This window comes from Ralstonia pickettii (genome assembly GCF_001699815.1).
Classification (GTDB): Bacteria; Pseudomonadota; Gammaproteobacteria; order Burkholderiales; family Burkholderiaceae; genus Ralstonia; species Ralstonia thomasii.
This window is the reverse complement of record NZ_MCGB01000004.1, coordinates 1-49,007: the sequence shown is the minus strand read 5'-3', so window position 1 is coordinate 49,007 and position 49,007 is coordinate 1. Positions and strand designations below refer to the sequence as shown.

General features: G+C 63.1%; 41 protein-coding genes. 5 read left to right on the top strand and 36 right to left on the bottom strand.

What is annotated here, in order from left to right; all coding sequences use genetic code 11:
- From truB to BEK68_RS00765, 8 genes are all read right to left on the bottom strand, one after another.
- Window positions 1-882, bottom strand: an 882-nt coding sequence (gene truB, locus BEK68_RS00800) for a tRNA pseudouridine(55) synthase TruB (protein ID WP_065851517.1), incomplete at its 3' end; no start/stop codon positions are given.
- Window positions 883-930: 48 nt separating this feature from the next.
- The gene (gene rbfA / locus BEK68_RS00795) at window positions 931-1,302 is read right to left on the bottom strand and encodes a 30S ribosome-binding factor RbfA (protein ID WP_004626422.1); all 372 of its coding nucleotides are present in this window, start codon (window positions 1,300-1,302) and stop codon (window positions 931-933) included.
- 127 nt (window positions 1,303-1,429) lie between these two features.
- The gene (infB, locus tag BEK68_RS00790) at window positions 1,430-4,324 is read right to left on the bottom strand and encodes a translation initiation factor IF-2 (protein WP_012435351.1); all 2,895 of its coding nucleotides are present in this window, start codon (window positions 4,322-4,324) and stop codon (window positions 1,430-1,432) included.
- 62 nt (window positions 4,325-4,386) lie between these two features.
- Window positions 4,387-5,862 (bottom strand): transcription termination factor NusA, encoded by a 1,476-nt coding sequence (gene nusA, locus BEK68_RS00785; protein WP_004626418.1) that lies wholly within the window; start codon window positions 5,860-5,862, stop codon window positions 4,387-4,389.
- Complete coding sequence (gene rimP, locus BEK68_RS00780) at window positions 5,859-6,347, bottom strand: ribosome maturation factor RimP (RefSeq protein ID WP_004626417.1); 489 nt, start codon at window positions 6,345-6,347, stop codon at window positions 5,859-5,861. Before rimP ends, nusA begins: the two co-directional genes overlap by 4 nt.
- Window positions 6,348-6,553: 206 nt before the next feature.
- Entirely contained in the window at window positions 6,554-8,338 is a 1,785-nt protein-coding gene (locus BEK68_RS00775) for a pseudouridine synthase (RefSeq protein WP_012435350.1), read from the bottom strand.
- 90 nt (window positions 8,339-8,428) lie between these two features.
- Complete coding sequence (scpB, locus tag BEK68_RS00770; protein ID WP_012435349.1) at window positions 8,429-9,271, bottom strand: SMC-Scp complex subunit ScpB; 843 nt, start codon at window positions 9,269-9,271, stop codon at window positions 8,429-8,431.
- 486 nt (window positions 9,272-9,757) lie between these two features.
- Window positions 9,758-10,501 carry a sulfite exporter TauE/SafE family protein gene (locus BEK68_RS00765; RefSeq protein ID WP_012435348.1) on the bottom strand — a complete coding sequence of 248 codons (744 nt, stop codon included), beginning with the start codon at window positions 10,499-10,501 and terminating at the stop codon, window positions 9,758-9,760.
- Window positions 10,502-10,677: 176 nt separating this feature from the next.
- Here BEK68_RS00765 and fnr point away from each other — a divergent pair, with 176 nt between their 5' ends.
- A complete protein-coding gene (gene fnr / locus BEK68_RS00760; protein WP_012435347.1) occupies window positions 10,678-11,406 on the top strand; it encodes a fumarate/nitrate reduction transcriptional regulator Fnr in 729 nt (242 codons plus the stop codon).
- A 21-nt stretch (window positions 11,407-11,427) separates the two neighbouring features.
- On the opposite strand, the gene BEK68_RS00755 is transcribed toward fnr, so the two are convergent.
- From BEK68_RS00755 to BEK68_RS00715, 9 genes are all read right to left on the bottom strand, one after another.
- Window positions 11,428-11,682: a hypothetical protein gene (locus tag BEK68_RS00755; protein ID WP_004626404.1), complete on the bottom strand. Its 255-nt coding sequence runs from the start codon at window positions 11,680-11,682 to the stop codon at window positions 11,428-11,430.
- Window positions 11,679-11,906: a FixH family protein gene (locus BEK68_RS00750; protein ID WP_012435346.1), complete on the bottom strand. Its 228-nt coding sequence runs from the start codon at window positions 11,904-11,906 to the stop codon at window positions 11,679-11,681. The genes BEK68_RS00755 and BEK68_RS00750 overlap by 4 nt, the downstream gene beginning before the upstream one ends.
- A gap of 26 nt (window positions 11,907-11,932) precedes the next feature.
- Window positions 11,933-13,396 (bottom strand): cytochrome c oxidase accessory protein CcoG, encoded by a 1,464-nt coding sequence (ccoG, locus tag BEK68_RS00745; protein WP_004626400.1) that lies wholly within the window; start codon window positions 13,394-13,396, stop codon window positions 11,933-11,935.
- Complete coding sequence (gene ccoP / locus BEK68_RS00740; RefSeq protein ID WP_012435345.1) at window positions 13,393-14,316, bottom strand: cytochrome-c oxidase, cbb3-type subunit III; 924 nt, start codon at window positions 14,314-14,316, stop codon at window positions 13,393-13,395. Before ccoP ends, ccoG begins: the two co-directional genes overlap by 4 nt.
- A gap of 12 nt (window positions 14,317-14,328) precedes the next feature.
- Window positions 14,329-14,511, bottom strand: a complete 183-nt coding sequence (locus BEK68_RS00735; protein ID WP_004626396.1) for a cbb3-type cytochrome oxidase subunit 3 — start codon at window positions 14,509-14,511, stop codon at window positions 14,329-14,331.
- Window positions 14,512-14,514: 3 nt separating this feature from the next.
- Entirely contained in the window at window positions 14,515-15,198 is a 684-nt protein-coding gene (gene ccoO, locus BEK68_RS00730) for a cytochrome-c oxidase, cbb3-type subunit II (protein WP_012435344.1), read from the bottom strand.
- 10 nt (window positions 15,199-15,208) lie between these two features.
- Window positions 15,209-16,666 (bottom strand): cytochrome-c oxidase, cbb3-type subunit I, encoded by a 1,458-nt coding sequence (gene ccoN, locus BEK68_RS00725; RefSeq protein WP_012435343.1) that lies wholly within the window; start codon window positions 16,664-16,666, stop codon window positions 15,209-15,211.
- 95 nt (window positions 16,667-16,761) lie between these two features.
- Window positions 16,762-16,941 (bottom strand): cbb3-type cytochrome oxidase assembly protein CcoS, encoded by a 180-nt coding sequence (gene ccoS, locus BEK68_RS00720; RefSeq protein WP_004626389.1) that lies wholly within the window; start codon window positions 16,939-16,941, stop codon window positions 16,762-16,764.
- A gap of 10 nt (window positions 16,942-16,951) precedes the next feature.
- Window positions 16,952-19,495, bottom strand: a complete 2,544-nt coding sequence (locus tag BEK68_RS00715) for a heavy metal translocating P-type ATPase (protein ID WP_012435342.1) — start codon at window positions 19,493-19,495, stop codon at window positions 16,952-16,954.
- A gap of 176 nt (window positions 19,496-19,671) precedes the next feature.
- Here BEK68_RS00715 and BEK68_RS00710 point away from each other — a divergent pair, with 176 nt between their 5' ends.
- Window positions 19,672-20,514, top strand: coding sequence for a 2-phosphosulfolactate phosphatase (locus BEK68_RS00710; RefSeq protein ID WP_012435341.1), 843 nt, complete (start codon window positions 19,672-19,674; stop codon window positions 20,512-20,514).
- Window positions 20,515-20,534: 20 nt separating this feature from the next.
- Here BEK68_RS00710 and zapE read toward each other — a convergent pair whose 3' ends face one another.
- The 9 genes from zapE to ugpB all read right to left on the bottom strand — a co-directional run bounded on the left by zapE (window position 20,535) and on the right by ugpB (window position 32,776).
- Window positions 20,535-21,632 (bottom strand): cell division protein ZapE, encoded by a 1,098-nt coding sequence (gene zapE, locus BEK68_RS00705; protein ID WP_012435340.1) that lies wholly within the window; start codon window positions 21,630-21,632, stop codon window positions 20,535-20,537.
- 100 nt (window positions 21,633-21,732) lie between these two features.
- Window positions 21,733-23,169, bottom strand: a complete 1,437-nt coding sequence (gene lpdA, locus BEK68_RS00700; RefSeq protein WP_012435339.1) for a dihydrolipoyl dehydrogenase — start codon at window positions 23,167-23,169, stop codon at window positions 21,733-21,735.
- Window positions 23,170-23,236: 67 nt separating this feature from the next.
- Window positions 23,237-24,487, bottom strand: coding sequence for a 2-oxoglutarate dehydrogenase complex dihydrolipoyllysine-residue succinyltransferase (gene odhB, locus BEK68_RS00695; RefSeq protein WP_012435338.1), 1,251 nt, complete (start codon window positions 24,485-24,487; stop codon window positions 23,237-23,239).
- Between the two features lie 134 nt (window positions 24,488-24,621).
- Entirely contained in the window at window positions 24,622-27,486 is a 2,865-nt protein-coding gene (locus tag BEK68_RS00690) for a 2-oxoglutarate dehydrogenase E1 component (protein ID WP_004626382.1), read from the bottom strand.
- A 291-nt stretch (window positions 27,487-27,777) separates the two neighbouring features.
- Window positions 27,778-28,530 carry a glycerophosphodiester phosphodiesterase gene (gene ugpQ, locus BEK68_RS00685; protein WP_012435337.1) on the bottom strand — a complete coding sequence of 251 codons (753 nt, stop codon included), beginning with the start codon at window positions 28,528-28,530 and terminating at the stop codon, window positions 27,778-27,780.
- Window positions 28,527-29,624 carry a sn-glycerol-3-phosphate import ATP-binding protein UgpC gene (locus BEK68_RS00680; protein WP_012435336.1) on the bottom strand — a complete coding sequence of 366 codons (1,098 nt, stop codon included), beginning with the start codon at window positions 29,622-29,624 and terminating at the stop codon, window positions 28,527-28,529. The genes ugpQ and BEK68_RS00680 overlap by 4 nt, the downstream gene beginning before the upstream one ends.
- 10 nt (window positions 29,625-29,634) lie before the next feature.
- Window positions 29,635-30,483: a sn-glycerol-3-phosphate ABC transporter permease UgpE gene (gene ugpE / locus BEK68_RS00675; RefSeq protein WP_012435335.1), complete on the bottom strand. Its 849-nt coding sequence runs from the start codon at window positions 30,481-30,483 to the stop codon at window positions 29,635-29,637.
- Between the two features lie 18 nt (window positions 30,484-30,501).
- Complete coding sequence (gene ugpA, locus BEK68_RS00670) at window positions 30,502-31,383, bottom strand: sn-glycerol-3-phosphate ABC transporter permease UgpA (RefSeq protein WP_012435334.1); 882 nt, start codon at window positions 31,381-31,383, stop codon at window positions 30,502-30,504.
- A gap of 76 nt (window positions 31,384-31,459) precedes the next feature.
- Window positions 31,460-32,776 (bottom strand): sn-glycerol-3-phosphate ABC transporter substrate-binding protein UgpB, encoded by a 1,317-nt coding sequence (gene ugpB / locus BEK68_RS00665; protein WP_012435333.1) that lies wholly within the window; start codon window positions 32,774-32,776, stop codon window positions 31,460-31,462.
- A 197-nt stretch (window positions 32,777-32,973) separates the two neighbouring features.
- Here ugpB and BEK68_RS00660 point away from each other — a divergent pair, with 197 nt between their 5' ends.
- Window positions 32,974-33,867: an HAD family hydrolase gene (locus BEK68_RS00660; protein WP_012435332.1), complete on the top strand. Its 894-nt coding sequence runs from the start codon at window positions 32,974-32,976 to the stop codon at window positions 33,865-33,867.
- A gap of 168 nt (window positions 33,868-34,035) precedes the next feature.
- On the top strand, window positions 34,036-34,365 hold the full coding sequence (locus BEK68_RS00655; protein WP_004626374.1) for a hypothetical protein: 330 nt from the start codon (window positions 34,036-34,038) through the stop codon (window positions 34,363-34,365).
- Window positions 34,366-34,480: 115 nt separating this feature from the next.
- On the opposite strand, the gene ntrC is transcribed toward BEK68_RS00655, so the two are convergent.
- From ntrC to BEK68_RS00635, 4 genes are all read right to left on the bottom strand, one after another.
- Window positions 34,481-35,989: a nitrogen regulation protein NR(I) gene (gene ntrC / locus BEK68_RS00650; protein WP_004626371.1), complete on the bottom strand. Its 1,509-nt coding sequence runs from the start codon at window positions 35,987-35,989 to the stop codon at window positions 34,481-34,483.
- A gap of 70 nt (window positions 35,990-36,059) precedes the next feature.
- Window positions 36,060-37,262 carry a nitrogen regulation protein NR(II) gene (gene glnL / locus BEK68_RS00645; RefSeq protein ID WP_004626368.1) on the bottom strand — a complete coding sequence of 401 codons (1,203 nt, stop codon included), beginning with the start codon at window positions 37,260-37,262 and terminating at the stop codon, window positions 36,060-36,062.
- A gap of 7 nt (window positions 37,263-37,269) precedes the next feature.
- Window positions 37,270-37,794: a hypothetical protein gene (locus BEK68_RS00640; protein WP_004626365.1), complete on the bottom strand. Its 525-nt coding sequence runs from the start codon at window positions 37,792-37,794 to the stop codon at window positions 37,270-37,272.
- 158 nt (window positions 37,795-37,952) lie between these two features.
- Window positions 37,953-39,368, bottom strand: coding sequence for a 3-hydroxylaminophenol mutase (locus tag BEK68_RS00635; protein ID WP_004626362.1), 1,416 nt, complete (start codon window positions 39,366-39,368; stop codon window positions 37,953-37,955).
- 473 nt (window positions 39,369-39,841) lie between these two features.
- On the opposite strand from BEK68_RS00635, the gene BEK68_RS00630 reads away from it, so the two are divergent.
- On the top strand, window positions 39,842-40,318 hold the full coding sequence (locus BEK68_RS00630) for a rhodanese-like domain-containing protein (RefSeq protein WP_004626360.1): 477 nt from the start codon (window positions 39,842-39,844) through the stop codon (window positions 40,316-40,318).
- Window positions 40,319-40,334: 16 nt separating this feature from the next.
- On the opposite strand, the gene BEK68_RS00625 is transcribed toward BEK68_RS00630, so the two are convergent.
- The 6 genes from BEK68_RS00625 to hrpA form a co-directional block, all read right to left on the bottom strand.
- Complete coding sequence (locus BEK68_RS00625; RefSeq protein WP_004626357.1) at window positions 40,335-41,153, bottom strand: competence/damage-inducible protein A; 819 nt, start codon at window positions 41,151-41,153, stop codon at window positions 40,335-40,337.
- Window positions 41,154-41,174: 21 nt separating this feature from the next.
- On the bottom strand, window positions 41,175-42,032 hold the full coding sequence (locus BEK68_RS00620) for an EI24 domain-containing protein (protein WP_012435331.1): 858 nt from the start codon (window positions 42,030-42,032) through the stop codon (window positions 41,175-41,177).
- 77 nt (window positions 42,033-42,109) lie between these two features.
- The gene (locus tag BEK68_RS00615) at window positions 42,110-43,084 is read right to left on the bottom strand and encodes a sterol desaturase family protein (protein ID WP_012435330.1); all 975 of its coding nucleotides are present in this window, start codon (window positions 43,082-43,084) and stop codon (window positions 42,110-42,112) included.
- A 1-nt stretch (window position 43,085) separates the two neighbouring features.
- Window positions 43,086-43,919 (bottom strand): polysaccharide deacetylase family protein, encoded by an 834-nt coding sequence (locus BEK68_RS00610; protein WP_012435329.1) that lies wholly within the window; start codon window positions 43,917-43,919, stop codon window positions 43,086-43,088.
- 11 nt (window positions 43,920-43,930) lie between these two features.
- Window positions 43,931-44,926, bottom strand: coding sequence for a cytochrome D1 domain-containing protein (locus BEK68_RS00605; protein WP_012435328.1), 996 nt, complete (start codon window positions 44,924-44,926; stop codon window positions 43,931-43,933).
- Between the two features lie 117 nt (window positions 44,927-45,043).
- A partial coding sequence (gene hrpA, locus BEK68_RS00600; protein WP_139111335.1) for an ATP-dependent RNA helicase HrpA occupies window positions 45,044-49,007 on the bottom strand: 3,964 nt, incomplete at its 5' end.

Genomic DNA, 49,007 nt, shown 5'->3' with positions numbered 1-49,007 from the left:
GAGCACACCGCCTTGCCAGGCAGCCACTCCGAGCAGCGACGCAGTGGCATCCGCCGCGATCGCGTCACGCACGCCGTAGACGCGCACCTGGTCTGCATTCGGCAACGCCAATTGCAACGGCAAGCGCTGGCCATGCAGGAAGCGACGGCTCTCTTGCGCATCCAGCTCAACGCGCGGCAGCGTCTGCAACAGCGCATCGACCGGCGCCAGCAATGCACCACGTGCATCTTCAGCAGCAGCGTCCAACGCTTCGAGTGTCACGGCGCCGTCCAGCGTGAGGTTGCCCACCTGGGTGCGACGCAGCGCAACCAGATGCCCTCCGCAGCCCAGCGCCTCCCCAATGTCTTCACCCAACGTGCGGATGTATGTTCCTTTACTGCATGACACGCGCAACGTGACCGTTGGTTCGGCCGATTGCAGGTCGGTTGCCAGCACATCAATCGCGTAGATCGTTACCCGACGCGCAGCACGTTCCACCGTTTGCCCCGCACGGGCGTACTCGTACAGCGGCTTGCCGTCCTTCTTCAGCGCCGAGTGCATCGGCGGCACCTGGTCGATCTCGCCGACGAAGCGCGCGATGGCTGCCTGCAGTTGCTCGGGCGTGACCGATACCGGGCGCTCGCTCAGCACCTCGCCTTCCGCGTCTGCGGTACTCGTCCTGATCCCAAGGCGCACGACGGTTTCGTACGTCTTGTCCGCATCGAGCAGATCCTGCGAAAACTTGGTCGCCTCGCCAAAACACAGGGGCAACAGTCCCGTAGCAAGCGGATCGAGCGTGCCGGTATGCCCCGCCTTCTTGGCCCACAGCAGGCGTTTGGCGCGGATCAGCGCATCGTTGCTCGACCAGCCGATCGGCTTGTCTAGGAGCAGCACGCCATGCACATCACGCCGCGGCGGCTTTGGGGCCTGGGCACTTGGTGCTCAGCCATCTCAATCGTCTTTGGCACGCGTGGCGTTGGCCTCATCGATCAGGCGCGACATCTCGATACCGCGCTCGACCGAACCGTCGAAGTGGAAATGCAGTGTCGGCACCGTATGGATGTGCAGGCGCTTGAACAACAGCGAATGCAGGTAGCCCGCCTTCTCGTTCAGGATGGCGCCGGCGACTTCCGGCTCGGCACCCAGCACCGTGAAGTAGATCTTGGCGTGCGCGTAGTCTGGCGTGAGCGTCACGGATTGCAGCGTCACCAGGCCCATTGCCGGGTTCTTGATTTCGCGCTGGATCAACTCGGCCAGATCGCGCTGGATCTGATCGGCGATGCGCACGTTGCGGCCAGCGGCCGATCCCGATTTCTTCGGCATAGAGTATTCCTCACATGGGCGCCGACAGCACGCGCCGGCTGGCCCAAAAAGACAAAACGGTGGCGCGGGACGCGCCCGGGCCACCGTCGCAAAGTCGAGCCGGACACCGCAGCGCCCGGCCAACGTATTACAGCGTACGCGCCACCTCAGTGATCTCGTAGACCTCGAGCTGATCGCCTTCCTGAACGTCGTTGAAGTTCTTGATCGACAGGCCGCACTCGAAGCCTTGCTTCACTTCCTTCACGTCGTCCTTGAAGCGCTTGAGCGAATCGAGTTCGCCCGAGAAGATGACCACGTTCGCACGCAGCACCCGCACCAGCGAATTGCGCTTGACGAAACCGTCCAGCACCATACAGCCGGCGACTGCGCCAACCTTCGGCACGTGGAAGACCTGGCGCACCTCGACAAGACCTGTCGTCTCTTCGCGCTTTTCAGGCGACAGCATGCCCGACATCGCCGCCTTCACCTCGTCCACAGCGTCATAGATGATGTTGTAGTAGCGGATGTCGATGCCGTGGTTCTCTGCCAGCTTGCGCGCACCGGCATCGGCCCGCGTGTTGAAGCCGATGATGACGGCCTTCGACGCGGTTGCCAGGTTGACGTCCGACTCGGTGATACCGCCCACAGCAGCGTGCACAATCTGTACACGCACTTCGTCGGTCGACAGCTTCTTGAGCGAATGCACCAGCGCTTCCTGCGAGCCCTGCACGTCGGCCTTGATAATCAGCGGCAGCGACTTCACGTCGCCTTCGCTCATCTGTTCCAGCATGTTTTCCAGCTTGGCAGCCTGCTGGCGTGCCAGCTTCACATCGCGGAACTTGCCTTGGCGGAACAGCGCGATTTCGCGTGCCTTGCGCTCGTCCGGCAGCACCAGCACTTCTTCACCGGCACCCGGCACTTCCGACAGACCCTGGATTTCCACCGGGATCGACGGACCAGCATCCTTGGCCGGCTTGCCGTTTTCGTCCAGCATGGCGCGCACGCGGCCATAGGCCGTGCCCGCGAGCACCACGTCGCCGCGCTTGAGCGTACCGCTCTGCACCAGCACCGTAGCGATCGGACCCTTGCCCTTGTCCAACTGCGCTTCCACCACCAGACCCTTGGCCGGCGCGTTGACCGGCGCCTTCAGTTCCAGCACTTCGGCTTGCAGCAGCACGTTTTCCAGCAGGCTGTCGATACCTTCGCCAGTCTTGGCGGACACCGGCACGAACGGCACATCGCCGCCGTACTCTTCCGGAATCACGCTCTCAGCCACCAGCTCCTGCTTGACACGGTCGGGGTTGGCTTCGGGCTTGTCGACCTTGGTGATCGCCACCACGATGGGCACGCCGGCGGCCTTCGCGTGCGCGATGGCTTCCTTCGTCTGCGGCATGACGCCATCGTCGGCCGCCACTACCAGGATCACGATGTCGGTCGCCTTGGCGCCGCGTGCACGCATGGCCGTAAAGGCCTCGTGACCCGGGGTGTCCAGGAACGTAATAACGCCGCGATCGGTCTCGACGTGATACGCGCCGATATGCTGCGTAATGCCGCCGGCTTCGCCCGCCGCAACCTTGGCGCGACGGATGTAGTCCAGCAGCGAGGTCTTGCCGTGGTCGACGTGGCCCATCACGGTCACGACCGGCGGACGGGTTTCGGCTTCCGCGTTGGTTTGCTCCTGCACGTCCCCAACCAGCATCGCTTCCGGATCGTCCAGCTTGGCTGCGACCGCCTGGTGACCCATTTCTTCGACCACGATCATCGCGGTCTCTTGGTCCAGCACCTGGTTGATCGTAACCATCTGGCCGAGCTTCATCATCTGCTTGATGACTTCGGCGGCCTTGACCGACATCTTGTGTGCCAGATCGGCAACGGAGATGGTTTCCGGCACGTGCACTTCACGCACGACCGGCTCGGTCGGTGCCTGGAAGGCATTGCGGTTATCGTCGCCATGACGGTTGCGGCCGCCCTTGGAGCCGGAGCGCCAGCCGTCTGCGCCACCGCCGGTATCGCCGCGAGTCTTCAGACCACCACGCTTGCCACCACGGTTGTCGTCCTGCCAGCCTGACTTGCCACGGCCGCCCTTCTTGTCACCAGCCGGCGAGCCCGGTGCCGGTGCAGCAGCCGGTGCCGGAGCTGCCGGCTTCTTGGCTGCTGCCGGACGTGCTTCGCCAGCCGGCTTGACCGGCTTGTGCAGCGTGCCCGATTGCTCGGCCTTCTTGACCTCTTCAGCCTTGCGCTCGGCGGGCGTCTTCAGCACGCGAGCCGGGGCGCTCATCATCTCGCGGATCGCGCGGGCTTCTGCTTCGGCAGCTTCGCGGCGCTTACGCGCAGCGTCTTCCTCAGCCTTGATCTTGTCGGCAGCGACGCGCGCCTCGTCAGCAGCCTTCTGCGCCGCTTCGCGCTCGGTTGCCAGACGCGCGGCGTCTTCCTCGGCCTTGCGGCGCGGGGCTTCGTCCGACGCTTCAGCAGCAGCGCGGGCAGCAACGGCCTCCTCTTCCGCCTTCTTGGCAGCGAGTTCAGCCTGACGCTTCTGCTCGGCCTCGGCGGCCTCTTGACGGGCGCGCCTCTCAGCTTCCTCGCGCTCCATCGCCTCCTGGCGCGCCTTGAGCTCGGCTTCCTGACGGGCCAGCAATTCGGCCTGGCGACGATGTTCTTCCTCGCGACGCGCGACTTCCTCGGCATCGACCACCGGCGCAGCCTCAGACGCTTCCGATTCAGCCAGTGCCGCGTTCGGCTCATCACGCTTGACCAGCACGCGCTTCTTCTTGACTTCCACTTGCACGGTACGCGTCTTACCCGTGGCATCCGCCTGGCGGATTTCGCTGGTTTCGCGCTTGGTGATCGTGATCTTCTTGCGCGCGCCATCCTCGGCGCTGCCGTGTGCTCGCTTGAGATAGTCGAGCAAACGGGTCTTGTCCGATTCGGTGATGACGTCTTCCGGCGTCGCCTTTTGCACGCCCGCGGCCTGCAATTGTTCCAGCAGTGCTGATGCACTACGGTTCAATTCGCCAGCGAGCTGGGCAACTGTTGTGCTTGCCATTCAAACCCTTTCGATGCTTGGTTTCAGTGAGGATTGCGATAAACGATCAACGTTTATGCGACTCACGAAAACCAGTGTTCACGCGCCTTCATGATCAGCGCCTTGGCTTGTTCTTCGTCGACGCCGGTCATCTCGACCAATTCGTCCACGGCCAGCTCGGCCAAGTCGTCGCGCGTCTGGATGTTCCCCTCGGCCAGCTTGCCGATCAGCTCCGGGGTCAGCCCCTCGAGGTCGCGCAGGTCTTGCGACACCTTCTCGACCCTTTCTTCCTTCGCCAGCTCCATCGTCAACAACACGTCTCGAGCGCGGTTACGCAGCTCATTGACGGTGTCTTCGTCGAACGCTTCGATTTCCAGCATTTCCTGCAGCGGCACGTAGGCCACTTCCTCGAGCGAGCTGAAGCCCTCCTCGATCAGGATGTCGGCAACCTCTTCGTCCACGTCCAGCTTCGCCATGAACAACTGGCGAACGACGGAGCTTTCTTCCGCCTGCTTTTGCGCAGACTCTGCCGGCGTCATGATGTTGATCTGCCAGCCGGTCAATTCCGACGCCAGGCGAACGTTCTGGCCGCTACGGCCGATGGCCACGGCGAGATTTTCCTCGTCGACCACCACGTCCATGCTGTGCTTTTCCTCGTCCACGACGATGGACTGCACTTGTGCCGGCGCCAGCGCACCAATCACAAACTGCGCCGGGTCTTCCGACCACAGCACGATGTCTACAGCTTCGCCACCAACTTCGTTACGCACGGCGGTCACACGGGTGCCGCGCACGCCGACGCAAGTGCCAATCGGGTCGATGCGCTTGTCATGTGCAACGACCGCGATTTTCGCACGCACGCCCGGATCGCGCGCGGCGGCCTTGATCTCCAGCAGGCCCTGTTCCATTTCCGGCACTTCGTTTTCGAAGAGCTTGATCAGGAACTCGGGGCAGGTGCGCGAAAGCTCGATCTGCGGGCCACGTGCGGTACGGTCGACATTCAGGATGTACGCGCGGACACGGTCGCCCGTGCGCAGATTTTCCTTCGGGATCATCTGGTCGCGGGCCAGCAGCGCCTCGACGCGACCGGTTTCTACGATCAGGCCCTTCTTGTCGGCGCGCTTGATCGTGCCGGTCATGACCTTCTCGCCACGATCCAGGTAGTCGTTCAGGATCTGCTCGCGCTCGGCATCGCGGATGCGCTGCAGGATCACCTGCTTGGCAGCCTGCGCGCCGATGCGGCCAAACTCGACCGATTCGATCTGCTCTTCGACGAAATCGTCGACCTCGATGTCAGCGTCCTGCTCCTTGGCTTCAAACAGCAGAATCTGCTTGTCCGGCTCCTGCAGGCCTGCATCGTCGGGAACGACGAGCCAGCGACGGAAGGTTTCGTGTTCGCCCGACTCACGGTCGATCGCCACGCGCACATCCACGTCTTCTTCAAAGCGCTTCTTGGTCGCCGAAGCCAATGCGGCCTCCAGCGCCCCGAACACCACATCCTTGTCGACGTTTTTTTCGCGCGCAAGCGCATCGACGAGCAACAGAACTTCGCGGCTCATTGCTTGTTCCCTTTGTTTCGATTTCCTTTGAAGTCCAGCACGGGCACCAGCCGGGCGCGGTCGAGTTCCGACAGCGTGAATCCCAGCAGCGCAGGGCCTTCCTTGCCCTCAAACTCAAGGCCGATCCGTTCCTGGCCTGGCTCGCCCGTCGGAGCCTGAATGATTCCCGTGAAATTCTTCTGTCCATCCACCGGCAAGCGCAGCGTCACCTTGGCCTCAAGGCCGGCGAAGCGCGTGAAGTCGGCCAGCGTGCGTAGCGGGCGGTCCAGCCCAGGCGACGACACTTCCAGCCGTTCGTAGTTGACGTTTTCAACTTCGAACACGCGCGTGAGTTGATGACTCACTTTTTCGCAATCTTCAATGACGACGCCGTTCTCTGCCTGATCGATATACACGCGCAGCAGCCCGGCAGGCGCGCGCTCCACTTCCACCAGCTCGTACCCCATGGCGGTGAGGGTTTTCTCAATCAGATCAGTCAGATGCACGTTTTTCCTGAAGAATTTCCCGGTATGGCCAACCTGCTGAAGCAAAAAAAAATGGGCGCAACGCCCATATCATTCGCCCATCTTCTGCAGGATGACTTTTGATTAGACTCACATTGTAATACGCTTCGAGGCAAAAGGCAAAAATTGCCCCGAAGCCGCCACAAAATGGGGCGTTGCGACGAATGCCGCACACAACGCCCGCATTTTTAACGCTTACCGCCGCGTTTGCCACCACCGCGTGGCGCCTTGTTGCCGTTCGGCATGCCGCCAGCGCTCTTTCCGGGGCGCTTGTTGCCGGGTGCGCGATTGCCATCACGCATGCCACCACCCGCCCCCGCACCGCCACGGCCGTTCGCACGATCGCCCATACGAGTTCGCGCTGTGAGCGTGGTCGGGCCTCCCACATTGATGTAGCCCATGGACGTCTGCATCGGATCCGGCTGACGCGGGCTGGACGGACGGCGCTGCGCGGGTTGCGCGCGATTACCGTTTTCAACGCCCATACCACGCGACTGGAAGTTGGCTTCCCCCGCAAAACCAGAGGACATCGGCCCCATCAGCACCGGCGCCGGACCACGGCGACGATTGCCCTGGCGGTCTTGCCCACCGCCAGAACTCGCCGTCGGCACCTTCATGCCCAGCGTGCCCATCAGCGTACGCACATCCTCGGCCGACACCTCCTGCCAACGGCCCCGCTTAAGGCCGCGCGGCAGTACGAAGCTGCCATAGCGCGTCCGGATCAGCCGCGACACGGTCAGGTTGACCGCCTCAAACATGCGCCGCACTTCGCGGTTCCGCCCCTCGGTCAGGGCGACGTGGTACCAGTGGTTGACACCTTCGCCGCCGCCATCGACGCAGCGCAGGAAGTTGGCTTCGCCGTCCTGGAGCGAGATGCCGTGCAACAGCTTCTGACGGTCAGTTTCGGCCAGCTCACCCAGCGTACGCACCGCGTATTCACGCTCAACACCATAGCGCGGGTGCATGAACCGGTTGGCGATATCGCCGGAGGTCGTGAAAATCAGCAGGCCCTCGGTATTGAAGTCGAGGCGGCCGACGGCGACCCACTTGCCGGTCTTCATGCGCGGCAACGCGTCGAACACCGTCGGACGACCTTCCGGATCGGACTGGCTGACGATTTCACCCGACGGCTTGTGATACAGCAGCACGCGCGGCGGCTTGTTCGGCAACTTGCGCTGGATCAGCTTGCCGTTCACGCGCACCTGGTCGGTCGCGAGAATGCGTTGACCGATATGAGCCGGCAGGCCATTCACGGAGACGCGCCCTTGCAGGATCAGGTCTTCCATGTCGCGGCGAGAGCCAAGCCCGGCATCAGCCAGGATTTTGTGCAGTTTGGGAGCGTCGTCTTCGGAGGTCAGTTCGCGCGCCTTGGGAGGCTGCGATGCACCGCCGGTGTCAGCCTCGGAGTCGTACGCCCCGGAAATCACGTATTGGAAGACGTCTTCAGAGCCCTTGCCTCCCTTCAGCCCCTTGCCCCCGCGATTCTGGTTCGCGCCGCCTGCCTTGCCTTGCGGTTTGCCGTTGCGGTTCTGCGACTTGCCACGACCCCCGGTGTTCTTACCGCCAGCACCTTCCACACGGTCGTTGCGCTCGGCGCGCTCCAGCGGCTGACCTTCGCCTTGACGGCGGCGGTTCTTACCGAAACGGCCGCGCGGGCCACGTCTCTCGCCCTGGTTTTCTGCTGGCGCCTGTTCGGCCGTCGCAGCACCTTCTGCAGCAACTACCGCCGGCTCACCAGCCGCCTCTTTCGGCTTGCGCGCCCGTGGCGCGCGGGTCTTGCGCGGTTGCGCGGGCTGGCCGGCGTCTGCACCACCCGCATCGGCGGCTTCGCCCTCAGGGCGACCATCCTGCTGCTGGCGGCGCGAAGCCACGAGGTTGCGCAAGCCTCGGCGCAATCCCTTGCGGCGAGGGGTGGCCTCAGTCCCATCACCGCCGTCTTGTCGCGGCGGCTGAGCGTCGGCGTCGGCCGGCATACGTGTATCCATGGAATCTGGCTGGGTGCTCACAACGTCTTTCAAATCTAGGGGTTCAAGCCATCCGCCGACTGCACGGCGGGCATGGCATTACGAATGTTCATTGGCGGGAGCTGCTGGCAACTCGACCGGTGTTTTGTGTTCAGGCCCTGACGCAACCTCGGTCGCACTCACCGCTTGCGCCTCGGTTTCCAGGGCCGGTTCCTCGCGCGGCGCGATCTCAGGCTGCGCCGGCGTTTCACCGGCCACCACAACGGAAGCCTCGGCAACCGGCGATCCGGCCGGTTCCTCCACCGAAGCCGCTGCGCTTTCCGCGCCCTCCGGCGCGTCGTTGACCAACGCTGTCAGCTCTTCCACCGCAATTGCGCCGCCCTCGAACTCAATGGCGCCCTGCTCCAGCAGGCTGGCCTGCGCCTGGGCGCGGGCATCTTCGAGCGGCGGCAGCTCGTCCAGCGAGCGCAAGCCAAGGTCATCGAGAAACTGCTTGGTCGTCGCATACAGCGCAGGGCGACCAGGCACGTCGCGATGACCGATGACTTCGATCCAGCCGCGGTCTTCAATCTGCTTGATGACCTGCGTGTTGACCGTAACACCGCGAATGTCTTCGATATCGCCGCGCGTGACCGGCTGGCGGTAAGCGATGATCGCAAGTGTCTCCATCACCGCGCGCGAGTACTTGGGTGGTTTTTCCGGGTGCAGGCGGTCGAGATACACACGCATCTCGGGGCGGCTCTGCAGGCGCCAGCCGGAGGCCAGTGCAACCAGTTCGACACCGCGATTCAGCCAGTCCTGGCGCAGCTCTTCGAGCAGCACACGAATGGTGTCTGCGGAAACATCTTCGTCGAACAGCTTGCGCAAGTCATTGACTCGCAACGGGTCCTGCGCGCAGATCAGCGCGGTTTCGAGGACGATCTTCGCCTCTTGGGTATTCATCGGGTTGAGCGGCTCGTCATTGCTCGCGCGCGGCCAGTCGCCGTCACGCTTGAGGTTTGTCGTCCCGCCGCGACGCTCGCGGCATTTCTGATTGCTATTGCCCGCCCGGGCCCGCGCGCGAAGGCCAATTGATTCAATTGGGCCCTGCACCGAAACGCAGTGGCTATGCCCGCAAAGTAAGGGCCGGAGGAGCGAGTTGATCCGGTGCCGGTCAGGCACCACAAGGGCAATTTCTTCCGCCGCCATGTGGACGGATACTGCACCGGACGACTACCAAGAAAAACGGCAGTCCGCCCGAATCGACTGTCCAGGGTGACACTACCGCTGGAAGGCATCGCTTGGCGCCGCGCTTGGGATTGTTGATTTACGCGGGTGGCGAATCGAATTGCTATTGATTGTAGGGCAATTTCCAGCGGCGCCGCAACCGGGAAGATGATCTAGCCTCCCATCCAAGGCCGGATGGCGATTTACGCGTGCTTTAAACGACTACAGCACCAGACAGAATCCGTGTGCGTTGAGCATCTCTGGCAGCCAGATCGCGTGCACCAGCCCCCATATCCCGAACCCCGCAATGGCGATGCCGGCCGCGCCACGCACCCACCGGCGGCGCGACAAGCCACGCAGCCACCCAGCGAAGCCAGACATCATCAACAGGTTGGGCAGTGTACCTGCACCAAAGGCGAGCATGACCACAGCCCCGGAGGCAGCGTTGCCTGCCAGCAACGCCACAGCCAATGCGCCGTAGACCATGCCGCACGGCACCAGTCCCCAGGCCATACCCGTGATATAGCGGCGTAGCAACGGCGGCTGACGTTGCAGCGTGCCGCCCAGTGTGGCAGTCCCCCGAGACAGGCGGCCAGCGACGCGGCCGAGCAAGCGCTCAAGCCACACACTGCGCCACGCATCTCCGGCGGAGCGCACGAGCAGCAAAATCCCATAGGTGACTAGCAATACACTGGCGAAAGCAAACAAGCCGCGTTGAATCGGCAGCCATTGCTGGCGCCAGAAGGTCGCGCCCATCGCACCCATGATTGCGCCAAGCAGCGCGTAGGTGGTCAGCCGGCCGGCATGCATGACGACCTGCTCGAACCATAGTCGGCGACGCGACACGACCCGTACCGCCACAGTTCCACGTTCGGCTGCAAGTGCGATCCCGCTGCACATCGCCAGACAATGCACACCGCCGAGCAATGCGATGAGGAAAACGCTCAGAAGCGCTGCAGCACTCATCTTTCTGACGCTCTTTTGATATGGACCAAGGTTTTTGTTTTACTGTTGCGAACTAAGCGTAATTGACGCGTTTTGCCGCATCGGAAATGTCCGAGGACAAGAAGGTCGCCGTTATAATAAGCTGAGCTGCATCACAAGAATTACTCATTTCACTTTCCCGAAACTCGCCCCCGCCCGTGTTCACTCGAATCGCACTTACCGACCAAGCCTCGCGTTGCTCCACCTGTGTACTCGGGCAAATCTGCCTGCCGGTGGGAATGAACTCGGACGACGTGCGCAAGATGGACGACTTGGTCGGCGAGCGCATCCGCATTAAGAAGGGGCAATCGCTCTATTCGCTGGGGGAGCCGCTGGAAGCGGTTTACGGCATTCGTTTCGGTACGCTCAAAACCCATCTGACGCTCGAAGACGGCCGGCACCAGATCACGGGGTTTCACCTGCCAGGCGAAATCGTCGGGCTCGATGGCATTGGCGACATGCGCCACGTGTCGGACGCCACCGCGCTTGAAGATACCGAAGTCTGCGTGGTGCGTTACGACGAACTGCAGCACCTTTCGCGTCGGCTGCCTTCGCTGCAGCATCAGTTCCTGCGCATCATGAGCAAGGAGATCTCGCAGGATCATCTGATGCTGCTCACGCTCGGTTCCATGCGTGCGGAGGAGCGTCTGGCAGCGTTCCTGCTCAACCTCTCGAAGCGTTCAGCCCAGCGGGGTTATTCGTCAACCGAATTTGTGCTGCGCATGAGCCGCGAAGAGCTGGGCAGCTATCTGGGCCTCAAGCTCGAAACCGTCAGCCGCCTGTTCTCGCGCTTTGCCGAAGCGGGTCTCATCCAGATCCGCCAACGCCACGTCAAACTGATCGACCTGGCCGGCCTGCGCCAGGTCATGAGCGGTCAAGCCGCTTGAGGCTCCTTCCATGGCGCCCGCTCACACGAGCGGGTGTTCATGCGCTTCCAGTTTGCCGATGCCCGGGGACACGTAGAGCGTCAGCGCGCTCGACAATCCGCACAGCAACCAGAACACAAAGAACGATACCGTGTAGACCGCCTGGGCCGACACGGTGATCTGTTCGCCGAAGAAACGCAGGTCGGCGGGGTCCACCACTGCAAAGACCACCAGTTCAGCCAACGCGGCCGACAGAAATGCCGGCCACAGAATCCACATCAGCAGTCGACGCTTCATCGGGCCTCCGCGTGAATACCATGTGCCGGCGCGACGGTCGTCTTTTCAACGACCAAACCGTGGCGCACGACGTTGTCGTGAATAACGGCGTCGGGATGCGACATCGCCAGCCAGATGGTGACGCCGCAGCCGATCATGGCGACAAACGGCCCAGCCATCAGGAGCCACGGCCAGGGCTCGCGCCACCAGGGACGGGCCTGCGCGGAAGATTGCGTTGCGTGCATCGTTGCCTCCTGTTGGGGATGCCGCATCAGCGCGGCACGATGAAGCTCGACGGTTCGCGCAGTACGAGGCTGGCGCTACCGCTGTCTGCGTGGATGACGAAACGGATTTTGTGCGAGCCGGGGGCGGCATCATCGGCCGGCCGGCGTACGCGCACTGGCAGCAGTCGGTTGGCCGCCGGTGGCAGCTCCAGTGTGGTCGACTCGCCACGACCGCCCTGCACATCCAGTTCCGGCATGCCCTCTGCTGTGATGGTCACGCGCATGGGGAGCTCGGACGCGTTCATCAACTGCAGGCGGTAAACGTTCTCGATCTTGCCCCCGTCCACTTCACGCGCCAGTGCACCACGATCACGAATCACGTCAACCTTGAGCGGCTGACGCATGGCCAATGCCACGATGAAGCCGGTGATGAGCACAAGCATGATCCCGGTATAGATCAGCACGCGCGGACGCAGCAGATGTCGCCGGGCGTCCTTCGGGCTGAGCCGATCGCGCATTGCGCGTTCGGACGTATAGCGGATCAGACCGCGCGGGTAGCGCATCTTGTCCATGACCTGATCGCAGGCATCAATGCAGGCGCCGCAACCAATGCATTCGTATTGCAGCCCTTGGCGGATGTCGATGCCGGTCGGGCACACCTGTACACAGATGCTGCAGTCGACGCAGGAACCCAGACCTTGCGCTTCGAAATCGGCGTTGCGCGAACGACTGCCGCGCGGCTCGCCGCGCAGGGTGTCATAAGTCACGACGTAGGTATCGGGATCGACCATCACGCTCTGGAAACGAGCGTAGGGACACATGTAGCGGCACACCTGCTCGCGCATGAAACCGGCGTTGCCCCATGTCGCGAATGCGTAGAAGAGCATCCAGAAAGTCTGCCAAGGGCCGAGCGACAGCGTCCAGGTCTCCATGCCCAGATCGCGGATCGGCGTGAAGAAGCCCACGAAGGTGAAGCCCGTCCACAACGCGATCAGCACCCAGGCCGAATGCTTGGTGACCTTGAGACGCAGCTTGCGCAGGCTCCAACGCTCACCGTCGAGCCGGATGCGGGCAAAGCGGTCGCCTTCGACATGGCGCTCGATCCACATGAAGATTTCGGTGTAGACCGTCTGCGGGCAGGCATAGCCGCAAAAGAGCCGGCCCGCCACCGCCGTGAACAGGAACAGCGCCAGCGCCGATAGCACCAGCAGCACTGCCAGATAGATGACATCCTGCGGCCACAACACGAGGCCAAAGAGGTAGAACTTGCGAGCGCCCAGGTCGAACAGCACTGCTTGGCGACCATTCCACTGAAACCACGGCAAGCCATAAAAGATGGCTTGCGTGGCCAACACCAGCCAGACGCGCCAACGCGCAAAGGCGCCTGTTACGGCGCGCGGATAGATCTTGCGCCGGACCTCATAGAGCATCTGCTCGGTCGGTGCGTCCTCGGCGCCCGCCGCCGCAGTGGCGGGCGTCATCGGGCGCCAGGCTGGTTCTTTGTCGCTCATTGCGCGTGACTCGTGTTGCTGTTCGACAGACCCCAGACATAGGCCGCCAGCATGCGGATTTTCTCCGGCGAGAGCAGGTTCTCGTGTGCCGGCATCGTGTTGTCACGGCCTTTGAGGATGGTCTCGACGATGGTCGCTTCCGAACTGCCGTACAGCCAGACGCGGTCGGTCAGGTTGGGGGCGCCGAGCGCCTGATTGCCCTTGCCGGTTGCCATGTGGCAGGCCGCGCAAACCGACTTGAACGTCGGTTCACCGCGCGCTGCCTTGATCGGGTCGTAAGCCAGGCCCGACAGCGAGCGCACGTAGTTGGCCACGTTGACAGCCTGATTGCCGTCCACCACCGCTGCCAGCGATGGCATGACTCCGTGACGCCCCTTGGTGATCGTGGTCAGGATCGTCTCAGGCTCGCCTCCGTACAGCCAGTCGTTGTCGGTCAGGTTCGGGAAGCCCTTTGAGCCGCCCGCGTCAGAGCCGTGGCACTGCGCGCAGTTGTTCAGGAACAGGCGCTGGCCGATCTCATGGGCCTGAGGATCTGCGGCGATTTGCTTGATATCCATGCCGGCATAGCGTTCATAGACCGGGCGAACCTGTGCATCGGCCGCAGCACGCTGAGAGGCCAATTCGCCGCGTGTCGAGAAACCGAGCACGCCACCGTATGAACCCAACCCGGGGTAGAGGATCAGGTACCCCAACGCAAAGATGCACGACAGCAGGAACATCCACATCCACCAGCGTGGCAGCGGGTTGTTCAGTTCGCGCAGGTCGCCGTCCCACACATGGCCGGTGTCCTCGCCCGCGCTATGACCGGGCGCAATCTGAATGCGCCGCTGCGAAAACAGCAACCAGACACACCACACGATGCCGACAAGGGCGATCGCAGCGATGTAATACCCCCAGAACTCCGAAATGAAGTCGCTCATGATTCTGTGTCCTTATTGATGCGGGCGCGACGCGTCTGCGCGCGCACCGGCGACCTCGGCCTCATCGGGCAGCAGGAACGGCAGCATGGCCGATTCCGTATTTGCAGCGCGGCGATGCGCGGAGAATGCCCACCAGGTAATGCAGACGAACAGCACGAGAAAGACGGCAGTCGCAATTGCACTCAGCATGGCCATGGCTTACTCCTTGGCAGCAACAGTGGCAGGCGCAGCAGCCGGAGCGACAGCCACGTCCCGGACGTTACGCAACTCAACGCCAAGGCCTTGCAGATAAGCGACCACGGCGTCTTCTTCCGTTTTGCCTGCGAGTTGCTCGCGCGCACCGGCGATCTGGGCATCCGTATACGGCACACCCAGCTGACGCAGGACGTGCATCTTCTTTTCGATGTCGCTGTTGTCCAGCGGCGTCTTCGAGAGCCACGCATACGACGGCATGTTCGACTCGGGCACCACCTCCCGCGGATCGCGCAAGTGGATGCGATGCCAATCATCGGAGTAGCGTTGTCCCACGCGCGCCAGATCCGGGCCCGTACGCTTGGAACCCCACAGGAACGGGTGATCGAACACCGACTCGCCGGCCAGCGAGTAGTGGCCATAGCGCTCGGTCTCGGCGCGCAGCGTACGCACTTGCTGCGAGTGGCAGCCGACACAGCCTTCGCGAATGTAGATGTCGCGCCCCGCCAGCCGCAGCGGCGAATACGGGGCGATGCCCTTGACCGGTTCAGTGGTCGAATGCTGGAAGAAGAGCGGCAAAATCTGCACCAGGCCCGCAATGCTGACGACGACGAGCGTCATCACAATCAGCAAGCCGATGTTCTTTTCCAGCGTCTCGTGCGAGAAAAACTTGTTGGATTGGTTGCTCATGTTCCCCTCCTCACTGAGCCGCGACCATCGGGGTCTGGGCCGATTGAGGAATCGGTGCATCGATCGCCTTGCTGCCCTGGATGGTCTTGAACACGTTGAATGCCATCAGCAGCATGCCGCCCAGGAAGCACAGGCCACCAGCCAAGCGAATCAGGTAGAACGGGTACGTTGCCTTGACCGCCTCGACAAAGCTGTAGGTCAGCGTGCCGTCAGCCTCGGTGGCGCGCCACATCAGGCCCTGCATCACGCCGGCGACCCACATGGCGGCGATATAGAGGACAACGCCGATGGTCGCCACCCAGAAGTGCACCTCGATCAGGCGCGTGCTGTACATCTTCTGCTGGCCGAACAGGCGCGGGATCATGTAGTACATCGAACCGATAGTGATCATCGCCACCCAGCCCAGGGCGCCGGAGTGCACGTGGCCGATTGTCCAGTCGGTGTAGTGCGACAGCGCATTCACGGTCTTGATGGACATCATCGAGCCCTCGAACGTCGCCATGCCATAGAACGACAGCGCCACGACCAGGAACTTCAGGATCGGATCGGTGCGCAGCTTGTGCCAGGCACCCGACAGGGTCATGATCCCGTTGATCATGCCGCCCCACGACGGCGCCAGCAGGATCAGCGAAAACACCATGCCGAGCGACTGGGCCCAGTCGGGCAGCGCCGTGTACTGCAGGTGGTGCGGACCCGCCCACATGTAGGTGAAGTTCAGCGCCCAGAAGTGCACGATCGACAGGCGATACGAATAGATCGGGCGCTCGGCCTGCTTCGGCACGAAGTAATACATCATGCCCAGGAAGCTGGTGGTCAGGAAGAAGCCCACAGCGTTGTGCCCATACCACCATTGCACCATCGCATCCTGCACGCCGGCATAAGCCGAGTACGACTTCCACATCGACACGGGCAACTCAGCGTTGTTGACGATATGCAGCAGCGCGATCGTGATGATGTAAGCGCCGAAGAACCAGTTGGCCACGTAGATGTGCCGGGTCTTGCGCTTGATGATGGTGCCGAAGAAGACGATCGCGTAGACCACCCACACCACGGTGATCAGGATGTCGATCGGCCATTCCAGCTCAGCGTATTCCTTCGAGCTTGTGTAGCCCAGCGGCAGGGTGATGGCGGCAGCCACGATCACTGCCTGCCAGCCCCAGAACGTGAAGGCGGCAAGCTTGTCGGAAAGCAGGCGCACCTGGCAGGTACGCTGCACGATGTAGTAGGACGTCGCAAACAGCGCGCTGCCGCCAAACGCAAAGATGACGGCATTCGTGTGCAGAGGACGCAGCCGGCCGTAGGACAGCCAGGGCACCCCGAAATTCAGTTGCGGCCAGATCAACTGGGCCGCGATCAGCGCACCGACCGCCATACCGACGATGCCCCAGACGATCGTCATGATCGAGAACTGGCGTACCACGCGATAGTTGAAGGTCTGGGTGTGCTGCAACGCGCTGGATGATTCCATGCTTGCTCCCCACGATAATTGGTGTGATGTGGTCATGTTAAGAACCGGGCCGCCAAAGAGTCTTGACGTGCATCAAGGCAACCCCGGCAATGTGGTCAGGCAGTTCCGTCCCGCGACACTGCGTCGCGTGCAGGGGTATCGGGGTCCAGCAGAATCGATTCAGCAGGCGCTCTCAGATCGTCGTACTGCCCTGAGCCGACGGCCCACCAAAGCGCACCGACGATCGCCACGACGAGCATCAGCGACAACGGAATCAGCAGGAACAGGGTTTCCATGGCAGTCCTCCTAGACCGCGCGCGACAGGCGCCACGCATTGAGCGCCACCAGCAGCGATGACACCGACATGCCGATGCCAGCGGCCAGCGGCGAGAGCCACCCGAGCGTGGCCATCGGAATGCTGATCGCGTTGTAGGCAAAGGCCCAGCCGAGGTTCTGGCGCACCACGCGCAACGTGCGGCGGCCAATCGACACGGCCTCGCTGATGGCAATCAGGCGCGGTTCGGTCAGGATGGCATCGGCACCGGCCTGAGCCAACGGCGCACCTGATCCAATGGCGATGGAGACCTGCGCCTGTGCGAGCAACGGCGCATCGTTGATGCCGTCGCCGACGGCCAGCACGCGGGCGCCGTCTGCCTGCAGCTTATGCACGTAGGCGCGCTTGTCTTCGGGGCTGGACCCGCCCACGGCGTGGTCGATGCCCAGGCGGTTGGCCCACCAGTGCACGGTTTCAGGCGCATCGCCGGAAACGAGATGCAAGCGCAATCCTTGTGCACGCAACGCGCCCAGGCATGCAGGCGCGTCGGCGCGTGGCGTATCGGCCAGCGTGAAGCGCGCGAGCGGTTGGCCATCGCGGCCGAGCCAGACCGACGTGCATGCGGCCGCCGGCGGCACCTCCTCCATTGGTGCTTCCCCACCGTAACGGATGGTGGCAACCGGCTGGTTTGCGTAGTGCATGGCCGCAAACGACTGCGTGCCCAGACGCATCAAGCGGTTCTCCGCCATGGCATACACGCCCTGCCCCGGCACGTTTGTCACGCGCCCCAACCTGGGCAGCGGCATTGCATTCGAGGTGCCGGCGCGTAACGACTGGGCGATCGGATGGTTCTCGGATTGCTCCATCGCGCATGCCAATGCAAGACAGTGCTCGGCATCCACATCGGCGAAGGTCTCGATGCTCAGCAAGCGCAAACGCCCCTCGGTGAGCGTTCCGGTCTTGTCGAGCAGCACATCCGTCACGGCTGCCAGGCTCTCGATGGCGTGGCCCCGCGTGACCAGCACACCCCGCCGTGCCAGCGCACCGCTGGCCGCCGCCAGCGCAGACGGCGTGGCGAGCGACAGCGCGCATGGGCAGCTCACCACAAGCACCGCCACAGTGACCGCAAACACGCGTGTCGGATCGATCCACCACCACGCGATCGCGGTGAGCAGCGCCCAGCCGAGCAGCACTGCCACAAAGCGCCCGGCGACACGATCGGCGAGTTCAGCCATGCGGGGCTTGTCGGTCAAGGCGCGTTCAAGCAGATCGACGATGGCGGCAAGGCGCGTCTGGGTGCCCACGCGGTTCACACGCACGCGAATGGCGCTGACCACGTTGTAGCTGCCTGCCAGCGCGGTCGCGCCCACGTCGCGCGGACGCGGCACGCTTTCACCCGAGAGAAGCGATTCGTCGATCTCGGTGGTGCCGTGTTCAATGGTTCCGTCTGCAGGCAGGACCTCACCGGCGCGCACTTCCACGCAGTCGCCTTGCTGCAAGGTAGCAACAGGGATCGTTTCGAGGGCGCCGCTTACGGCGTTGAAGCGCCGGCAGGTAGCCGGCAACTGACGGACCAATGCCTCGGCGCCCGAAGCTGCGCTCTGCCGCGCACGCAGTTCGAGATAACGCGCGGCCAACAGGAAAGCGACGAACATCGTCACCGAATCGAAATACGTTTCGCCATGGCCGCGCAACGTGGCGAATACGCTGGCAATGAAGGCGGCACCGATCCCCAGCGCCACGGGCGCGTCCATGCCGACGTGCGCGTGCCTCACTTGCCGCCACGCGTTGATGAAAATGGGCCGCGCAGAAATCAACACCACCGGCACCGTCAGCACCAAGCTGGCCCACTGCATCAGGCGGGTCTGGTTCACGGGGATGTCGCCGCCATGCAGGTACACCGGCCACGCGTACATCATGACTTGCATCATGCCCAGCATTGCCAATCCCAAGCGGATCAGCAGGCTGCGGCGTTCGCGCGCCTCGGCAGTGCGGCGGGCGGATGGCTGGTCCGGCCACGCTTCATATCCGACGTCGGCAATGGCGGCAAACACCGCGGACAACCGCATCACCCCTGCATCTCCGACGATGCGTGCACGTTCCGTGGCGTAATTGACGGTGACCTCGCGCACCCCTGTCACTCGCGAAAGCGCGCGCTCGATCAGCCAGACGCATGCGGCGCAACGCATGCCGCTGATGGCGAGGGAAAGTTCTTCCGCACCGTCAGCGCGTGTGCGCACGAAGCGCTCACGCATGACCGGCAGATCGTAGGTCGCCCAAACCGCTTCGGCTTCTGTGCGGCGGTCCCCTTCGATGGGCTTGGCGAAGGCGATCGGGCCGTCATAGACGTGGCCCATGCCCGCGGCGTGCAGCGTTTGCGCGACAGCCTGGCAGCCGGCACAGCAAAATTCCCGGGACTTGCCGCCGATGTCGGCATGGAGAGCGGTGGCGCCCTCCAGAGGCGAGGCGCAGTGATAGCAGGTGATGTGCGACGCGCCTGCCCTGCTCGGGCCAATAGGCGAGCCTTTGCCGTCAACCGGCGCGGTTGGATGGATGGGGGCGAATGTCGACGTCATTATGAGGACGATGCTAGCCAGCTTCCCCCGGCACGCCCTTGATGCGCATCAAGCACGGCGCAATAACAATCAGCGGAAAATGCGATTCTCAAGGCACTCCAACCACCCTACCTTCCCATAAAAAAATATCGCCGCCTATAGTGGATAGCTGAACCAAGCAAACAGGAGGGCGCGACATGGCAACCGAATTCAGCCTGTACAACATCCACTGTGAATGGGGCGAGCACGGAGCATCCGCGCTGGCGCCACATTGCGACGCCGTCATCGTCGTGGACGTGCTGTCCTTCTGCACCTGTGTGGACGTGGCCGTGGCGCGCGGGGCACGGATCTATCCGTACCCATGGCGCGACGCCAGCGCTGAAACCTTCGCGCGCCGCGCAGGTGCCATGCTGGCGGGCTACAACCGAAGCCAGGCGGGCTATACGCTCTCGCCAGCGTCGCTGCGTGAATTGCCAATGGGCAGCAGCCTCGTCCTGCCCTCGCCTAATGGGGCAACGCTGGCACTCGCCACCGGATCGACGCCGACGTTTGCTGGCTGCCTGCGCAACGCGCGTGCGGTAGCTGAAGCGGCCTCGCGGCTGGGCCGACGCGTGGCCGTGGTGGCATCAGGAGAGCGCTGGGCCGACGGCAGCCTGCGCCCAGCCCTGGAAGACTGGCTGGCCGCCGGTGCGATCGTGCACCACCTGTCGGAAACGGTGGCGGGGTTCCTGCCGCAAGCGCTGTCGCCGGAAGCGCTCGCGGCCCGCGCGATCTATCGCGAGGCGTCGCAGACCGGCATGATGAAAGCGTGGCTGCTTGATTCGGTATCGGGCCGCGAGCTGTGCGAACGCGGCTTTACCGAAGACGTGACCATGGCCTCGCAAACCGATGTGAGCAACGTCGCCCCCATGCTGGTGGAAGGCGCGTTCCGCAACGTCAATCGCAAGACCGAACGCCTGCCGCAGGACTTCTTTGGCGCAAACCTGCGGCCCGCGCAGGCACCGCCGTCGCACCGCAACCCGCCACCGACGTCACACTAGGCACTCGGCACTGAGCGCAATCACGTCAGTGACGTGTCCACTTCGCGGCGAGGTGCCTCGAGGTATTCGCGCGACTGCATCTCGACGATGCGCGACACGGTGCGTTGGAATTCGTTGGCCATCTGGCCTTCGGTGTACAGCTCGTCTGCCGGCACCTCGGCCGACATCAGCAGCTTGACCTTGTGGTCGTAGAACACGTCGATCAGCCACGTGAAGCGGCGCGCTTCGGATGCCATGCGCGGCGTCATCTTCGGTACATCGGCCAAGATGACGGTATGAAAGCGCGACGCGATTTCCAGGTAATCGTTCTGTGAGCGCGGTCCCCCGCACAGCGTGGCGAAGTCGAACCACACCACACCGCCGGCCTTACGGGCTGCCCGAATCTCACGATGCTCGATGCGCAGCACCGGCGACTCGTCCGACACTCCGGCCACCGCCGTAAACGCATCGCGCAACGCCGAGTTGGCCTTGGCGCCCAATGGCGTGTAGTACGCCTGCACCTGCTCCATCGCCCGCTTGCGGTAGTCGACGCCTGCGTCGACGTTGAGGACGTCGAGCTTCTCCTGCAGCAGCGCAATGGCCGGCAGCACGCGGTCGCGATGCAGGCCGTCCGGATACAGCAAGTCGGGCCGATAGTTGGACGTCATCACAAACTGCACGCCGTTGGCAAACAGCTGATCCAGCAAGCGATGCAGGATCATTGCGTCGGCAACGTCGCTGACGTGGAATTCGTCAAAGCAGATCAGGCGGTAGCGCTTGGCGATGCGGCGGGCCAGTTCGTCCAGCGGATCGGCGCGACCGCGCAGCTCTTCCAGTTGGCGATGCACTTCGCGCATGAACTCGTGAAAGTGCAGTCGCGTCTTGCGCACCAACGGCACGCAGCTATAGAACGCATCCATCAAGAACGACTTGCCGCGCCCCACCCCGCCCCACATGTAGACGCCACGGGGCAAATCGGGCCGCACGAGCATCTTGCGCAGCGCATTCGAACGACGGGCCTTGTAGGCAACCCATTCGTCGTAACACCGCTGCAGGCGGTCGACGGCGCGTTGCTGCGCTTCGTCGGGCCGATAGCCGCGCGCCTTCAGTTCCTGTAGGTAGGTTTCCTGGACATTCATCTGCTTGATCTTCTTGGGGCCCGTTTGCGCGCCCAAATGGACCGATGCCCGGCAATCTTGTGGATTCACCGGGCATCGTGCTTGCCTTGCGGCTTGCGATTTACATATTGAGCTGACGCTTGTCGACAGCCAGCGCAGCTTCGCGCATCACTTCCGACATCGACGGGTGCGGATGGCAGATACGGCCGATGTCTTCGGCCGCAGCCTTGAACTCCATCGCTACCACGGCTTCGGCAACCAGGTCCGAGGCGTTGGCTGCGACGATGTGCACGCCCAGGATTTCATCGGTCTTCGCATCGGCGATGACCTTCACGAAACCGTCGGATGCGCCCATGCCCAGCGCACGGCCGTTGGCCAGGAACGGGAACTGGCCGGCCTTGGTCTCACGGCCTTCGGCCTTGAGCTGCTGCTCCGTCTTGCCCACCCATGCAATTTCCGGGTACGTGTAGATGACCCACGGAATGCAGTTGTAGTCGATGTGCGGTTTTTGGCCGACGATGCGCTCGGCCACAGCCACGCCTTCGTCTTCTGCCTTGTGCGCCAGCATCGGGCCACGCACCACGTCGCCGATCGCCCACAGGTTCGGCAGCTTGGTCGCGCAGTGGTCGTCCACTTCGATAAAGCCACGCTGATCCGCCGCCAGGCCGATCGCTTCCAGGCCCAGGTTGTCGGTGTTCGGCACGCGGCCGATCGACACGATCAGCTTGTCGCACTCCAGCACTTGCGCAGCGCCGGCAGCGTCGGTGTAGTTGACCTTCACGCCCTTGGCCGACGATTCGATCTCGCCAACCTTCACGCCGACGTTGATCTTCAGGCCCTGCTTGGTCAGCAGCTTGTTGGCTTCCTTGGCGACGGATTCGTCCGCCGCACCGAGGAAGCTCGGCAGCGCTTCGAGAATCGTCACTTCGGCACCCAGACGGCGCCACACCGAGCCTAGTTCCAGGCCGATCACGCCAGCGCCGATCACGCCCAGCTTCTTCGGCACTTCGCCAAATTTCAGCGCGCCTTCGTTGTCGGCAATGGTCACGTTGTCGACCTTCACGCCCGGCAGATGGCGAGCCTTCGAGCCCGTGGCGATGATCACGTGCTTGGCGGTCACGACTTCCGTGCCGGCCTTGCCTGCGATTTCGACCTGATAGCCGGCGTCAGTCTTGCCGACGAACTTGCCATGGCCCTTGAGCAGCGTCACCTTGTTCTTGCGGAACAGGAACTCGATACCCTTCGTCATCTTGCCGACGATGTCGTCCTTGCGCTTGAGCATCTTGGCCACGTCGACCTTGACGCCATCCACCGTGATGCCGTGATCGGCCAGGTGGTGATTCACGTTCTCGAACTCTTCCGACGAGGCCAGCAGCGCCTTCGAAGGAATGCAGCCGACGTTCAGGCAGGTGCCACCCAGGCGCGGCTCGCCCTTCGGATCGTCGTAGGGGTTGTCTTCGCAGCAGGCCACGTTCAGGCCCAGCTGGCCAGCGCGGATGGCGGCGATGTAACCGCCGGGGCCGGCGCCGATCACCAGCACGTCAAATTCTTTGCTCATGGAGAAATCCTCGATTCGGACGCCGCCGCACAGCGTGGGCGGCGTCTCGTGTCATCAACGCGGTCGATTAGAGATCCAGCAGCAGGCGGGCCGGGTCTTCCAGCGCTTCCTTCATCGCCACCAGACCCAGAACGGCTTCGCGGCCGTCGATGATGCGGTGGTCGTAGGACATGGCCAGGTAGTTCATCGGGCGAACCACGACCTGGCCGTTCTCCACTACGGCGCGATCCTTGGTGGCGTGCACGCCCAGGATGGCCGATTGCGGCGGGTTGATGATCGGGGTCGACAGCATCGAGCCGAACGTGCCGCCGTTCGAGATCGAGAACGTACCGCCGGTCAGGTCGTCCAGCGTCAGCTTGCCGTCCTTGGCCTTCTGGCCGAATTCAGCAATCTTCTTCTCGATATCGGCCAGGCTCATCTGGTCGGCATTGCGCAGGATGGGCACCACCAGGCCGCGCGGCGAGCCAACAGCGATACCGATGTCGAAGTAGCCGTGGTAGACGATGTCGTTGCCGTCAACCGATGCGTTGATCACGGGGTACTTCTTCAGCGCGTGGACAGCCGCCTTCACGAAGAACGACATGAAGCCCAGCTTCACGCCGTGAGTCTTCTCGAACTGGTCCTTGAACTTGGCGCGCAAGTCCATCACCGGCTTCATGTTGACTTCGTTGAAGGTGGTGAGGATGGCGTTGGTCGATTGCGACTGCACCAGGCGCTCGGCAATACGGGCGCGCAGGCGGCTCATCGGCACGCGCTCTTCCGGACGGTCGCCCAGGGCGGCGAAGTCCACCGGTGCAGCCACTTGCTGCAGCGCCGGACGTGCAGCCTGCGGAGCGGCAGCAGCAGCCGGCTTGGCGCCACCGGCTACGGCACCCAGCACGTCGCCCTTGGTGATGCGGCCATCGCGGCCCGTGCCGGCCACCTGGCCAGCCGACAGGTTGTTCTCAGCCATCAGCTTGGCAGCCGACGGCATGGCCACGCCACCCGTAGCGGCGGCGGCCGGAGCAGCAACCGGTGCCGGTGCAGCGGCTGCGGGAGCCGGAGCAGCAGCAGCCGGAGCGGCGGCGCCTGCCTTGCCTTCGGTGTCGATCTTGGCCAGCAGCTGCTCCGACGTCACGGTTGCGCCGTCAGCCACCAGCACTTCAGCCAGCACGCCAGCCGACGGGGCCGGCACTTCCAGCACGACCTTGTCGGTCTCGACTTCGATCAGGATTTCGTCCTGGGCCACGGCTTCGCCCGGCTTCTTCTTCCAGGAGATCAGCGTGCCTTCTTCAACGGACTCGGAAAACTGCGGGACCTTGACTTCAACGATAGCCATTTCGGTGCTTCCTTGGATTCATGTGCACGTGCTCCTCTCGTTCGGGAGCCGCGCTAATTCGATAGACGGTGGAATTCGGGAGCGAAGATGCGTCAAGGCGACAGCCGAAGCTGCCGCCTTGGTGCAGATGTCGCTTACTTGTTCAGCACGAAGCCCTTGAGCTTGCCAAACGCGGCATCGATCAGCGCCTTTTGCTGCTCGTTGTGTTTGGCGTAGTAGCCCACGGCCGGCGATGCCGATGCCGGGCGGCCTGCGTAGCCCAGCTTCTGACCCTCGGTCATGTTCTCGAGGATGTAGTGCTGCACGAAGAACCAGGCGCCCTGGTTCTGCGGCTCGTCCTGGCACCACACCACTTCAGCGAGGTTCGGATACTTCTTCAGCTCGGCTGCGAACGCCTTGTGCGGGAACGGATAGAGCTGTTCCACGCGGATGATGGCCGTGTCGGTCAGACCGCGTTCCTTACGGGCGTTGACCAAGTCGTAGTAGACCTTGCCCGAGCAGGCCACGACGCGCTTGACCTTGGCGGCATTCAGATCTTCGGCCGTATCGGCGATCACCGTCTCGAAATGGCCCTTGGCCAGGTCGGACAACGGCGACACAGCGTCCTTGCTGCGCAGCAGCGACTTCGGCGTCAGGATGATCAGCGGCTTGCGGAACATCCGGATCATCTGGCGACGCAGCAGGTGGAAGATTTGCGCCGGCGTGGTCGGCTGCACCACTTGCATGTTGTGGTCTGCGCAGAGCTGCAGGTAGCGCTCCAGGCGTGCCGAGCTGTGCTCCGGACCTTGGCCTTCGTAGCCGTGCGGCAGCATCAGCGTCAGACCCGAGGCGCGGCCCCACTTCACTTCGCCCGACGAGATGAACTGGTCGATCACCACCTGTGCGCCGTTGGCGAAGTCACCGAACTGGGCTTCCCAGATCACCAGCGTGTTCGGCTCAGCCGACGAATAGCCGTACTCGAAGCCCATCACGGCCTCTTCCGACAGCACCGAGTCGATCACCGTGAAGGGAGCCTGACTTTCCGACACGTTCTGCAGCGGGATGTAGCTGCCGGCGTCCCAACGCTCGCGGTTCTGATCGTGCAGCACGGCGTGGCGGTGCGTGAACGTACCGCGACCGGCGTCCTGACCAGTGATGCGCACGGGGTAGCCCGACGCCACCAGCGATGCGAAAGCCAGGTGCTCGCCCATGCCCCAGTCCAGCGCCTGCTCGCCCTTGCCCATCTTGGCGCGGTTGTTGACGACGTTCTCAACCAGCGGGTGCAGCTTGAAGTGATCGGGGATGGCGGTGATGCGCTCGGCCAGACGCTTGAGTTCGGCCATCGGCACGGCGGTATCGGCTGCATCCGTCCACTTGCGGTTCAGGAACGGCAGCCAATCCACTGCGAACTTGTTCTTGAAGTTCGACAGCACCGGATCAACCGTGTGCTTGCCCGCGTCCATGGCGGCGCGGAATTCCTGCACCAGGGCGTCCGGCTCTTCTGCCTTCAGCGTGTTCTGCGTGACAAGCTTGTCTGCGTAGAGCTTGCGCGTGCCAGGGTGCGTGCCGATCTTCTTGTACATCAGCGGCTGCGTCATTGCCGGCGTGTCTTGCTCGTTGTGGCCGAGCTTGCGGAAGCAGATGATGTCGACCGCGATGTCCTTCTGGAACTCCGTACGGAAGTCCACGGCCAGTTGCATGGCCAGCACGACCGCTTCCGGATCGTCGCCGTTGACGTGCAGCACCGGCGCTTCAATCATCTTGACCACATCGGTACAGTACAGCGTCGAGCGCGAGTCGCGCGGGTCCGACGTCGTGAAACCGATCTGGTTGTTGATGACGATGTGGATCGTGCCGCCCGTGCCATAACCACGCGTTTGCGCAAGGTTCAGCGTTTCCATCACAACGCCCTGGCCGGCGAAGGCCGCGTCACCGTGCACTTGCACAGCCAGCACTTGCGCGCCGTGCTTGTCGTCGCGGCGCTCCTGGCGCGCCTTGACCGACCCTTCCACGACCGGGTTGACGATTTCCAGGTGCGACGGGTTGAACGCCAGCGACAGGTGGACAGGGCCACCGGGGGTGGTCACGTCGCTCGAGAAGCCCTTGTGGTACTTCACGTCACCGGCCGGCAGGTCGTCCACGTGCTTGCCTTCGAATTCGGCAAACAGGTCGGCCGGCATCTTGCCCAGCGTGTTGACCAGCACGTTCAGACGGCCGCGGTGGGCCATGCCGATCACGATTTCCTGCACGCCCTTGGCGCCGGAATGCTGGATCAGTTCGTCCATCGCCGCGATGAAGCTCTCGCCGCCTTCCAGCGAGAAGCGCTTCTGACCGACGTACTTCGTATGCAGGAAACGCTCGAGGCCTTCAGCGGCCGTCAGGCGTTCCAGGATGTGCTTCTTCTTTTCAGCCGAGAACGTCGGCTTGGAGCGGATGGTTTCCAGACGCTCCTGCCACCAGCGCTTTTGCGCCTGGTCGCTGATGTACATGAACTCAGCGCCGATCGAGCCGCAGTACGTTTCGCGCAGGTTGTTGACCAGCTCGCGCAGGCTCATCGATTCCTTGCCGAAATACGTATTGCTGGCGTTGAAAACGATGTCCTGGTCGGCTTCGGTGAAACCGTAGAAAGCCGGGTCCAGATCCGGAACCGGGGGGCGCTCCTGACGCTTGAGCGGGTCAAGATCGGCCCAACGCAGGCCCACATTGCGGTAGGCAGCCACCAGCTGCGTCGCCGCCACGCGCTTGCGACCCATATCGGAATCGGCAGACGCGACAATCGTCCGGATCGGGCCATGCTTGGCGCGCTCGGCGAACGAGGTGACGATGGGGGCGTGGGGGATATCCCGGGCGTTGGAACCGTCGACGGCGGGGACGTTCTGCAGCGCATCGAAGTACGCGCGCAGTGCCTCGCTAACGGACGTGGGATCTTGAAGGTACGCTTCGTACTGATCTTCAACGTAGGCGGCGTTACCGCCGGACAGGTACGAAGTGTCCAGGTACTGCTTATACAGCTCTGTCATGGGGCGCTCACTTTTCTCCGGGTCTGCCGGAGTTCAGCGGGTTCATCAACCTTCCGCGACACGGCTTGACCGGTTAGCGGATCGCAAACTAAATCGCCTGAAATCACCTGGTCGGACCGGATCGCGCATGGCAGAAAGGGGGTACCGAGACAGCTTTTACAGACAAGTTGTGCGGGAAGGACCTAAGTCTTCACGAGGCAGAAGCATAGCATGTTTATAAGCAATATTCTGATTCTTTGACGTGACAAACGATCCTTGTTATGCCACGTCAAAACCATGCTTCCGTCACATTCAGGCGGGCGAAATACGATCTACCCAATCGGTGATCAAACTGTCCAGTCCCGCGCTCCAAAGCAGGTGTGCGCGATCCAGGTCGTTGACGGTATAGCAGCAGACGCGAAAGCCTGCGGCGTGTGCCTGGTCAATGATCTCGGGCGTCAGTTCGCGATGGTTGGCGTCGAGCGCAACACAATCCAATGCGCGCAGGCGATCGAGCCAATCGGCCGGGAGCTTGTCGAGCAGCAACGCGCGAGGCAATTCCGGCACAGCTTCGCGCGCCGCAGCCAGCGCATCTTCGGAAAACGACGACAGCAGCGGCGGCACCTCGGCGCCGGCCCACAACGTGCGGGCGTCGAGCGCGACAGCAGCGCCCGTGCGCCACTCGACGCCCGGCACCGGCTTAATCTCGATATTGGCGAGGAATCCGTTGGCGCGCAGGTAGCGCGCGATGGCGGCCAGCGTGGGCACTGGCTCGCCAGCGTAGGCTGGGCTGTGCCAGCTGCCCGCATCCAGTTGCGCGATCTGCCCGAGCGTGAGCGCATCGAGGCGGCCGGCGCCGTTCGTGGTCCGATCCAGCGTGGCGTCGTGCAACAGGACCGATGCGCTGTCGCCAGAGAGCTTCACGTCGAATTCGAACATGCGGTAGCCGAACGAGGCGCCGTGGCGGAAGGCCGCCAGCGTGTTCTCCGGCGCCAGCTTCCCTGCCCCACGGTGAGCAATGGCACGCGGATACGGCCACGCCGGCAATGCGCGCGCGCCGGTCATGCCAGGGCCTCGATGCGGCGCGTGGTTTGGGGGTCGAACCAATGCAGATGCTCGGCCGACGCGGTGATGGGTAGCTTGTCGCCCGCCTTTACGCTGGCGTGCGGCTCAAGGCGGACCACGACCGGATGGCCGGCCAGGGCGCCGTACGCGAATGCATCCGCGCCGAGGGCCTCCACCACGCGCACGTCGATGAAGGCGATGGCCTCGTCAGCCGAGCACGACTCGATATGTTCGGGACGCAAACCCATGAGCGCGCGCTCGGGCAGATGAAGGCCCATCGGCAAGTGGCCGAGCGTGGCGGCGGCATCGCTCTCCTTCGCTCCGTCCACCCGAATCTGCGTGCCACCACCCGCATTGCGCGACACGGGCACGAGGTTCATCGGCGGAGAGCCGATGAAGCCCGCCACGAACGTGCTGGCCGGACGCGAGTACACCTCCAGCGGTGTGCCGATCTGTTCGACCCGGCCACCGTTGAGCACCATCATGCGATCGGCCAGCGTCATCGCCTCAACCTGATCGTGCGTGACGTACAGACTCGTCGTGCGCAAGCGGCGATGCAGATCTTTCAGCTCCAGGCGCATCTGCACGCGCAGCTTGGCGTCCAGGTTGGAGAGCGGCTCGTCGAACAGGAACACTGCCGGCTCACGCACGATCGCGCGGCCCATGGCCACACGCTGGCGTTGGCCGCCCGAGAGCTGGCGCGGCTTTCGATCCAAGAGCTTGCCGAGTTCAAGAATGCCCGCCGCCTGCTCCACGCGCGCCTGGATATCGCTCTTGGGCAAGCCGCGGATCTTCAGCCCGTAGGCCATGTTGTCGAACACGCTCATGTGCGGATACAGCGCGTAGTTCTGGAACACCATCGCGATATCGCGCTCGGCCGGCTCGAGTTCGTTGACGACGCGGTCGCCAATCCATACCTCGCCGCCGGTGATGGGCTCCAGGCCCGCCACCATGCGCAGCAGCGTGGATTTGCCGCAGCCCGAGGGCCCGACGATGACGATGAACTCCCCGTCGCCGATTTCCATGTCGATGCCGTGCACGACCTGGAGGTTGGCATAGTGCTTCTGGACGTTGCGTAGCGAAAGTTTTGCCATCTTGCTTCTTTTACTTTTCGGTTTCGACGAGGCCCTTCACGAACCACCGCTGCATCCCGATCACGATTGCCGCGGGCGGCAACATGGCCAGCATGACGGTGGCCATCAGCAGGTTCCAGTCGGTGGCGGAATCGCCGGAGCGGGAGATCATTTGCGTCACGCCCAGCACAATGGGCGTCATGTTCTTTTCCGTCGTGATCAGGAGCGGCCAGAGATACTGGTTCCAGCCGTAGATGAACTGGATCACGAACAATGCCGCGATGCTGGTGCGCGAGAGCGGCAGCACCACGTCCCAGAAGAACTTGAGCGGGCCGGCGCCATCGATGCGCGCAGCTTCCGCCAATTCATCGGGAATCGTCAGGAAGAACTGCCGGAACAGGAACGTGGCGGTGGCCGACGCGATGATCGGGATCGTCAGGCCCGCGTAGCTGTTCAGCATGCCGAGATCCGACACCACTTTGTACGTGGGCAGGATCCGCACTTCCACCGGAAGCATCAGCGTGACGAAGATGAGCCAAAAGAACGTCTTGCGCAGCGGGAACTTGAAATAGACGATCGCAAACGCCGAGATGATGGAGATCGCGATCTTCCCGAGCGAGATGCCCAACGCCATGATCAGGCTGTTCATGAGCATGGTGCCGACCGGCGTGGCCGAGTTGCCCATGCCCGACGTGAGCACCGTGCGGTAGTTTTCGATGAGATGCGGACCGGGGATCAGCGTCATGGGCGCCTGTAGCACGTCTTCGGCCGTCAACGACGACGCGACGAATACGACGTACACCGGAAACGCCACGACGATCACACCGAGAATCAGCACGACGTGGGTGAGGAAGTCCAGGAGCGGACGGCGTTCAATCATGGTGCGGTTGCCCTCCTTTCAGTATTGGACTTTGCGTTCAACGTAACGGAACTGGACGATCGTCAGCACGATGACCAAGCCCATGAGGATCACCGACTGAGCCGCAGATCCGCCGATATCCAGACCGCGCACGCCGTCTTGATAAACCTTGAACACCAGCGTCTCCGTCGCCTTGAACGGGCCGCCCTGCGTGACCGAATCGATGATGGCGAAGGTGTCGAAGAACGCATACACAACGTTCACCACCATCAGGAAGAACGTGGTGGGCGACAGCAGCGGAAAGACGATCGACCAGAAGCGCCTCCACGGCCCGGCACCGTCAATGGCGGCTGCTTCGATCAGCGACTTCGGAATGCTCTGCAGCCCAGCCAGGAAGAAGAGGAAGTTGTAGCTGATCTGCTTCCACGCCGCGATGATGACCACCAGCGTCAGTGCCTGCCCGCCGTTGAGCACAAAGTTCCAGTCCACGCCCATCTTGCGGATCATGAACGACACGATGCCCAGTGACGGGTTGAAGAGGAAGCTCCACAGCACACCCGCCACAGCCGGTGCAATCGCATACGGCCAGATCAGCAGGGTCTTGTAGAACGTGGCGCCACGCAACGCGCGATCAGCAAAGTACGCCAGCGCCAGCGAGGTGCCGAGACCGACCAGCGCGACGCCAATGGCGAATACGGCCGTGGTCTTGAACGAACCGAGATAGGTCGGATCGGCAAACAGGTCGTGAAAGTTCTCCAGCCCCACGAATTCGAGGTTGATGCCGAAGGCATCCTGGCGCAGCAGCGACTGATACAGCGCCTGCCCCGCGGGCCAGAAGAAGAACACCAGAGTGACGACGATCTGCGGGGCGACCAGCACATACGGCAGCCAGCGCGATCGGAAAACGACGCGTTTTTCCATGCGACATTCCAAAAACGCACCGCCGGCCGGTGCAAGCGCACGAGGCCGGCGGTTTAGACGAGCGCCGAATCGGCGCTTATTCCTTGACGGTCTTCTCGAAGCGGACGAGCAGCTCGTTGCCGCGTGACACTGCCGTGTCCAGCGCTTCCTTCGGCGTCTTCTTGCCCGCCCAGACGGATTCCAGCTCTTCGTCGATCACCTGACGGATCTGCGGGAAGTTGCCCAGACGAATGCCGCGCGACTTGTCGGTCGTCTTGACGATCATCTGCTTGACGGCCACGTCGGCGCCCGGGTTCTTCTCATAGAAGCCGGACTTCTTGGTCAGCTCATACGCTTCCAGCGTCACGGGCAGATAACCCGTCGACTGGTGCCAGTCGGCCTGCATTTCCGGACGCGACAGGAACGTGAAGAACTTCGCCACGCCCTTGTACTCTTCAGCCTTGTGGCCGCCCATCACCCACAGCGAAGCGCCGCCGATGATCGTGTTCTGCGGGGCACCCGGCACGCCGGCTTCATACGGCAGCGGTGCCGGGCTGAAGTTGAACTTGGCGTTCTTGCGGATGTTCGCCAGCGCTGCCGACGAACCCGTGTGCATGGCGCACTCACCCGCGATGAACTTCGCCTTCGGCTCGTCCTTGCGGCCGGCGTAGGTGAAGTAGCCCTTCTTCTGCATGTCGAGCAGGTTCTCGATATGCTTGATCTGCACCGGACCGTTGAAGTTCAAGCGGGCCTTGGCGCCACCAAAGCCGTTGTTCTCGGTCGCGAACGACACGTTGTGCCACGCCGAGAAGCTCTCCAGATGCACCCATGACTGCCAGTCGGTCGTGTAACCGCAGGGCACACCAGCTGCCTTCAGCTTGGCCGCATCGACAGCCACTTCCTGCCACGTTGCGGGCGGCTTGTTCGGGTCAAGGCCAGCCTTCTTGAAGGCGTCCTTGTTGTAATACATGATCGTCGTCGAACTGTTGAACGGGAACGACAGCATCTCGCCCTTGTTCGACGTGTAGTAGCCCGCCACGGCCGGCACATAGGCCTTCGGGTCGAACTTCTCGCCGGCGTCCTTCATGATCTTGGCCACCGGCACAATGGCGCCCTTGGCGTTCATCATCGTTGCGGTACCAACCTCGAACACTTGCAGGATGGCCGGTGCATTGCCGGCGCGGAACGCCGCAATGCCCGCAGCCAGCGATTCATCGTATTGGCCCTTGTAGACCGGCACGATCTTGTAATCGGACTGGCTGGCATTGAACTTGGTGGCGATCTCGTTCACCTTGTCGTTCAAGGCGCCTTCCATCGAATGCCACCATTGGATTTCCGTCACTGCGTACGCGCCCTGCGCAAACGTACACGCGGCCAGTACTGCCGCCGCACCCGCAATCTTCTTGATCGACATCATTTCTCCTTGTTTCGACCCGGCGGGCTCCCTCGCTCCGCCCACGGCGCGCCGACTGTATATGCACGGTCGGTCATTTTTATGACAGCGGGATGTTACTTGGCTTTCTGTCACAAAGAAATCGGGAAATCCCTCCAAGGTTTGGCTTGCAACGGCCGTTAGAATGGGCTGAAAACACTCTCTATTGCACTCGCAGCATGCTCGCTCCACCCACCACTCCTGCCGCTCCAGACTCGCCTGGAACCGCGCCCCTCGTTGCCGACCGGCGTGTTCCGCTGGCCCTGCATCAGCTCTCGGATGATGCACTGCGCAATATCACCGGCATCTTCACCGACGTGGATGGAACCCTCACGACGAAGGGCAAGCTGCCCGCGCACACGTACTCGGCGCTGGAGCGCTTGCATCGCGCCGGCATCAAGGTCGTGCCCGTCACCGGCCGGTCGATTGCCTGGTGCGAAGTCATTGCGCGGTTGTGGCCCGTTGATGCGGTGATCGGCGAGAACGGCGCGTTTGCCATGCGCGTCGATTCGCGCGGGCATCTGGCCACCGATTTCGTGGACGACGCGCAAACGCGCGCACGCAACCTCGAGCGCATCCGTGAAGTGGGTGCAGAGATCCGGCGTGCCGTGCCGGGTTCAGCGCTGGCGACGGATCAAGCCTGGCACGCGGCGGATCTGGCCGTCGACCATGCCGAACAAGTCCCGCCGCTGCCGCAGCACGCCGTGCGGCACATCGTCGACATCATGCGTACGCACGGGATGCACGCCACCGTCAGTTCGATTCACATCAACGGCTGGTTCGGCAAGCACGACAAGCTGAGCGCCAGCGTGTCGCTCGCGCGCCGCGCATTCGGCCTCGACCTGCATGCCGAGCGCGAACGCTGGGTGTTCGTGGGCGACTCCGCCAACGATGCGGCAATGTTCGAGTTCTTCCCGCTCTCGGTGGGTGTGGCCAATGTGCTGGACGTGATCGATATGTTGCCCGTGCCGCCGGCGTACCTCACCGAGGCCGAAGGCGGCGGCGGTTTTGCCGAAGTCGCCGAGCGCATCCTGGAAGCGCGTTCCCTAGCCCTCCCCGCGCCGCGCGACTGACGCGGCATTCCTGCACCGCAACACGCGCTGGAGACCCAGCGTCGCTTGCCGCACGCGGCATGCCGCTTGCGCCGAAATTGGGCGTTGCACCGCTTTGCACCATGTGACGGCCTCATAACGGTGCATGCGGCGCCAACGCCTTTTTAACGCAACCGACAGGAGCCCCCCATGCAACCAGAGAAACTGCGCCAGCGTTTTGAACATGCGGAAAGCACCATCGCCGAACTGGCCCGGACCTGCGCCTCGCACAAGGACGTGCCTGACGCGCTGAAGCAATCGATCCAGCAACTGGACGACCAAGCCCGCCAATGCCACTCGCGCCTGGAAGGCGCTGAAGACCAGCTGACTTTCGTAGAAGCCATCGACAAGCTCGAAGCCTGTTCCGACCGCGCAAAAATGGCCTGCCAGAACGCCAGCGGCAAGGTGGACCATTCCGTGGAATCTGCCGTGATGCGCGCGCATGAAGAGCTGTCGCAGCTCAAGCACAAGCTGCACTAAGCGCAGCACGCATTCTCGGCCGCCAAAAAAAGGGCGGATTCCCTTATCGGAAATCCGCCCAATCCCAATCGCCAAGCTCGACGATATCCAGTGGACTGGCCCCGCTGACGGCACGTCAGTCGAAGCCAAGCTCCTGCAATTTGCGCGTGATGGTGTTGCGGCCGATGCCCAGACGCGTTGCCGCTTCAACACGGCGCCCGCGCGTGACACCCAGCGCAGCCTCAAGAATCGCCTTCTCGAAGCGTCGCGTAAGTGCGTCCATGACGTCGGGCTGGCCCGCTTCGAGCATGGCCTTGGCCTCGCCCGCGAGCGCGCGCTCCCAACCTGCTGCGATGGATGCCCCCGCTGCAGAGCTTGAGAGCAACGTATCGACCGACGGCGTAACACCATACGGTTCGCCACCATGCGACGGCTCGCCGATGAAGGCTGGGCGAGCCGCGGCCTCGCCCATGACCGGTAGCATCTGCGCGTTGCCTCGCACCAGGTCGGCGGGCAGATCCTTGCTTTCAATGGTCTGCGCCGGCGCCATCACAGTGAGCCAGTTGCAGAGGTTTTCCAGTTGCCGCACGTTGCCGGGGAACGGCAGCGTGGCGATATGCGCCAGCGCATCGTCCGACATGCGCTTGGGCTCCACGCCCAGCTCCTTGGCACTCTTCTGCAAGAAATGGCGCGCCAGCAGCGTGATGTCTTCCGGGCGTTCGCGCAGCGCCGGCAAGCGCAGACGGATCACGTTCAGGCGGTGAAACAAGTCCTCGCGGAACAGACCGTCCTTGACGCGGGTTTCAAGATTCTGGTGCGTGGCCGCGATGACGCGCACGTTGGCCTTGAGCGGGTTGTGGCCGCCCACGCGATAGAAGTGGCCGTCCGACAGCACGCGCAGTAAGCGCGTCTGCAGATCGAACGGCATGTCGCCGATTTCATCGAGGAACAGCGTGCCGCCCTCGGCTTGCTCAAAGCGGCCGCGGCGCATGGTCTGCGCGCCAGTAAAGGCGCCGCGCTCATGGCCAAACAGCTCGGATTCCAGCAAGTCTTTCGGAATCGCCGCGGTGTTCAGTGCGATAAAGGGGCCGCTCGCACGCGGGCTGTGCTTATGCAGCGCCCGTGCCACCAGCTCCTTACCCGTGCCGGATTCGCCGGTGATCAGCACCGTCACGTTGGACTGCGACAGCCGCCCGATCGCGCGGAACACGTCCTGCATGGCCGGCGCCTGCCCGAGAATCTCAGGCGCGTCGCTCAGGCGATCGTCGATCTCCTCTTCGCGCAGGCTCTCTTCCAGCGCGCGGCGGATCAGTTCGACCGCACGATCCACGTCGAACGGCTTGGCCAGGTATTCAAACGCGCCGCCCTGGAACGCCGCCACGGCGCTGTCCAGGTCCGAATATGCGGTCATGATGATGACCGGCAGTCCGGGGTGTTTGGCCTTGATGGCCTGCAGCAGATCCAGCCCCGAGCCGCCCGGCATACGGACGTCCGAGATCAGGACTTGCGGTGTTTCTTCGTCGAGCGCGTTGAGCGCATCGCGCACGTTGGTAAAGCTGCGCGAGAGCAGGCTCTCACGCGCCAGCGCCTTCTCAAGGACCCAGCGGATGGATTGATCGTCGTCGACTATCCAGATTGGCTTCATGTGTTGGTTCGTCTGCTTGACTTCGTCTCGCCTGGGCCGCCTCGCGCTGCGTTATTGAAGCTGAGGCGCTTCAGTGCAGCGGCACGAGAATGCGGAAATCCGTCTGGCCTGGCCTGCTCTCGCATTCGATCAGACCATCGTGCTGCTGCACGAACGTCTGCGCGAGTGTCAGGCCCAGCCCACTTCCCCCCTCCCTGCCGGACACCAGCGGGAAGAAGATTCGCTCGCGGATGTCGTCCGGGATACCAGGACCGTTGTCCACTACATGCAAGTCCAATGCCAGCTTGTAAAGACGTTTTGCAATCGTAACTTTGCGTGCGACGCGTGTGCGCAGAATGATCTCGCCATCGCCCTGCGCAATGCGAGGGCCCAGCGCATGCGCTGCGTTGTGAACGATGTTGAGCACGGCCTGGATGAGCTGCTCCTTGTCGCCGCGAAACTCCGGCAGGCTCGCGTCGTAGTCGCGCACGATCCGCAGGCCCTGCGGAAACTCCGCCAGCACCACCGAGCGCACCCGCTCCAGTACCTCGTGGATGTTCACATCGCCAACGATATGCGGATGCCGGTGCGGTTCCAGCAGGCGGTCGACCAGGGTCTGCAGCCGGTCGGATTCCTTGATGATGACCTGCGTGTACTCGCGCAGCGAGCGCTCCGGCAGTTCGAACTCCAGCAACTGCGCCGCGCCGCGAATACCGCCCAACGGATTCTTGATCTCGTGCGCAAGGTTGCGGATCAGCTCTTTGTTGGCGGAAGTCAGGTCGAGCAGACGCTCCTCGCGCTCGCTACGGATCTTCTGCTCGTTGGGCAGCAGCTCAAGCAGCACCGATCCGGGCACAAAGTCGAGCGCGCCCACGACGGCGTGCGCGTGCAGCGGCTCATGGCCGACGCGCTCAAGTGACACGTCGCGCCGCTTGGCATCGAACTGGCGAGCCGCCACGGTGGCGATCATCTCGCCCAGCTCCGACGGGTCGGCAAACAGCTCGTACAGCGACATCTCCACCAGTTGGCGGCGAGACACGGCCAACGCGGCTTCCGCGGCGGGGTTGGCGTAGAAGACCGTCAGCGCTGGATGGCGGACGAAGAGGATGGGATTGGGCACCGCGTCGAGCCCAGGGAATGATGGCGGTGCACCATGTGAAAACGGAATCGGCGGCGGCCCGTCGATGGGCTCGCCTACGGAGACCTCCACACCGGCGGCGGAGGGTGACGGCGCGGATGGCGTCGTCTGTTCCTGTTCATCGCGGCGTGCCGCTTTGCGGATCAGTCGACGCATGGTTCATCTAGTCCTTGAGATTGCCCAGCTCCCGGCGGATGGAATCGACATTGGCCTGGCTGCGCTCGATGTCGCCCTTCAACTGCGCGGTGCGGTCCAGATACTTTTGATAGTTACGTTCGTTGCCCTGGCGCTCGGGCTGACCGTTGTTGTATTCGGTCTTCAAAGCCTGGAGCTTGCGCTCCTCGTCTGCCAGCTCGGCTTCCAGCACCTGGCGGCGTTCGCCGTCACGCGCCTTCTGCGTGGCGTTGTCCACGCGGGGGAAGCCACCGCCTGCATTGTTTTGCGCCGGCGCGGGTGCAGCACCCGCACTGCGCGGGCTTCGCGTGCCGGGCACGGTCACCACATCGGGCAGCGTCAACTTCTTGCAGCCCTTCACGTTGCCGCTGTTGCGGTACTCCGGCACGCCGTTCGGACCGGTGCACAGATAGACGTCATCGGCGTACGCGGGAGCCTGCACGGACAGCGTGGCAAACACCGCCGCAGCGGCGGCAAGCAGCCCGGATGCGATGCGTGGGGAAGGACGGAACATGAATGGAACCTGGCGGATACGTCGATCGGGCGCCGGAGTCCGGCGGACGCTCATTCTAGCCACAAAACTCCGCTTCATAAAAAGGAAGGGCGACCTGCGCCGCCCCTCCTCTCACAACCGTCTCTTCGCCCCGACACATCGGTCGGAGCGCTCGCACATTACAGCGAGTAGTACATCTCGAACTCGAGCGGGTGCGTCGTCATGCGGAAGCGCGTGACTTCTTCCATCTTCAGTTCGATGTAGGCGTCGAGCATGGCGTTGGAGAACACACCACCGCGGGTCAGGAACTCGCGATCCTTGTCCAGGTACTCGAGGGCCTGATCCAGGCTCGAGCACACGGTCGGGATCTTTGCGTCTTCTTCCGGCGGCAGGTCGTACAGGTTCTTGTCGGCAGCTTCGCCCGGGTGGATCTTGTTCTGCACGCCATCCAGACCGGCCATCAGCAGCGCCGAGAAGCCCAGGTACGGGTTCATCAGCGGATCCGGGAAGCGGGTCTCGATACGACGGCCCTTCGGGTTGGCGACGTACGGAATGCGGATCGAAGCCGAACGGTTACGTGCCGAGTAAGCCAGCTTGACCGGAGCCTCGAAGCCCGGCACCAGACGCTTGTACGAGTTCGTACCCGGGTTGGTGAGGGCATTCAGCGCGCGGGCGTGCTTGATGATGCCGCCGATGTAATACAGCGCGAATTCCGACAGGCCAGCGTAACCATTGCCTGCGAACAGGTTCTGGCCATCTTTCCACACCGATTGGTGAACATGCATGCCCGAACCGTTGTCGCCCACGACCGGCTTCGGCATGAACGTCGCCGTCTTGCCATAGGTGTGCGCGACGTTCTGGATCACGTACTTTTGCAGCTGGGTCCAGTCGGCGCGTTGCACCAGCGTGCTGAACTTCGTGCCGATTTCGTTCTGACCTTGGCCTGCCACTTCGTGGTGGTGCACTTCAACGGGAATACCCAGCGATTCCAGAATCAGGCACATTTCCGAGCGCATGTCTTGGAACGTGTCGATCGGGGCAACCGGGAAGTAGCCGCCCTTCTTGCCCGGACGGTGGCCCGAGTTGCCGTGTTCGAACTCCTTGCCCGACGACCACGGAGCTTCTTCGGAATTGATCTTCACGAAGCAACCCTGCATGTCGATGTTCCAGGTCACGCCGTCGAAGATGAAGAATTCGGGTTCCGGACCAAAGTAGGCGGTGTCGCCCAGGCCGGTGCTCTTCAGGTAGGCTTCAGCGCGCTTGGCGATCGAGCGCGGGTCGCGGTCGTAGCCCTTGCCGTCCGACGGCTCGACCACGTCGCAGGTCAGGACCAGGGTCGGCTCTTCGTAAAACGGGTCGATGTGCGCGGTATTTGCATCCGGCACCAGCAGCATGTCCGACGCTTCGATGCCTTTCCAGCCGGCGATCGACGAGCCGTCGAATGCGTGACCGCTTTCGAACTTGTCTTCGTCGAAATGCGAAACGGGGACCGAGACGTGCTGCTCCTTACCCTTGGTATCGGTGAAGCGGAAATCGACGAACTTGACGTCGTTTTCCTTCACGAGCTTCATCACGTCTGCAATGCTTTGGGACATGCCATTCTCCTGGTAGCGCAATAACGCAAAGTATTGTGAGCCGGTTGTGTGACGGATCGCTGCGCAATCGGCCGCAACCCGCCCTCACTCCGAAACATCTTCTTTCCAGCAAGGTCGTCCGACACGGACGGACGCCCCTGAAAAAGACCGCGGGAATCTTAGCAGAAACTATGCCAATTCCGGCCCAACAACAGGCAAGCTCTCCCGCAAACAGTGCAGCACTGCGCCAGCCCATGCCTGACACGGTGCGCACGCCCTGCAATCCGGCCGAACCGCCTCCCGCCGAATTCCCGCTGATAGGGCTAAGGCTGTTCAAGCAGCATAGCCAACGCACATAAACGGTGCATGAAAATGCTATAAGCACCTCTTTTGTGCAAGTAGATCGAGCACGCACCATCGCGGGGATTTTTACCCGCGCTATTTGACGGCGGCGCTAGAATGGTTGCTTCCTCTTTCACCCGCCCCTGATCACCATGACTGCCACCACGCTTACCCGCGAGTCCCTGCTAGAGGCTGCCGCCGCCCGCCGTGAGGCAGACCAACTGCCGTACTTCGGCGCGCTGTCGCCGCAAGAGGCTGCCGCGTTGTTGGCCGCCGACCCGCAGGCGCGGCTGGTGGACGTGCGCACGCGCGCTGAACTCGACTGGGTTGGCACGCCCGACATTTCGCCGGGCCAGTTTGTCCACGTGGAGTGGAATCAGTATCCGGGCGGCGCGCGCAACGCCAACTTCCTGAGCGCGCTCGAGGCTGCCGTGCCGAAAGATGCGCCAGTGCTGTTCCTGTGCCGCAGCGCAGCGCGCTCCAAGCATGCAGCAACGGCCGCCGCACAGGCCGGTTACGCGGCAGCAATGGATGTGCTGGAAGGTTTCGAGGGTGCAAAAGACACCGAAGGCCATCGCAAGACCGTGGAGGGCTGGTGTTTCCGAGGCCTGCCCTGGCACGGTGCCTGAGGCGCGCCGGTGAGCGTCAGGACGCCGCGCTGGCGTCCGCCTCGAAAATCTCACCACCCAGCGCCACCGCACCCTCTCGCAGCATCGCATAGGCGCGCGCCACGGCTTCCGGTGAGCCCTTGACGCCCAGGTCGATGTGCGAGCGGGCATAGCGCTCACCGCGCGCTGCATCCCCCACGCTGGGCAGACTGAAGACCTTCACGCCATCGAACTCCGCTTCGATGCGCTCCATCAGCGGTGTAAGCCGCGACTCCGGCAGGCCAAACACCAGGAACGAGCGCTCCTCGCGCGGCGCGCGGTGGAATTGATCAGCGTAATAGGTGTCGAGCACCCACTCCATCATCGGCCATGCCATCACCGGAAAACCCGGCATGAAATGGTGATGCGCCACCGAGAACCCGGGGATGCGGTTATAGCTATTCGGGATGATGCGCGCGCCCTGGGGAAACTCACCCATCTTGAAGCGGTGCTGGTTTTCGGGCGTTGAGACATCCGCCTTGACCGGGTCACCGTTGGCCGACTCGGCGATGCGCAGCGTGATCTGCTCGCGCGCTTCCGGATGCAGCTCCAACGGTACGCCCAGCGCAGCGGCCGCGCATTGGCGCGTGTGATCATCGGGCGTGGCGCCAATGCCGCCAGTGCAGAACACCACGTCCTCGCTGGCGAACGTACGCTTGAGTACGTTTGTAATGCGCGCGGGCTGGTCGCCGACGTACTCGGCCCACTCCAATGTCAGGCCGCGCTCGCCGAGCACTTCGATCAGCTTGCGCAGGTGTTTGTCTTCGCGGCGGCCGGAGAGGATCTCGTCGCCGATGATGATCATGCCGAAAGCCATGTCAGTTCCGATGGTTTCTGATTATTCGCGAGGCAGTTCAATGGTAGTGACTTCTATCACGCTGGCCTCGACCATGCGCGCAGGCGGCGCTTCAGCACGCAGACGCGTCAGCGCACGCAAGCAGAAGTGGCCAAACCACAGCGCCGAGAAAATAAAGATCAGCACATACAGCCAGATCACGGCGATGGCGATGATCGGGAACAGCACAATCGTCACCACCGACGACACCCATAGCAGCGTCGGCGCCGAGCCCAGCATGCCAACGGCGACGCCGATGCCTAGCAGCGGCACCCGGTAGCGCTGCATGATCGCGCGGCGCTCTTCTGCAGTCGCGTGATCAGCCAGCGCATCGTACGTCATCAAGCGGTACGTGAGCCAACCCCACAGCAGCGGCGGAATCAGCGCGAAAAACGGAGGAATCAGCCACAATGGCAGCGTGACGATGGCCATGAGAATGACCACCAGCGTGCATAGCAGAGCATGCGTAAGACTGCCCAGCACCGAGCCACCCTTGCGACGCTCAAGCTGCGGATAGCTGCGATCAAGATAGCGCATGACCACCGGCACCGACGCCACGCTCACCAGCACGAGGATCGACACGACAATCACCGGCACGAGCAAGGTGATCACCAACAGCGGCGCGATCGCGGACCACAACCCCGCCATACCGATCGCGTTCAGGCCGCTCTTGATCCAGCCCATGAAGGCCCAGCCTTCCACGGCGTTGCGGGCCATGCCGTTCATGGCGTCCCAGCCGAAATACAGTACCCCGCCCCAGACCACCACGGCCACGGCGAAAGGCAGTACCGTCAGGAACAGCATGCGCGGATGCAGTTGCGAAAGCAGCGCGCGGCCAAATGAGCGAATCAGGTCGTTCATGCAGAAATGGGGGAATCAGAGAGCGAACAGCCTAGCATAGCGTGCAGAAATCACGCGCGCGCCGTCCCGCCCGGGCTTTACGCGCGGCCGAACAGGCGCTTGAGGCCAAGCCACTGCTGACGCAGCACGCCGCGCCCGTAGTCGCGCGAGCGCCCTTGCGGGGAGGGAAGTTGATCGCGGATACCGGTAGCGTGGTACTCGGGCGAGAAGATGGCGGTGCCGAACAGCATGTCCCACCATGGGAACAGCACGCCAAAATTGCAGCCGCCGAGCACACCAGGCTTGCCCGGCACCTCATGCCCCAGTCCAATGGCGTGATGCAGCCGATGGAAGCGCGGCGAGATCAGCAGCCGATCGCCCAGCCAGCCGAAATGCAGCCGCACGTTGGCGTGCTGCAAGCTTTGCAGCAACTGCGAAATGGCCACCAGCAGCACGTACTGCGAGGGTTCCACCCCAACAACCAGCGCCGCAGTGGCAAACACCGCACCACGCAGCACATCGTCGAGGATGTGGTTGCGGTCATCAGACCACAGCGTCATCTGCTGCTGACTGTGATGCAGCGAATGCAGGTTCCACCACCAATGGAATTTGTGCGACAGACGGTGATACCAGTAGTCGAGCAGGTCGAACAACACCAGATAGATCAGAAAGCTGACGATGGCAACCGACGTCACGCCCGGCCACCAATCTTCCACGTTCAGATGCGCCCAGCCCCAGAAGCGCAACTTGCCGTCGAGAGCGTCGATCAGCGGGTGCAGCGTGAAGAACAGCAACAGCGGAAAGAAACCCAGACGGTGGAACAGCGTGTAGAAGATGTCGGCACGCACGGCCTTGCGATCTTGCACCGGTTCTACCGGGCGCCAGCGCTCCAGCGGGCGGAAGATCAGCAGCAGCACCGCGATCTGCAGCAGCCCCATCAGCAGCCATTCGGTGCCGGGGTAGGCATCTTCAACGTAACCACCCAGGCCGATGGTATAGGTGATCGGCATCACGACGTGCTGGAAGAGCACATCCTGCGCTTGCGTGAAGGTGTCGGCGATCCAGTCAAACATGTCAGCGGGCCGCTGTGTGTGCCGGGTGGGCACCCAACCAGGCTTGGTACTGCGGATGATCGCGCAGCGTGGCGAAGCAGAAACCCTTGCGTTCCAGGCCGGTGATCAGCGGCTCAAGGTCAGCCGGCGCCCACGGATCCCTACGCGACCAGATGCCAAGGTGCGCCATGGTGATGTCGCCATCGCGCAAGCTGGACAGCGCCTTCTGCAGCAACGCGTCGTTCGGATAACGCTCGGACGGCAACTCGTCGCCCAGGAAACCGGCGGGCGCCCAGGCCACGTGGGCGAACCCGCATTGCTTCGCCCAAGCCTCTGTCGTCGCCGAAAAGTGACCACCCGGCGCACGCCACAGCGGGTCCATCGGCTGACCGGTCATGGCCTTGAAGCGCTCGGCGCTGCGTTTGAGCTCCGCACAGAATTCGGGCTCACTCCACACGACATTGCGGCCACCCTCCTCGCCAAACTGCGGGCGGAAGCGGACCTTGCCCGCACCTGCCTCGCCCTTGTAGTAGACGTGATCGAAGGTGTGCGTACCGAAGGCGTGGCCGTCGGCGGCTAGCGATCTCCAATACGGGGCCCAGCCGTCATCCAGCGTGCTGTCGCCGTGGATGGTCTTTTCGTTGGCGAGGAAGAACGTGGCGTGGATGCGATGGCGACGCAGCGTATCGGCAATCAACTGCGCCTGGCTCATGCTGCCGGTGTCGAAAGTGAGGTAAACGGTGCCTTTGCACGCACCGGCGTTCACACCACCGGGTGCAGCCGCGGCCAACGCGCACAGGCCCAGCGCCGCTGTGGCAGCGGCGGCCGTGCGCAACATCGACAGGCCGGGCTTCATGGTCGTGACGCTCAATTCAGTGGAGCGCGCGTGCGGAAGTAAATGCCGTGCGGCGATCGCCCGACCTTGATCTCTTCCACGACCTTGCGGCTTGCAACGTCGACGATCGCCACGCGCTTGGCCCAGCGGCAGGTCACCCAGAGTTGCTTGCCGTCGGCGGTCAGTTCCATGTCGTCGGGGCCGGGCGGCAGGCCTGTGATGTCGCCCACCTTGGTCAGCGTTTGCTGATCGATGATGCTGATCGTGCCTGACACGCGGTTCGAGAGGAACAGGTGACGCTTGTCGCCCAGCGCGCGGAAGTTGTGCGCGCCCTTGCCAGTCGGGATGCGCTTGACGCTGGTGCGGTTGTGCCAGTCGATCACTTCGACGTAATCGGCGCCGGTCATGCCGACCAGCAGGTATTTCTGATCTGTTGTGACCCACACGCCGGCCGGCGCGGAGCCAATGGTCATGCGCCACATCACGGTCTGCGTGGGCAGGTCGATGGCCATCACTTCATTGGAATCCTGCACGGTGACGAACGCGATCTTGCTGTCGGCGGTAAAGGCGATGTGGCTGGGTGTCTTCGCCGCTGGAATCTGTTTGGCGATGGTCAGCGCATGGCCGTCCCAGCGGTAAATATCAATGCGGTCCAGCCGGTTGCCGGTGGTCAGAAACCACTTCTGGTCGGGCGAGAAGCCGATCTGGTATGGATCGTCGATGCGCGGCACGCGCTGCTGAATCTTGCCGGTCACGGGATCGAGAAACACCAGCTCGTTGCCCACAGCGTTGGCGATGATCAACGACTTTTCGTCGGGCGTGGCGATCAGGTGGTGCGGCTCCTTGCCGATCGGGAACGTCTCCAACACCTTGCGGGTGTCCTTGTCGATCAAAGAGACGCTTGCGTCGCCCGAATTGAGCACGGTGACGACTTCAGCACGCGCCGCATGCGCGGCCATCAGAGCAGCGGCCGACAGGACCAGCGTGGAGAACCAATGGGAGGCAAACGAGGCGCGCAAGGCAGACATAACGAGAAGATTCAGCAACTTAGCCAGTCATTTTAACGCTGGCATTTATGCCACCGCTGACACAAATCAAAAAAAGAAAACGGGAACTTTCCCCGCCAGCAAGAAAGCATCGTGCAGCTATCGCTGCATCGATTCCCACACCTTCTGCAGCCGCTTGACCGACATCGGCACCGGCGTGCGTAATTCCTGTGCAAACAGAGCGATACGCAGCTCCTCAAGCATCCAGCGGAATTCCTCCATGCGCGGGTCGTTGCCGCCCTGCCCTTGCACGCGCAGCGCCTTTTCCGCGCGTTGGTATTGCTGGATGAGCGGCGCCATCTCCTGCATGCGTTGCGTATCGCGGGCCGGGTCCGCCTTGAGTTTATCGATGCGCAGCGCGATGCCCTTCAGATAACGCGGAAAGTGCGTCAACTGCGCATACGGCGTCGCCTCGATAAAACGCTTGTGCATCAGCGTCTTGAGCTGTGCGTCGATGTCGGCGGTGGCTGCAGCAAACGGCTTGGCGATCTGCAGCTTGCGCGGCAGTTGCGCATATTCGGCCAGGATGGCGCCGACCAGCCGTGCAATTTCCTGCGCCAGCAACGTCAGGCGCGCGCGGCTTTCGTCCTTGCGGGCACCGAAACTGGCGTCATCGATGGGCAGCGGGTCTTGCAGGCAGGCACGCTCCAGCGTGGCATCCAGGATCTGGTCACGCAGATCGTCCTGCGTGCCCAGGTTCATGAACTGGATCGCCATCTGCGACAGGCCCGGGATGTTCTTTTCCAGGTACTTCAACGGCTCGCGCAGCTGGATCGCAAACAACCGGCGCAAGCCCAGGCCATGGATGCGCGTGGCTTGCGCCGGGTCGTCGAAAACTTCCACGTCGCAGTGATCGCCGGCATCGACGAGTGCCGGATAGCCGAAGAGCGTCTGGCTGCCTTTGCGGACTTCCAGCAGTTCCGGCAACTCGCCGAAATTCCAGGTGGTCAGCCCCGAGTACAGCGCGGCGTTGGCCGGGGCTTCCGCCTTGCCACTCTTGCCGGCTTGGCCTGCCTTGGTGCCCTCGCTCGGGGTGCCAGCCACGGCAGCATCCTGCGCGGCGATCGACTGAAAGGTCTGCTGCGCGCGTCCGCCCAGTTCCGCGCGCAACTGGGCTAGATTGCGGCCCATGTCGAGCTGCCGGCCGTGCTCGTCGATCACCTTGAAGTTCATGAAGTGATGCGCGGGCAGCGTCTCGAGCTTAAAGTCGGCGCGCTTGAGCGCCATGCCGGTCTGCTCGCGCACGTCGGCGATCAAGCGGTCGAGCAGATCGCCATCCCCCAACCGCACGCGCGCGACGAATCCGGCGGCGTAGTCCGGCAACGGCACGCAATGGCGGCGCAGCTTCTGCGGCAGACTCTTCAGCAGCAGATGCACCTTCTCCTTGAGCATGCCCGGGACCAGCCATTCGGTGCGCTGCGCAGGGACCTGGTTAAGCGCATACAGCGGCACGGTGAGGGTCACGCCATCGCGCGGGCTGCCGGGCTCGAAGTGGTACGTCAGGCCCATGTCGATACCGGCAATCGGCAGCACCTTCGGGAACAGGTCGGTCGTGATGCCGGCCGCCTCATGCCGCATGAGGTCATCGCGATTCAGGTACAGCAGCTTCTGGCCGCTTTTGCCGCCCGCGCTGGCGGCCTCGGCATACCAGCGCTCGAACGACACGGTGTTGTAAATGTCCGCCGGGATCTGGCTGTCGTAGAACGCGTAGATCAACTCGTCGTCCACCAGCACGTCTTGCCGGCGTGACTTGTGTTCGAGGTTTTCGATCTCGCGCACCAGGCGCTGGTTGTGCGTGAAGAACGGCAGGCGCGTCTCGAACTCGCCATCGACCAGCGCGCGGCGGATGAACATCTCGCGCGCTTCCTTCGGCTGCATCGGCCCAAAGTGCACGCGGCGCTGTTGATAGATCGGCAGGCCGTACAGCGTGCCGCGCTCGAAGGCCATCACCTGGCCGGCCTTCTTTTCCCAATGCGGATCGCTCCACGACACCTTCAACAGGTGCGCCCCGACCTTCTCGACCCATTCCGGCTCGATGCGTGCCAGCGTGCGACCGAACAGGCGGCTGGTCTCGATCAGTTCGCCGCCTACGACCCACTTGCCCGCCTTGCGCGCAATGACCGACCCCGGCCACAGGAAGAACTTGATGCCGCGCGCGCCGAGATATTCACGGCCTTTCCCATCCGCCTCCTCGATGCGCACACCGATGTTGCCAAGGAGGCCCGTCAGCAGCGCCAGATGCAACTGTTCATACGTCGGATCGGATTCGTTGAGCTTCCAGCCCTGCTCCGCCACCGTGGTGTGCAACTGCGAATGCACGTCGCGCCATTCCCGCAGCCGCACATGCGACAGGAAGTGCGAACGGCACTGCTCCTGCAGCTGCTTGTTCGACTTCTTGTGCGCGACGGCCTCTTCAAACCACTTCCAGAGCTTCACCCAGCCGAGGAACTCCGATTTCTCGTCGGCAAACTGGCGGTGCGCTTGATCCGCCTGCTGCTGCAGTTCTTGCGGGCGCTCCCGTGGGTCTTGCACGGACAAGGCGCTTGCGATGATCAGCATCTCGCGCAGGCACTGGTGGTCGCGGCCGGCCAGAATCATCCGCGCCACGCGTGGGTCCAGCGGCAAGCGAGCGACCTGCTTGCCCAGCGGGGTCAGCGCATTCTCATCGTCGACGGCACCGAGTTCTTGCAAGAGCTGATAGCCATCGGCAATCGCACGGCCCAGCGGCGGCTCGATGAAGGGGAACTGCTCGACGTCCGTCAGCCGCAGTGCCTTCATGCGCAGGATGACTGCCGCCAGCGACGACCGCAAAATTTCCGGATCGGTGAAACGCGGCCGCGCAATGAAATCCGCCTCGTCATACAGGCGAATGCAGACGCCATCGGCCACCCGGCCGCAACGACCGGCACGCTGGTTGGCCGCAGCCTGCGACACCGGCTCGATCTGCAGTTGCTCGACCTTGTTGCGATAGGAATAGCGCTTGACGCGCGCCAGCCCCGTATCGACCACGTAGCGAATACCCGGCACCGTGAGCGAGGTCTCGGCCACGTTGGTCGCCAGCACGATGCGGCGTGCGTTGGACGGCCGGAACACACGTTCCTGCTCCTGCACGGACAAGCGCGCAAAGAGCGGCAGGATCTCGGTATGCGCCGGATGGTGCTTGCGCAGCGCCTCGGCCGCCTCGCGAATCTCGCGTTCGCCCGGCAGGAAGATGAGCACGTCGCCCGGGCCTTCGCGGGCGAGTTCATCGACCGCATCGACGAGCGCTTCGTAAAGATCGCGCTCCTTGTCTTTCTCGTCGCGCTGGATCGGGCGGTAGCGCACCTCGACCGGATACAACCGCCCGCTGACTTCGATGACCGGCGCCGGCCCCTTTGGGCCGGCAAAGTGCTCGGCAAACCGCTTTGCGTCGATGGTTGCGGAGGTGATGATCAGCTTCAGATCCGGGCGGCGCGGCAGAAGCTGCTTGAGATAGCCGATCAGGAAGTCGATGTTGAGGCTGCGTTCGTGCGCCTCGTCAATGATGATCGTGTCGTAGGCGCGCAGCAACGGATCGTTCTGCGTCTCGGCCAGCAAGATGCCGTCGGTCATCAGCTTGACCGACGCGCCCGCCGACAGCGTGTCATTGAACCGCACCTGGAAGCCCACGTGCTCGCCCACCGGCGTGCCGATTTCCTGCGCGATGCGCTTGGCGGTAGACGTCGCGGCAATCCGGCGCGGCTGCGTATGACCGATCAGCCCGGTACCGCCCGCGCCGATGCCTCGCCCGATCGACAAGCAGATCTTCGGCAACTGCGTGGTCTTGCCCGAGCCGGTCTCGCCCGAGACGATCACCACCTGGTTCGCGGCAATGGCCTGGGCGATCTCGTCGCGCCTGGCCGACACAGGCAGCGCTTCGGGAAACGTGATCGGCGGGACGCGGTTCGCACGTGCGCGGCGCGCCTCGAGCGCCGCGGCGAGTTCTTCTGGCGTGGGCTTTTGGCGGCGCTGCGGACGCGCATTGCCACCGGGCTTGCGCTCGGGCGGCGGCGTGTCTTTCGGCGGTTTCTGAGAGGGCGCCGGC

Coding starts and splice junctions, on each gene's coding strand:
- rbfA (WP_004626422.1), bottom strand. CDS start 1,302: ATGCCGAAGAAATCGGGATCGGCCGCTGGCCGCAACGTGCGCATCGCC.
- infB (WP_012435351.1), bottom strand. CDS start 4,324: ATGGCAAGCACAACAGTTGCCCAGCTCGCTGGCGAATTGAACCGTAGT.
- nusA (WP_004626418.1), bottom strand. CDS start 5,862: ATGAGCCGCGAAGTTCTGTTGCTCGTCGATGCGCTTGCGCGCGAAAAA.
- BEK68_RS00775 (WP_012435350.1), bottom strand. CDS start 8,338: ATGCCGGCCGACGCCGACGCTCAGCCGCCGCGACAAGACGGCGGTGAT.
- scpB (WP_012435349.1), bottom strand. CDS start 9,271: ATGAATACCCAAGAGGCGAAGATCGTCCTCGAAACCGCGCTGATCTGC.
- BEK68_RS00765 (WP_012435348.1), bottom strand. CDS start 10,501: ATGAGTGCTGCAGCGCTTCTGAGCGTTTTCCTCATCGCATTGCTCGGC.
- BEK68_RS00755 (WP_004626404.1), bottom strand. CDS start 11,682: ATGAAGCGTCGACTGCTGATGTGGATTCTGTGGCCGGCATTTCTGTCG.
- BEK68_RS00750 (WP_012435346.1), bottom strand. CDS start 11,906: ATGCACGCAACGCAATCTTCCGCGCAGGCCCGTCCCTGGTGGCGCGAG.
- ccoG (WP_004626400.1), bottom strand. CDS start 13,396: ATGAGCGACAAAGAACCAGCCTGGCGCCCGATGACGCCCGCCACTGCG.
- ccoP (WP_012435345.1), bottom strand. CDS start 14,316: ATGAGCGACTTCATTTCGGAGTTCTGGGGGTATTACATCGCTGCGATC.
- BEK68_RS00735 (WP_004626396.1), bottom strand. CDS start 14,511: ATGGCCATGCTGAGTGCAATTGCGACTGCCGTCTTTCTCGTGCTGTTC.
- ccoO (WP_012435344.1), bottom strand. CDS start 15,198: ATGAGCAACCAATCCAACAAGTTTTTCTCGCACGAGACGCTGGAAAAG.
- ccoN (WP_012435343.1), bottom strand. CDS start 16,666: ATGGAATCATCCAGCGCGTTGCAGCACACCCAGACCTTCAACTATCGC.
- ccoS (WP_004626389.1), bottom strand. CDS start 16,941: ATGGAAACCCTGTTCCTGCTGATTCCGTTGTCGCTGATGCTCGTCGTG.
- BEK68_RS00715 (WP_012435342.1), bottom strand. CDS start 19,495: ATGACGTCGACATTCGCCCCCATCCATCCAACCGCGCCGGTTGACGGC.
- BEK68_RS00710 (WP_012435341.1), top strand. CDS start 19,672: ATGGCAACCGAATTCAGCCTGTACAACATCCACTGTGAATGGGGCGAG.
- zapE (WP_012435340.1), bottom strand. CDS start 21,632: ATGAATGTCCAGGAAACCTACCTACAGGAACTGAAGGCGCGCGGCTAT.
- lpdA (WP_012435339.1), bottom strand. CDS start 23,169: ATGAGCAAAGAATTTGACGTGCTGGTGATCGGCGCCGGCCCCGGCGGT.
- odhB (WP_012435338.1), bottom strand. CDS start 24,487: ATGGCTATCGTTGAAGTCAAGGTCCCGCAGTTTTCCGAGTCCGTTGAA.
- BEK68_RS00690 (WP_004626382.1), bottom strand. CDS start 27,486: ATGACAGAGCTGTATAAGCAGTACCTGGACACTTCGTACCTGTCCGGC.
- ugpQ (WP_012435337.1), bottom strand. CDS start 28,530: ATGACCGGCGCGCGCGCATTGCCGGCGTGGCCGTATCCGCGTGCCATT.
- BEK68_RS00680 (WP_012435336.1), bottom strand. CDS start 29,624: ATGGCAAAACTTTCGCTACGCAACGTCCAGAAGCACTATGCCAACCTC.
- ugpE (WP_012435335.1), bottom strand. CDS start 30,483: ATGATTGAACGCCGTCCGCTCCTGGACTTCCTCACCCACGTCGTGCTG.
- ugpA (WP_012435334.1), bottom strand. CDS start 31,383: ATGGAAAAACGCGTCGTTTTCCGATCGCGCTGGCTGCCGTATGTGCTG.
- ugpB (WP_012435333.1), bottom strand. CDS start 32,776: ATGTCGATCAAGAAGATTGCGGGTGCGGCGGCAGTACTGGCCGCGTGT.
- BEK68_RS00660 (WP_012435332.1), top strand. CDS start 32,974: ATGCTCGCTCCACCCACCACTCCTGCCGCTCCAGACTCGCCTGGAACC.
- BEK68_RS00655 (WP_004626374.1), top strand. CDS start 34,036: ATGCAACCAGAGAAACTGCGCCAGCGTTTTGAACATGCGGAAAGCACC.
- ntrC (WP_004626371.1), bottom strand. CDS start 35,989: ATGAAGCCAATCTGGATAGTCGACGACGATCAATCCATCCGCTGGGTC.
- glnL (WP_004626368.1), bottom strand. CDS start 37,262: ATGCGTCGACTGATCCGCAAAGCGGCACGCCGCGATGAACAGGAACAG.
- BEK68_RS00640 (WP_004626365.1), bottom strand. CDS start 37,794: ATGTTCCGTCCTTCCCCACGCATCGCATCCGGGCTGCTTGCCGCCGCT.
- BEK68_RS00635 (WP_004626362.1), bottom strand. CDS start 39,368: ATGTCCCAAAGCATTGCAGACGTGATGAAGCTCGTGAAGGAAAACGAC.
- BEK68_RS00630 (WP_004626360.1), top strand. CDS start 39,842: ATGACTGCCACCACGCTTACCCGCGAGTCCCTGCTAGAGGCTGCCGCC.
- BEK68_RS00625 (WP_004626357.1), bottom strand. CDS start 41,153: ATGGCTTTCGGCATGATCATCATCGGCGACGAGATCCTCTCCGGCCGC.
- BEK68_RS00620 (WP_012435331.1), bottom strand. CDS start 42,032: ATGAACGACCTGATTCGCTCATTTGGCCGCGCGCTGCTTTCGCAACTG.
- BEK68_RS00615 (WP_012435330.1), bottom strand. CDS start 43,084: ATGTTTGACTGGATCGCCGACACCTTCACGCAAGCGCAGGATGTGCTC.
- BEK68_RS00610 (WP_012435329.1), bottom strand. CDS start 43,919: ATGAAGCCCGGCCTGTCGATGTTGCGCACGGCCGCCGCTGCCACAGCG.
- BEK68_RS00605 (WP_012435328.1), bottom strand. CDS start 44,926: ATGTCTGCCTTGCGCGCCTCGTTTGCCTCCCATTGGTTCTCCACGCTG.